Here is a 57671-nt window from a genome sequence, read left to right on the forward strand (position 1 = left end):
GTACGGGACACGGAGGCGGATGCGGATGCGGATGCCGGGGCGGAGGCCGAGGCCGAGGCGGAGGCGGGCACGGATGCCGGTGCCGGGGCGGAGGCGGCGGCGAGGCCGAGGCCGGCGCTCTCGCGGACGCCGGCGAGCAGCAGCGCCGCCGGGGGCACGAGCAGCAGTCCGGCGAGCAGCCCCTCGGCGGGGACGAGACCGTGCCAGAGTCCGGCGCAGTGCGGGCAGGTGCGGGCGTGGCGGGCTATGCGCTTGCGCCACAGCGCCGAGGGGTGGCCGTCCCAGGTGCCGAGCCCGGAGCGCAGGGTGGGGCAGAGGGGGTCGGCGGACAGGGCGCGCACCACGATCCGCGCGGTCTCCAGGCGCTCCTTCATCCGCTGCACGCGGACGGCGGTGTGCTCCGGGGTCAGTTCCAGGGCGGCGGCGACCTCGTGGCGGCTGAGTTCACCGGCGCATTCCAGCCACCACAGGGAGAGCAGGGCGCTGTCCTCGGGTTCCATCCAGCGGGTGGCCTCGGCGGTCTCGCGGCGCTGGCCGGACAACTGCAGCCGGGCCACGGTGAGCTCGACGAAGTCGGCGCCCGGGTGGGCGAGGTCGCGGGCGTCGTCGAGGGCGCCGGTGGGGTGGCCGGTGCCGCCGCGCTGCCAGTGGGCGCGGAGGGTGTTCATGGCGATGGCGACGAGCCAGGAGCGGAAGCTGTCCGGGGCGCGCAGGGTGCCGAGCCCGCCGAGGGCGCGCAGCATGGTCTCCTGCACGACGTCGTCGACGTCGTGGTGTCCGTTCATCGCCCGGCCCACGATGTTGTAGACGAGCGGCAGATGGGCGGCGACGAGCCGGTCCCGCGCCGCCTGGTCGCCGTTCTGCGCGGCCCTCACCAGCTCCGTACCGACCATGGCCACCGTCCCCGTCGCCGCCCTCATGCCCTGCTTCATCCTGTTCGTCCCGCCTGTTGCCGATGCCCTACGACTGGGAGATCGCCGGGCGGTCACCGGATAACAGAAATCGCCGAAGAAATTTCCGAGCCTGCGCCGCGACTGGCCGCCCCCCCCCCGACGACGGGTCAAGAACGGTAAAAATCCCGGGAATTGGTCTACGCCAATCATCGTCGCCATGGACAGGGGAAACGGCGGCGGCGGGCGGCGGGCGGTCTACCCCTCACTTGGTCCAGACCATTGACCCGCCGCGCGGCGCGCCGTTATCTCCTTACCGACCCCACCACCCGACCCCTCACACCCCTGGGACTGACATGAGACGCACGCGCTCCCTGCGCGCGGTCATCACGGCCGTCACCACCGCCGTCGCCGCGGCCGGCCTGACCGCCCTCGGCGGCGGCACCGCCCAGGCGGCGACCCCGCTGCCGGCACGGGTGTTCGCCCCGTACTTCGAAGCCTGGACCGGCGAGAGCCCCGCCGCACTCGCCGCCGCGTCCGGCACCAAGCACCTCACGATGGCGTTCCTGCAGACCGCCACGAAGGGCTCGTGCACGCCGTACTGGAACGGCGACACCGGCATGCCGATCTCCTCGGCCGTCTTCGGCGACGACATCAAGACGATGCAGGGCCGCGGCGGTGACGTGATCCCTTCGTTCGGCGGCTACACCGCGGACACCACGGGCACCGAGATCGCGGACAGCTGCACGGACGTCAACCAGATCGCGGACGCCTACGAGAAGGTGCTCACGACCTACGACGTGAGCCGGCTCGACATGGACATCGAGGTCGACTCGCTGGACAACAGCGCCGGCATCGACCGCCGCAACAAGGCCATCAAGATCCTCCAGGACCGGGCGGCCGCCGCCGGACGCAAACTGGAGATCTCCTACACCCTGCCGACCACGACCACGGGTCTCGCCGCGAGCGGGCTGAACGTCGTGAAGAACGCCGTGAGCAACGGCGCGCGGGTCGACGTCGTGAACCTCATGACGTTCGACTACTACGACAACGCCGCGCACGACATGGCCAAGGACACCCAGACCGCGGCCACCGGGCTCTACAACCAGCTCGCCAAGGTGTACCCGGCGAAGACCTCCGCCCAGCTGTGGGGCATGGTCGGCGTCACCGAGATGATCGGCGTCGACGACTTCGGCCCGGCCGAGACCTTCACCCTGGCCAACGCGCGCACGGTCTACGACTGGGCCGTGTCCAAGGGCATCGACACCCTGTCCTTCTGGGCGCTGCAGCGCGACAACGGCGGCTGTGCGGGCGGCGCGGCCGCCGACAACTGCTCCGGCATCGCGCAGAACACCTGGGACTTCAGCCACGTCTTCGCCCCCTTCACGAGCGGCACGACCGCGCCGGCCGACGACTTCTCGCTGACGGCCGGCCCCGCCTCCGGCACGGTGACGGCGGGCGCCACGGCCACCACCACCATCGGTACGGCGGTCACCTCGGGCGCGGCCCAGTCGGTGAGCCTCTCGGCGAGCGGTCTGCCCGCGGGCGTCACCGCCTCCTTCAGCCCGGCCTCGGTCACGGCGGGCGGCTCCTCGACGCTCTCGCTCGCCACCACCACGGCGGCGGTCTCGGGGACGTACCAGATCACGGTCACGGGCTCCGGCCCCTCGGCCGCGCACACCGCCACGTACACGCTCACGGTCACCGGCGGCAGCGGCCACCAGTGCACCGCCGCCCCGTGGTCCAAGACCACGGTCTACACGGGCGGCCAGCAGGTCTCCCACAACGGCCACACCTGGAAGGCCAAGTGGTGGACGCTGGGCGAGGAGCCCGGCACGACCGGCGAGTGGGGCGTATGGCAGGACCTCGGCGCCTGCTGAACCACGTGCTGAGCCGACTGCCGTAAGCGCGAGGAGCACCGGGGCCGGTGCCGGGGGATCCCTCCCGGCACCGGCCCCGTCGCATGCCCCCGTCCCGCTCGTTGACAGCGCCGCGCCGGGCTCCCGATACTGACTGATGGTTCAGTCAGTAGAGGCGCTCATCCCCGCATGGAGGCACCATGTCCGACCTCCCCACCGAGCTGGTTCCGTTCACCCCCGAGCAGCGGGGCATCGTCGAGCTCACCCGGACCTTCGCGCGCGAGGAGATCCGCCCGCGGGCGCGCGCCGTGGACGAGGCCGACGTCGAGACGCCGTGGGACCTGTGGCAGAAGGCGGCCAAGATCGGGATCACCGGCTTCATGCTGCCGGAGGAATACGGGGGCGGCGGCTTCACGGACGTGTTCACGCAGTGCCTGGTGCAGGAGGAGCTGTGCGTGGGCGACCTCGGCATCGGGAACCTGCTCTGCTCCAACGGCTTCTTCGCCGACCCGCTCCTCGAACTCGGCACCGAGGAGCAGAAGCGCGTCTGGCTCACCCCGCTGACCGGGGCCGACACCCCGATGACCGCGCTCGCCACGACCGAGCCCGGGGCCGGCTCGGACGCCGCGTCCATCGTCACCACCGCGACCCGCACCGACGGCGGTTACCTCCTCAACGGCCAGAAGGCGTGGATCTCCAACGCCGGCGAGGCCGAGCAGTACGTCGTCTTCGCCAAGACCGACCCCGCGCAGCGCTCCCGGGGCGTGACCGCGTTCCTGCTGCGCAAGGACACGCCCGGCGTCCGCTTCGGCGAGCCGATGCGGAAGATGGGGCAGCGCGCCATCGTCTGCCGGGAGATCTTCTTCGCCGACGCCTTCGTGCCCGAGGAGAACCGGCTCGGCGCCGAGGGCCAGGGCTTCGCCGGCCTGATGCGGACCTTCGACATCTCGCGCACCGTCCTCGGCGCCGCCGCGACCGGCGTGGCCCGGGCCGCGTACGAGTACGCCCGCGACTACGCCTGCACCCGGCAGCAGTTCGGCAAGCCGATCATCGAGCACCAGGCGGTCGCCTTCCGGCTCGCCGACATGCGCACCCGCATCGAGCAGGCCCGGCTGATGACCTGGCGCGCCGCCAAGCGCCTCGACGCGGGCCTGACCGCCACGACCGAGGCCGCCATGGCCAAACTGACCGCCTCGGAGACCGCCGCGTACTGCACCTGGGCCGCGGTCCAGACGCTCGGCGGCTGGGGCTACTCGCGCGAGTACCCGGTCGAGCAGTGGATGCGGGACGCCAAGCTGGAGGAGATCGAGGAGGGCACCTCGGACATCATGCGGCTCGTCATCTCCCGGGGTCTGTGATGGCCGCTCCCGACGGCACGAGCGCCACCGGCGGTACGAGTCTCACCGGCGGCGAGGCGCTCGTCCGCGCGCTCGCCGCGCACGGCGTGACCGACGCCTTCGGCATCCCCGGCACCCACAACCTGGAGGTCTACCGCCACCTGCAGGCGTACGGCATACGTCATGTGACGCCTCGTCACGAGCAGGGCGCCGGGTACGCGGCCGACGGCTACGCCCGCGCGTCCGGGCGGCCAGGTGTCGCGATCACCACCACCGGGCCCGCGCTCCTCAACATCGCGGCCGCCGTGGGCCAGGCCTACTCCGACAGCGTGCCGCTGCTCGTCGTCTCCCCCGGCATGCCGCTGCGCCACCCGCGCCAGTCCACCGGGCTGCTCCACGAGATGCGCAGCCAGACCGAGGCGCTGCGCGGTGTCGCCGCCTTCAGCCACCGGGTGTCGTCGGTCGACGAGATCGGCACGGCGGTCGCACGCGCCTTCGCCCTCTTCCGTACGGGGCGGCCGCGGCCCGCGCACATCGAGGTGCCGCTGGATCTCCTGGAGGCCGTGGAGCCCGCCGGCCCGGTACGGCTCGCGCCGCCCGCCGGGCCGTCGCTCCCCGAGCCGGCCGCGCTGGAGGCGGCGGCCGCAGCCCTGCGCACCGCCCGGCGCCCCGCGCTGGTCCTCGGCGGCGGGGCGCGGGCGGCGCGCGCGGAGTGCCTGGCGCTCGCCGAGTCCCTGGGCGCGCCCGTGGTCACGACGGCCAACGGCAAGGGCACCGTCGACGAACGGCACCCGCTGTCGCTCGGCGTCTCCCTGCACAGTCCGGCCGTGCAGAAGTGGCTCGCGGACCGGGACGCCGTACTCGCCGTCGGCACGGAGCTTGCCGAGTCCGACGTCTGGAGCCCGCTGCCCGCCCTGGCCGGCCCGCTGTTGCGGGTCGACATCGACCCGGCGCAGATGTACGCGGGCCTGCCGGCGGACGTGGCCCTGGTGGGCGACGCGCGGGCGGTGCTCTGCGCACTGCTCGCCGCACTGCGGCCGGGAGGGGCGTGCGAGGCAGGCGAGGCGAGCGGGGTCGCGGACGGGCCGACGGACGCACCGGCCTGGGCCGCGCCGACCTCAGACGCGGCGACACCGGCCGCGCCGACCCCGTACGCGACGACCTCAGACGCCGCGACGCCGGACGCGGCGGCCCCGGACGCGGCAGCCCCGGACGCGGCAGCCCCGAGCGCCGTCGCCCCGGACGCCGTCGCCCCGGACGCCGCAGCCCCGGACACCGTCGCTCCGGACGCACCGGCCTCAGACGCGGCGGCCCCAGTCGCGCCGGCGCCGGACCCGGCCGGCGAGGTCGCCCGGCTCCGGGGGGTCCGCGACGACGAGACCCGGGGCCGGGACGCGCGCTGGGTGCCGTATCTGGCGGCGATGCGCCGTGTCCTCGCCGAGGACGCGGTCGTCACCTCCGACAGCGCGCAGTGCTGCTACTACGGGGCGCTCCCCCATCTGCCGCTCGGCCCCGGGGGCCGCTACCTCCACCCGACCGGCTTCGGCACGCTCGGCTACGCGCTGCCCGCCGCGATCGGCGCGAAGACCGCGTACCCGGGACGGCAGGTCGTCGCGCTCAGCGGTGAGGGCGGTCTGCAGTTCTCCGTGCAGGAGCTCGCGACCGCCGCGCAGTCGGGCGTGCCGCTGCCGGTCGTGGTCTTCGACAACGGCGGTTACGGCGAGATCCGCGAGGAGATGACGGCGCGCGGCGACCGGCCCACGGCCGTCGACCTGCCGGCCGTGGACCTGCCGGCGCTCGCCCGCGCGTACGGCGGTCAGGGCACCGCGGTCCGCTCGCCGGACGAGCTCGCCGAGGCCCTCACCCACGCGCTCGCCACCCCCGGCCCCACCCTCATCACCGTCCCCGAGGAGTCCCCCCGATGACGACCGTCACCCCCAACTCCCCTCTCATCTCCCTCACGTGGACGGACCACGTCACCGGCCGCCAAGGCTTTCTCGTCGTCGACCGGCTGGTGCGCGGGGTGTCCAGCGGCGGGCTGCGGATGCGCGCGGGCTGCACGCTCGACGAGGTCGCCGGGCTGGCCCGCGGCATGACCATGAAGGAGGCCCTGCACTACGACCCGGCGGGCCGCTACATCCCGCTGGGCGGCGCCAAGGGCGGCATCGACTGCGATCCGCGCGACCCCGTGGCGTACGGCGTGCTGGTCCGCTATCTGCGCGCGATGCGCCCGCACATCGAGCGTTTCTGGACCACCGGTGAGGACCTCGGCCTCACCCAGGACCTGGTCGACCGGGCCGCCGCCGAGGCGGGTCTGGTCTCCTCGATCCAGGCGGTCTATCCGCTGCTCGACGACGAGGCCACGGCCCGGCGCCGGCTCGCCGACGCGTTCGCGGTGGACGTCGACGGCATCGGGCTCGACGAGCTGGCGGGCGGCTGCGGGGTCGCCGAGTCGGTGCTGACCGCGCTCGACCGGGCCGGGGTGCCGCACGCGGGGACGCGGGTGGCGGTGCAGGGCTTCGGGACGATGGGCGGGGCGACCGCCCGCTTCCTGGCCCGGGCCGGGCTCAAGGTCGTGGCGGTCGCCGACGTGAAGGGGACGATCGCGCATCCGGACGGCCTGGACGTGGAGGCGCTGCTGGCCGCGCGGGACGCGTACGGAGCGGTGGACCGTACGGCCCTGCGGGCGGGCGACCGCGAGCTGCCGGGCGGCGCCTGGCTGTCGGCGGACGCCGAGGTGCTCGTCCCGGCGGCCGTCTCGTACGCGATCGACGTCACCAACCAGGCGCGGATCAGGGCCCGTTGGGTCGTCGAGGCGGCCAACATGCCGGTCCTGCCGGAAGCGGAGGAGCTGCTGGCCGCGCGCGGCATCGGCGTGCTGCCGGACGTCGTCGTGAACTCGGCCACCAACGCCTGGTGGTGGTGGACCCTCTTCGGTGACATCGAGGCCGACGCCGAGCAGGCGTTCGCGCACATCCGACGCTCGATGCGCGCGCTCGTCGAGCAGGTCCTGGAGCGGGCCGAACGCGAGGGGACCACGCCACGGGCCGCCGCGCACGCTGTCGTCGCGGACCGGCTGCCGGTGATCGCCGAGCGCTTCGGCTGGTACGCGTGAGAGCGGCGGCGGACGTCCCGGGCACCCCGGATGCCCTGGGCGCCGCGGATTCCCCGGGCGCCGCGACTTCCCCTGGACCACCGGATTCCCCGGGCGCCGCGACTTCCCCGGGTGCCGCGGATTCCACGGGAACACCGACTCTCCTGGATGCACCGGATTCCCTGGGTGCGCCGGATTCCCTGGCCGCGCTGTTCGACCCGCGCTCGGTCGCGGTCGTCGGGGCCTCCGCGAACCCGGCCAAGTGGGGGTACTGGCTGGCGTCCGGCGCGCTCGCCGGCCGGGCCCGGCGCTCGGTCCATCTGGTCAACCACCGGGGCGGCGGGCTGGACGGCGTGCCGTTCCTGCCGGACGTCGGGGCGCTGCCGACGGCGCCCGAGCACATCGTGGTCGCGGTGCCGCCGCGGCAGGTGCGGTCCGTGGTGGTCGGCGGGCTCGCGGCCGGGGCCCGCTGCTTCACCGTGATCACCTCCGGCGGCGGCACGGCGGAGGAGCGGGAGCTCGCGGCGCTCGTCACGGCGCGGGGCGGGCGGCTGCTCGGCCCCAACTGCATGGGGGTCGTCGACACGACGAGCGAACTCCGGCTCAGCTGGGGCGACTTCCCGGCCGGTTCGGTGGGCCTGGTGTCGCAGAGCGGCAATCTGGCCCTGGAGATCGGCCGACTGCTCGGCCGGGCAGGGCAGGGCTTCTCGCGCTTCGTGTCGCTCGGCAACCAGCGCGACATCGACGCGGCCGACGCCCTCGCCTCGCTCGTCGCGCACGACGCGACCCGGGTGCTCGCCGCGTACGTGGAGGACTTCCGCGACGGGCGCCGCCTGGCGCGTACGCTGGTCGCCGCCCGCGCGGCCGGCAAACCCGTCCTGCTCCTCACCCTGGGCCGCAGCGAAGCCTCCGGACGCGCCGCCGCCTCGCACACGGGCGCGCTGGTGAGCGCCCGGGCGGTGGTGGAGGCGGTGTGCCGGGACGCGGGGGCGCTGCTCGTCGAGTCGGCGGGCGAGCTCGTGGACACGGCGCTGCTGTTGACATCCAGGGGCGGATATTCCCCGGCCGCGCGCCGCCTGCGGGTCGCGGTCGTCGGTGACAGCGGCGGGCAGGGCGCCCTCGCGGCCGACGCGCTCGTCGCGCGGGGCCTGGACGTGCCGGTGCTCGACGAGGCGACGCGGGCCGCCGTCGAGGCGCGGCTGCCGGAGCGGGCCGGCTGCGGCAATCCCGTCGACCTCGCCGGTGCCGGCGAGGCGGATCTCCACAACTACGCCCGGATCTCACGCGCGTTGCTCGACGGCGGGGACACCGATGTCACGCTGCTCACCGGCTACTTCGGCGACTACGCCACCGCCAACCCCGACCAGGCCGAGCAGGAGTGCGCGGTCGCCCGGGAGCTGGCGGACGCGGGGCGCACGTCGGGGCGCCTGCTCGTCGTCCACACGATGGCGCGGGACACCCCGGCGCTCCGGGTGCTCCGCGCGGAGGGCGTCGCCGTCTACGAGCGAATCGAGCAGGCGGCGACGGCGCTCGCCCATCTGGCGCGACTCGGAGGGACCACCACCCCACAGGCGCCGCAGAGCCTGTCGACGGCCCCGACACCCACCGCGCCCGCCGCATCATCCGTACCCCCCGCACCCGTCCCACCCGTCACGCCCGTCACGGACGGGGGCTACGCGTCCATGCGCGCGTTGCTCTCCTCGTACGGACTCGCCTTCCCCGCCGCCGAGTTCGTCACCACCGCCGACCAGGCGGTCGAGGCCGCCCGGAACCGGACGGGCTACCCGCTGGTCCTCAAGGCGATGGGCCTCGCCCACAAGACCGAGGCGGGCGGGGTCGCCCTGGGCGTCGCCGACGAGGCCGGGCTGCGAGCCGCGTTCACACGGATGCGGGCCGCCACCGGCGCCACCGGGTACGCGGTGGAGGCGATGGCCGTCCATCCGCACGCGGTCGAGCTGATCGCCGGCGTACGCCACGACCCGGCGTTCGGCCCCGTCGCCATGGTCGGCATCGGCGGGGTGACCGCCGAACTGCTCGCCGACACCGCGCTCGCCCTCGCCCCGCTCACCCCGGCCCGCGCCCGCGCACTGCTGCTCTCGCTGCGCCACGCGCCGCTGCTCACCGGCTGGCGCGGGGCGCCCCCCGTCGACCTCGACGCCGCGGCGGACGCCCTGTGCGCGCTGGCGCGGGCCGCGGTCGAGCATCCCGAGCTCTCCGAGCTCGAAGTCAATCCCCTGCTGGTCCACCCGGGCGGCGCGGTCGCCCTCGACGCCCATGGAGTGCTGCCATGACCAGTGCCGACATGACGAGTGGTGCCATGACGAGAGCCGACGTGACGAGTGACGCCATGACGAGTGACGGCACGACCGGTTTCGCCGGACGGACGTACATCGTGACCGGCGGCGGCAGCGGCATCGGCCGCGCCGTCGCGCTCGCCCTGACGGGGGCGGGCGCCCGGGTCGCCGTCGCCGGCCGCACCCCCGAACGCCTCGACGAGACCGTCGCGCTCGCCGGGAAGGCCGGCGGCGAGGCCGTCGCGGTCCCGACGGACGTGCGGGACCCGGCGGCGGTGGACGCGCTGGTGGCGGCGGCGGTCGAACGGTTCGGCAGGGTGGACGGCCTGGTCAACAACGCGGCCGGCAACTTCGTCGTGCCCGGCATCGACCTCTCGCCGAACGGTTGGCGCGCGGTCGTCGACATCGTCCTCAACGGCTCGTACTACTGCACCCGCGCCGTCGCCCGCCGGCTGCGCGAGCAGGGCACGGGCGGCTCGATCCTCTCCGTCATCGCCAGCTACGCCTGGCACGGCCACCCCGGCACCGTCCAGTCGGCCGCCGCGAAGGCCGGTGTCCTCGCCATGACCCGCACCCTCGCGGTCGAGCTCGCCCCGCTCGGCATCCGTCTCAACTGCGTCGCCCCCGGCCCCACCGAGACGGCGGGTGCCGGAGCCGCCCTCTGGGCCACCCCCGAGGCCCGCGCGGAGGTCCTCGCCACGGTCCCGGCGGGCCGCTTCGCCGACCCGGCGGAGATCGCGGACGCGTCCCTGTTCCTCCTCGGCGACCGGGCCTCGTACCTGACGGGCGAGTGCCTGACGGTGGACGGCGGACAGTGGCTGGGCAAGCAGGTGTACGGACGCGGGGCGGCCGGCTGACACCGCCCGACGAAAAAGGGGCGGTCCCGGACCGGGCCGCCCCTTTAAGCTCTGCCCGGGTCGCAGGAGGAGGTCCGGTGGAGAACATCACGGTGCAATGGGTCAAGACGTCCTGGACGAAGGAGTCCCGCGGCGGCCCGGCCGCCGCGCGCCGGAACGCGGCCCCGGTCGGCTTCGCGCTGCCGTCCCTGCCCGCCGGCGTCGCCCACTTCGTCCACATGGCCGAGGACGACGGCTTCGCGCCGCGCGAGGGACGGCGGGACCTCGACCGGGTCGGCGTCAGCCTGCGCGCCGACGGCGCGCGCCTGCGCGTCCACGCCCGCGTGGACCCGCTCTTCGGCCTCCCGCCCCGGCCCCGCCGGAAGCCCGCCGTCCATCTGGAGCCCGGCCAGTGGGTCCGGTGGCAGCTGAACTACCGGTTCAGCAAGGCCTCGGGCATGGGCGGCTGGTCGTACTGGCTGGACACCTTCAACATCGCATACGGCCCCGTCGCCCCGGACGTCTTCCTCTCTGAGCCGACCCTGCTCGTCGACGAGTGCGGCCCCGTGCGCTAGGGGGTGTCTTGCCGGCACCGCCCGCCGCACGACCGCGCGCGGGCCGGCCGGGGGCTCCGGGGGTGACCCCCGGTACTCCCCGGCCGGACCGCGCACGGCAACGCCCGGCGTCAGGCCTTCGTACGCCGGGTCTTCGCGCCCAGCGCGTAGAACGCGAGGCCGATCACCGCGATGATCAGGAGCGGCACGACCTGGCTCAGGGTGTAGGCGGCTCGCTCGCCCGCGAAGGCCGCCGGGAGGGAGTCGGCCGGTGAGCCGTCGGTGCCGAACCAGCCGACGCCGAAGCCGGGCCAGACGAGGACGACGACGGTGAAGGCGACGAGGCCGGTGGCGAGCGCGGTGACCGCCCAGAGGCCGGGGCGGCCGCCCGGGACGGCGTACGGGCGCGGGGTGTCGGGGTACTTGCGGCGCAGCGCGATCAGGCTGGGGAAGGTGATGACGTAGGAGATGAAGGTGGTGCTGATGGTCAGTCCGAGGCCCGCCGCGAAGTACTTCTCGCCGTCGCCCTCGGTCAGGTTGAGCGCGACCACGAGGAGGATCGAGGCGAGGACGGCCGACAGCAGGTTGACCCGTACCGGGGTGCCGTGCTTCTCGGAGATCTGGCCGAGCCAGGCGGGTCCGGCGCCGTCGGCGCAGGCCACGGCCTGCGCGCGATGGGCGCCCATGGCCCAGGTGACGCCGGAGGTGAGCAGGCCGACGATCAGGCCGGCGGCGGCGATGCCGCCGAAGACGGCGCCCGCGCCGGTGAGGGTCACCGTGCCGTCGGCGGCGATGGAGCCCCCGTAGACGGTGAAGACGGCCTTGCACGCGTCGATGAAGCCGCCGAGGCTGCCGATCCGCTCCGCGGGCAGCACGAACATGATGCCGAGGATCGGCCCGCCGTAGAGCAGCAGGGAGGCGAGGCCGGAGCGGAGGATCGCGAGCGGGATGTCACGGCGCGGGTTGCGCATCTCCTCGGCGGCCGAGCTGGGCAGTTCGAAGCCGACGTAGTTGAAGATGAGGACGGGGACGAGGGCGACGAACCCGGCGTACGTGGGTGTGAACTCGGCGGCGGGCAGCGCGTGCACGCCGTTGCGGACGGCGTAGACGACGACCGACACGAGGAAGAAGCCGAGGAGCACGATCCGGGCGACGGCGCCCGCGATGGGCACCCACTTGCCGACCCGGACGGACTGGACGACGGCGAGCGCGCCGCCCCAGATGAAGACGAGCCCGGCCGCGTACTTCCACAGGCCGGGCAGCGGGGTGAAGAACTCCTCCCACGTGGTGAGGGCGATGATGCAGAGGCTGCCGCCCACCCAGACCGGGTTGGAGACCCAGTAGAGGATCTGGTTGAGCCCGGCGGTGAGCCGGCCGAAGGCGAGCCGGGTCCACACGTACGGGCCGCCCTGGACGGGGAAGGCGGAGCCGAGCTCGGCGACGAGGAGTCCGTACGGGAGGAAGAAGAGCACGGCGAGGATCGCCATCCAGGTGAGGCCCTGCGGGCCCTGCGCGGCGACCGAGCCGATCGTGTCGAGTCCGACGAGCGTGCAGATGAGGAACAGCAGGACGTCGAAGCGGCGCAGCTCCTTTCGGAGCCTGCCGCGCTGTTCGTCCCAGCCCTCGGAGAGGTCGGGGGAACCATCGGAGGCTCCGGCAGCGGGCCTGGGCTCGTCTGCTCTGCCGGCGGATACGGGTGCTTGGGTCACGGGCGGACTCCTACGGCGGTACGGCGGCACGGGGAGGGGGGTCGTACGGACGCTGCACGGGGACGAACCGACACGCGACGGAGCTGACTGAGCCGACGGGGCCGGCGGAGCCGGCGGAACTCATGGAAATGACGGAACTGATGGAACTGACTGAACGGCCAGTCAGTAGCGGATCGGTGGTCAGCACTGTGAGCCCGGCCACACGGCACTGTCAAGAGCTGTGTAGGGTGAAGCCGTGGCCAGAGTGCGGTTGAGCGTGGAGGAGCGGCGCGAGGAGATCCTGCGTGTCGCGGTCGAGCAGATCGAGGCGCGGGGCATCGGCAACGTGCGCATCGCGGACGTCGCCTCGGTCCTCGGCGTGAGCAGCTCCCTGGTGCTCTACCACTTCTCCACGAAGGAACTCCTCGTCTCCGCCGCCTTCGCGCACGCCGCCGAGGCCGACCTCGCCCACCTGCGGAAGATCCTGGGCCGACCGCGCCTCGGCGCCGCGCGCCGGCTGCGGTCCGCGGTGCGCTGGTACGCGCCGACGGGGCAGGCCAAGGGCTGGCGCCTGTGGATCGAGGGCTGGGCGGCCGCCCTGCGCGAACCCGAGCTGCGCAAGGTCACGCACGGCCTCGACCAGCAGTGGAAGGCCGCGCTGGCCGAAGTCATCGCGGAGGGCGTGGCGGCCGGCGAGTTCGTCTGCGACAGCCCCGAGGACGCGGCCTGGCGGATCACCGCGCTGCTCGACGGTCTGGCCGTGCAGACCACCTCGTACAAGGGTCCGCTCGGCCGCGCCCGGATGCTGGAGTGGGTCGACGACGCGCTCGTACGCGAACTGGGCATCGACCGCGAGACGTTGACGTCCGCCCGCTGAACCGCTGCCGCAACCATTGACGCGTCCGTCAGTGTTGCCGCATCCTCTCGGCCCATGGAGAGACAGAGCACCTCGCATCTGATCGAATCCGCATCCGAAGCCGCATCCGAAGCCGTATCCGTATCCGTATCCGCCGGCGAATCCGAGGCCACCGTCGAGGCCGAGGCCGTCACCGATGTCGTCGTCGACGTCGCCGTCATCGGCGGCGGATACGCCGGGCTCGCCGCCGCCCTCCGACTGCACGACCACGCCGTCGACTTCACCCTCGTCGAGGCCGCCGACCGGGTCGGCGGGCGGGTCCTCACCCAGACCCGCCCGGACGGCACGGTCATCGACCACGGCGGCCAGTGGGTCGGGCCCACGCAGACCCGGTTCACCGCACTCGCCGCCCGCTTCGGCTGCCCCACCTTCCGCACCTGGGAGAAGGGCAGCCACATCGAGGTCCGGCACGACGGCACCCGGGTCCCGTACACCGGCGCCGCGCCCGACGACGGCCCCGGCATCGCCGCGTACGAGCGCGTCACCGCGCTCCTCGACACGCTCGCCCGCACCGTGGACACCGCCCGCCCGTGGCGCACCGCCCGCTTCGCGGAGTGGGACGCGCAGTCCGCCGGGGCGTACTTCCGCACCCGTACGGACGATCCCGACGCGCTGCGCCGCCTCGCCCTCGCCGTGCAGGGGCTGTGGTGCGCCGAACCCGACGAGATCTCCCTCTTCCACGTGCTGTTCTACATCGCCGCCGCCGGCGGCTTCGAGCAGCTCATGGAGACCCGCGACTGCGCCCAGGACAGCCGCTTCACCGGCGGCGCGGCCGCCCCCGCCCGGGCCGTCGCCGCCCTGCTCGGGGAGCGGATCCGCCTCGGCGATCCCGTGCGCTCGATCGCGTACGGCCCCGAGGGCGTCCTCGTCCGCACCGCCACCACCGAACTCCGCGCCCGCCGCGCCGTCGTGGCCCTGCCCCCGCACGCCGTCCGCGCCCTCGACCTCACTCCCCCGCTGCCGCCCGCCCGCGCCGGCTGGCTCGCCCACAACCGGATGGGCCGCGTCGCCAAGGTCCACGCCGTCTACGACACACCGTTCTGGCGGGCCGAGGGCCTGTCGGGCGTGGCCACGCTGTACGGCGACGGTCCCGTCGGCGTCGTCTTCGACAACTCCCCCGACGACGCGTCCCGTGGCGTCCTGGTCGGCTTCGTGTACGGCGACCGCCTCGACCGCTTCGCGAGCCTCGACGCCTCCGCCCGGCGCGAGTCCGTCCTGGCCGGCTTCGTCTCCGTCGCCGGCCCGCGGGCCGCGCACCCGCGCGACTACACCGAGAAGATCTGGACCCAGGACCCCTTCGCCCGCGGCGGCTACGAGGCGTACGCCACCCCCGGCGCCTGGCAGGCACACGCCCGGCACGGCTGGCGCGAGCCGACGGGCCCCCTCCACTGGGCGGGCACGGAGACCGCGTCCGTCTGGAACGGCTACATCGACGGCGCCGTGTCGTCCGGCTACCGGGCCGCGGACGAGGTGCTTGCGGCCCTGAGGCCGCAAGGGGGCGGGATCGGGTGACGGGGCGTCGGGGTGCGGGCGAAGGCGCGCCGGGGCCGGGTGGTGGCGGGGACGCGCCGCCGCCGCGTGGCGGCGAAGTCACGTCGTGGCCGGGTGACGGCGGAGCCATGCCGCTGCCGCATGGTGGCGAAGCCACGCCGATACCGCGTGACAGCGGGGTCGCGCCGCCGCCACATCGCGGCGAAGCCACACCGGTGCCGCCTGCCGGCGGACCCGCGCCGCTGCCGCGTGACCGTGGAGCCCCGCCGTCCGACGACCGCCTCGCCGTCGCCGAGCGCGCCCGGCTCGTCGTGCGGGCGGCGCCCGTCAGTCAGCGGGAGTTCGCCGGGCGCGTCGGGATGGCGGCCACCGCCCTGTCCAAGGCGCTGAACGGGAGCCGGCGGCTCGCCGAGCACGAGCTGGCAGCCATCGCGCGCGTCGGCAAGGTGTCCGTACGGTATCTGCGGACCGGACAGGGCCGCCCGCCCGGAACCGGGGCGGACGCGCGGCGGCGGGCCGACGCGGTGGATCCGGATGTGCGGCGGGCGCAGATCCTGGAGGTCACGGCGCGGCTGATCGCGCGGCGCGGGTTCCATCGGGTACGGGTCGCCGACATCGCCCGGGCCTGCGGGACGAGCACGGGCACGATCCACTATCACTTCCCGGCCAAGGGCGACGCCCTGCGCGCGGCCCTGTTGCATTGCGCCGAGCGGCTGCACCGGCGCCTGGAGGCGGAGTTCCGGGGCGCCGGGGACGCGCGGGAGAGGCTGCGGCGGCTGATCGAGGTGCAGCTGATCACCGCGGACGAGGACCACGACGAGTGGTCGGTGTGGGTGCAGTCCTGGACCGAGGCGATCCTCGACCCCGCGCTCCGCGAAGGGCAGCGCGTCGTCTACGCCCGCTGGCGGCAGACGGTGCTCGACCTGGTGCGGGCCTGTCAGGCCGAGGGCCTGGGCGCGGACGCCGACGCGGAGGCGCTGACCAGCCGGTTCACCGGGCTGGTCGACGGACTGGCGATCCAGGTCCTGGCCGGGACGGCGGAGATGCCGGCGGCGCGCATGCGCGAGCTGCTGCTCGACGCCTTCGAACCCCACATCTCGCTCCGCGCTCCCCGGGAGGGGATGCTGGAGCCATGAGCGACGAAATCGAAGGCGCGGCCGAGGAGTTCGCGCGCGGAGTGGAGTGGATACGGCAGCAGGTGTGGGCCGTCGCCACGGCGGTCGCGCCCGGTGTCGTACCGCACGTGGAGGAGCGGACCGACGACCGCTACACCGTGTACGGGCACGTGGGGAAGCGGTTCTCGCTGGTGCTGACGCTGCCCGAGCTGCCGTACGAGCCCGCGGCCGCGACGGCCGGCGAGGTGTTCCGTACGGCGGGCTGGCGCACCGAGGAGCGCGGAGGCGCCGGCGAGCGGCCGCTGTTGACGGCGCGGAACGGCGAGTTCGAGGCGGGCGTCGGCTCGGCGGGGACCGCGCTGCGGATCTCGGGAGGGACGCCGGTGGTGTGGCTCCACGCGCGCTGGGTGCGTCCGCCCCGGGTGGCCTCGGCCGAGACGCTGCCGCCCGGGTACCGGCTGTGCGTGATGTGCGAGGGCTGGGGCTCGTGCCGGGAGTGCGAGGGGCTGGGGTTCGTGGACGGGCGCCGGTGCGAGGAGTGCGGGCTCGGGATGGACTGCTGGGACTGCAGGGGCACGGGGCTGGAGCGCGTACCGGAGGCGGACGCGGGCGCCGGCACCGGAGGCTGACGGGGCGCCGGGCCATAGGGGACGCGGGGCCTGCCGGGGCGCAACGCCGCGTTGGACGCGGACGCCGGCACCGGAGCCTGACGCGGGCGCCGTGCGACGGCCCCGTACGCCGCGGGACCCGCTCCCGGTTCTCGCGGCCTACGGGCCTGTTCCCCGGGCCGAACGCCGGGACGGCGTACAGCGCGCACCGCCGGCGCTCAGGCGACCGCTCCCTCCGCCACCTCCTCCGTCGTGGGCTTCGGCGCGCGGCCGAGGGACCGGATGGCGGGCACGCCCAGCATCGCGCCGAGCAGGACGACGGACACGGCCGAGGAGAAGAGCAGCACCCGGTCGGCGCCGAAGGCCGCGGCGGCCGGGCCGGCGAGGGCGCGGCCGACGGGGATGACCATGATGGAGCCGGCGACGTCGTAGGCCGAGACGCGGCTCAGGACGGGCAGCGGGATGTGGGACTGGACGCTGGTCGCCCACATCACGCCCCAGAAGGCGAAACCGCAGCCGGCCAGGACGCCGGTGACGGCGGTGGCGGTGAAGTTCCAGCCGAGCGCGGGCGCGAGCGGGTTGAGCGCGAAGAAGAACATGGCGCAGGCGCCCGCGACGAGCGGGCGGCGCGGCCGCACCCGCATGCCGAGGAGGCCGCCGATGATGGTGCCGGCGCCGTCGGCGGAGGCGATCCAGCCGTAGCCGGACGCGCCGTGCTGTTCGGTGAGCAGGGCCGCGCCGAGCGGCAGGGCCGGGCCGAACACGAACAGGCCGTAGACGGCCCACAGGGCGATGACGCTCCACAGCCAGCTCCGGGCGCGGAACTCGTGCCACCCGGTGGCGAGCCGGCGCCAGATCGGGTCGTCGCTCTCGTCGCGTACGGTGGCGAGCCGGCGCAGGGGCGCCAGGCCGATCGCGCTGAGGGCGTAGGCGGCCGCGATCACCACGTACGAGCCGGACACCTGCCAGTACGCGACGAGGAAGCCGGCGAGGCCGGGGCCGATGAGGGCGCTCATCGCCTCGGAGACGCGCAGCAGGGCGTTGGCACGCTGGATGTCCTCGGCGACCTGCGGGACGATGCTCGCCAGGCCGGGCTGGAACATGGCGGTCGCGGCGCCGCTGACCGCCATCAGCGCCATGATCTGCCACAACCGCGCATGGGAGGAGCCGGTCCCCGCGCCCGCGTCGTACAGGAGCGCGGCCATCGCGAGCATGGCGAGCATCCGCACCACGTCGGCGCCGACCATCATGACCTGCGGGGTGAAGCGGTCGGCGAGCACGCCGCCGAAGAGGACGAGCAGGACGATCGGCGCCATCCACGCGGCGAGCGCATAGCCGACTCCCCCGGCTCCGTAGCCGGCGCCGAGGACGGCGGTGGTGAGGGAGACCATCAGCATGCCGTCGGCGAGGAGCGAGGTGCTGCGGGCGGTGAAGAAGAGCCGGAAGCGGCCGGAGCTCCAGGGGCTGGGGAGCCGGTCCGCCGTCCCCGAAGTCGTACCCGTCGTGTCGTCGTCGGTCGTCATGTCGCATCGGCCGCTTCCCGGCCGGTCCCTTCCGTCAGAATCCGCTGGGTGAGCCATGCGTCGGTGCGGGCCGTTCCCGCCCCCGTCGCCGTGCCGGTGCCCGTCCCCGTCCCCGTCTCCGTGCCCTCCGGCGGGTCCGCGACGATCACGTACCGCCGTGGGGCGAGCACGCCGGGCCGGCCGGGCAGCGCGGCCATCAGCGCGCTGTGGGCCTCGGCCGGGGTGAGCGGCTCGGTGCCGGCGGCCACGTACGCGACGAGCGTCCCGTCCGCGTCCACGCGGGCGTGGGCGGGCCGGCCGCCGAGGGCGCGGCTCAGGGTGTCGGCCACGGCGGGCGGCGAGACCCAACAGCCGTCCACGCGTGCCCAGTCGGCGCCGCGTTCGGCCGGCCGGACACCGGTGACCTCGGTGAGCGAGCCGAGCGGCACGTCGCCGTCGGCGGCCGCCTCCAGGAGCCGGACGAGCCCGGTGGCGAGGTCCTCCGCCTGTTCGCGGGTGAAGAGCGCGGGGTCGGTCCAGGTGGCGAGGCGGAGCACGGGGGCCGTCTCATGGACGAAGGTGAGCACGCGGCTGGGCAGGGTCTGGGCCGGGCCCCAGGTCAGTTCCAGGTCGGGCGCGGTGGTGTCCGGGGGCGCGGCGCCGGCGAGGGTCGCGGGCAGCGCGCTGATGTCGTTGAAGACGATGTCGCGGGCGAAGTGGCTGCCGCGTTCCCGGGTGACCCGGCCGATCATGTCCCAGAGGCGGAGCGCGTCGAACTGGCTGTGCCGGTACGCCTTGAGGGCCGCGCCCCAGGCCTTGCGCAGCAGCGCGTCGAAGGACGGCGCCGCCTGGATGTCGAGGGAGAGCAGCGCGTCCTGGGAGAGCGGTGCGACGGTGCGGGCGAGGCGGGACTGGAAGCGGTTGGCGGTCGGCACGGCGGCGACGCAGACGGGCTGGCCGGCCCGGTGGGCGACGAGCGCGCACCAGGCGGTGAGCAGCGCGGTGGACGGCAGGGCACCGGTGCGAGCGGCGACCTCGGCGAGGGCCCGGGCGCCGCGCCGGGAGCGGAGGGTGAGGCAGGGCGCCCGGGTCTCGGCGCCGTGTGCGTCGGGTTCGGCGAACATCGCCTGGGGTCCGGTGCGCAGGATCCGTTCCCAGTGCGCCAGCGACGCCTCGGACTTGCGCAGTCCGGCCGGGCTCGTCTCCTCGGCGGCGAGGCCGAGCGGCGTGAGGGCGGTCGGGGTGATGGCGGTCGGGTCGGGGAGTTTCTCGCCGCCGAGAAGGGTGAGCCATTCCTCGCGGAGGAGGGCGAGGGCGCTGCCGTCGGTCGCCGCGTGGCTGGCGGCGAGGGCGAGGTGCCGGGGTGCGCCGGCCCGGCTGACGACGGCGACGCGGAGCGGGAAGTCGCGGTCCAGACGGAAGCGGGTGTCGCGGGCGGCGCGGGCCAGCACCTCGGCGTACCGGCCGGCCTCCGGGGGCAGCTCGTCGTGGTCGAGGACGGTGACCGTGAACGTGCCCTCGGCCGCGACCACTTGTTCCTGCGGGGCGGCGCCGGGGGCGTGCGGGAAGGTGGTGCGCAGCGCCTCGTGGCGGTCGACGAGGGTGCGCAGGGCGTCGAGCGCGTCCTCGGTGCTCGCGCCGGCGGGGACGGGCCACACGTCGTGGATGTTGATCTGGCCGGGTTCGTCGCGGAGCATGCAGCGGATCATGTTGGCCTGTCCCATGGTGAGCGGACCGCGCCGCTCCTCGCCGCGGCCGCGGGCGCCGGTGTGGCCGTCGTCGCGGCCGTAGCCGAGCGTGACCGTCGCCGGGCGAGGGGCCTTCGGCGGGGTGCGGCGGGCGTGCGCGGTCAGGGCGGCCCAGGCGTCGACGAGCCGGGCGAAGTCCGTCATGTCGGCGCGCGCCTCGGCGAGGAGCCGGGCGCGCTGCGAGGCGAACAGGTCGGCGGCTTCGGCGTACCGGCCGCCGAGCGTCCGGTAGCAGCGGTCGAGGACGTCGAGCCGCCCGGTGTTGCCGGGCTCCGCGTCGAGGTCGGCGGCGTCTCGTGCATACGTGGCGATGTCGGCGGCCCGGACGTGACCGCGCTCGTCGAGGAGCCGGTCGCCCGCCTCCGTCAGGCGTGCGTACACGTCCTCGAAGTGGGCGGTGGACAGCAGGTACTTGGCGAACCGCCACTGGTAGGCGAGGAATCCCTCGCCCGAACGCCGTTCCTTCGTGTGGTAGTTGACGATGTGCCGGTTGTGCAGCACGCCGGGCAGCCGGGCGTCGTGGACGAGGTGGAGGAGGAAGTAGTCGCTGCCGATGGTGTCGGTGGCCGGCGGCAGCGGCACGCGTCCGTAGACCTCGCGGTCGAGGGCGATGTTGCACATGTCGACGCGGGTGGGGCTGACGTGGGTGAGGGTGGTGCGGTCGGCGGTGAACGGGGCGGTGCCGGCGCCGCGGAAGGCCTCGTCGATCAGGTGGCGGCGCCAGATCTCCGGATGCCGGTGGGGTACGGACAGGCCGATGACCTCGCGGTAGACCGCGGGGTCGAGGCGCCGGATCTCCTCGACGTCCACGGACATCTCGCCGACGAAGGAGCCGCCGACCAGGGCCACCGGGCGGTGCGCGGACGCGGGGTCGAGCCGGCTGCGGGTGACGAGGCCGGCGACGTCCTCGGCGGGCCGGCCGAGGGCCGTGAGTTCGTGGTGGATCGGGAAGACGGGCCGGCCGTCCGTGCGCTGGTAGCGGCTGTCGGAGTCACGGCGGTGCACGGACGAGCAGCCGAGGGCCTCGGCGAGGAGGAAGGCGCGGTTGGTGCAGGCGCCGTAGGACACCGCCGACGGCAGCATGAGCTCCAGGATCCGCTCCGGCTCGGGGACCCCGGCGCCGTCGGTCACCTCGCGCAGGAAGCGTCGTTGTTCCGCCTCGTCGAGATGGTGGACGACCACGCCGGGGGCCGGTTGCAGGGCCGCCACGGCCGCCCGGTGCCGGGTGCGCGAGGGCGCGTCGGAGGAGTCCAGGATCAGCAGGTGCACCTCGACGCCGAAGTGCCGGGCACCGTACGCCGCCTCCTCGGCGACGGCGGCGATCGTCTCCGTGCAGGCGCGGTGGGTGGGGAGGGTCAGGCAGACGCGGCGCACCCGGGCTCCTCGGTCCAGGAGGCGAGCCCGAGCAGGCGGGCGCCGAGGTCGGTGAGTTCGGCCGTGGCGTACCGCTTGGACTCGTGCAGGACCGGGTCGCCGACCAGGGTGCGGTTCCAGCGCGGGGTGCGCAGATGACGCCAGGACTCGACGCGGGAGCGGCGCAGCCGCTCGTGTTCTTCGAGTGCGGGCATCATGGACAGGTACTGCACGGCCCGCACGCCGCTCTGGGAGACGTTCCGGGCGACGCCGTGGGCGAGGAGCCCGTTCCAGATGAGCAGGTCGCCGGGGTGCAGCTCGGGCCGGACGACGGGCAGCTCCCGCCGGTCCAGGTCGGGCCGGAGCGGGTCGCGGTCGCCGGGCTGGCCGGTCTTCCACTCCTCGAAGGTGCGGAAGAGCTCGGGGCAGCACTGGAAGCCGCCGGTCTCCGGCCGGGTGTCGTTGAGCGCGATGATGCCCTGGACCCGCTGCGGCGGCACGCCGAGGGTGGTGTCGATGTCCCAGTGCAGCTCGATGTCGAAGCCGCGCTCGGTGGGTTCGATCAGGGCGCGGTCGCGGTTGCGCACATTGGGCGGGTTGAGGTTGAGCCGGTCGAGGGTCACCCACAGCTCCTCGCAGTCCCACACGTCGACGAACGCGTCGTAGACGCGCTGTGTCTGGCGGCTGTCCCAGAGCAGCTGGTGGTGGTACGCCTCGACGAAGCCGTAGACGTGCAGCTGCCGGTCGAGCTGGTTGCGGAACGGGCGGTCCGCGTACCAGCCCTCCGGCCGGTCCGGGTCGAGCCCCTGGAACTCCCAGGTGAAGTCCAGGAGTTCGCGTGCGGCGGCGGCGGGGATCGCCTCGCGGACGATGACGTGGCCGTACGTCTGCCAGTGGGCGAAGTCCTCCTCCGAGAGCACGCGCAGCGGCCGCGACTTGGTGAGCTCGCGCAGGGTGCTCTGGGCGAGGTAGGACTCGCCGTCCGCGCTGAAGTACGGGCGTTCCGAGGCGGCGCGGTGGAGGTACGGGCGGGGGCGCGGGCGCGGGCCGGCTGCGGGCGTCGTCATCGGGTCCCTCCAAGCGGGTGACGCACTGATGACCGCCACAATTGGTGTAGACCATACACGCTGTCAAGTGACCCCCCGATATGCGGCGCGTCCACGTCGAGCCGCCAAGGCGCCTTCACCCGGCGCCAGTTGCGTGTCCGACAGAGTTCATCAGATTGGTCTAGACAATGTCCGGGAAGCTGGCCTACTGTCCCCCCGAACGCAGGGAAGCGCGCCACCGCGGCGCATGCCGAGAGGGGACGGATTCCTTGAGCACATCCGGCAGCACGGCCCTGCCCGACGGCGGCCTGAAGAGCCCCGGTGCGGGCCTGATCACCCTCGACCCGGTCCGTACGGCGCTGCTGCGCGGGCTCGACGAGCTGCTCACCGGCCTCGCGGCGCGGCTCTCCGCGCCCGAGGTGATCGGCCCGCCGCTGCTCTCCGTGGCCGGGCTCGCCCGCCTCGACTACTTCCGCAACTTCCCGCATCTCGGCGTGTCGGCCGGCCGGTTCACCCCCGAGGCGCTCGACGGTCTCGCGGCCGGCGCGCCGCCCGCCGGCCTGCCCCTGGAGCCGACCGGACACCTGCTGCCCTCCGCCACCTGCTACGGACTGCTGCTCTCCCTGGAGGGCCGGGACGTCGGCGAGGACGGACTGCGGCTCTCCGCGACCGGCCGCTGCTTCCGCAACGAGACCCATTACGACGGGCTGCGCCGGCTGTGGGGATTCCACATGCGCGAGGTCCTGTACCTCGGCACCAAGCAGGGCGCGCTCGACCACCTCGCGCGCGGCGCCGAGTTCGTCGAGGAGGCGGCCGGGCGGCTCGGTCTCGCGCTCACCCGGGCGGCGGCCGACGACCCGTTCTACGACCGGGGCGGCTCGCGGGCCCGGCTGATGGCGCTCGACCCGGTCAAGCACGAGTTCAGCGCCCCCGACGGCACCGCCATCGCCTCCGTCAACCGGCACCGCAACTTCTTCGGCGAGCGGCTCGACATCCGCGCGGGCTCCCACGGCCCCGCGTACAGCGCCTGCGTCGCCTTCGGCCTCGAACGCTGGGTGCACGCGATGGTCCTCGCCCACGGCGGCCCCGAGCAGGCACTCGACCGGCTGCGCGCCGCGACCTCGGCCTCGGCCTCGACCCCGACCGGGCCCCCCACGACGGCCACGACGGCCACGACCGCGACGACGACCACGACCGCGACCTGACCCGTCTCACGTACCGAACAGTTCCACGCACCACAAGGAGGGGAACCGCCCCATGGACCGTGTCGCCGCCTGGCTCCACGAGAAGAACCCCGGCCTCGACGGGCCGATCGACGCCGACGAGGACCTCATCGAGGCCCGGCTCATCGACTCCATGGACTTCCTGGAGTTCATCGACCTCCTGGAGGAGCTCTCCGGCAGCTCCATCGACCTGGAGGAGGTCACGATCGACGACTTCCGCACGCTCGGTCGCGTACAGGAACGCTTCCTCAGCGCCGCCGGGTGACGGGAGCGGACGCCGCCGGAGCGGCCGGGGTGGCGGCGGTGGCGACCACCGACGAGGTGCTGGCGAGGCCGGAGCTCACCGAGGCCCTGCTCGCCCCCTGGGAACGCGCGCGCCTGGCCCGGATCCGGCTGCCCGGGCGCCGCGCCGACGTCCTCGCGGCCCGTCTGCTGCTCCGGCTGTGCGCCGCCCGCGTCACCGGACGGGCGCCCGGCGCGGTGGCGCTCGCCCAGCACTGCGCCGCGTGCGGCCGGGACGGCCACGGCCGCCCGTACCTCCCCGGGCTCCCGGACCTCGGCGTCAGCCTGAGCCATGCCGACGGTCTGGCCGCGGCTGCCGCGAGCCCGGGCTCCGTCGGCATCGACACCGAGCCCCGCACCCGCCGCCCCGGCCCGCTCCCGGTGCTCCGGCGGCTGCTGCCCGAGCCGGCCGTCCGCGCGGCCGCCGGCGCACCGGACCCCGGCCTCGCGCTGCTCCGGCTGTGGGTGCGCCACGAGGCCCTGTTCAAGGCCGGGCGGCACGAGGGTGGGGCCCGCCTCCTGGAGCGGACGGACCCGCGGCGCGGGGCCGTGACCGCGGTGGCGAGCACCGCGCCGGTCACCTGGGTCCGGGCGGACTCGCTGTAGGAGGCCCGTCCTGCTCGTCCCGCCGCCCCTCCTGCCACCGCCCCTCGGCCCGTTGCGGCTCGTCCTGCTCACCTTCGTCCCGTTGCCGCTCGGCCTCGCCCCACCACTCCTCACCCCGTTGTCGCTCGCCCCACTGTCCGTCGCCCCGTTGCCCGTCGCCCCGTTGCCCCTCGTCCCACCACTCCTCGCCCCGTTGTCGCTCGTCCTGCTGCCGCTCGTCCTGCTGTCCCTCGCCCCACCACGCCTCGTCCTGCCGCCCCTCGCCCTGCAGCCCCTCGTCCGGCTGTCCCTCGCCTCCTTGCCGCTCGTCCCGTTGCCGGTAGAGCAGGCAGGAGGCGACCACGACCAGCGGCCACACGGACTGGAGGCAGACCACGGCGCGTTCGGCGACGCCGGCCGCGCCGTGGCGGACCGTCTCCAGGAGGAACCAGCCGGCGCCGATGGTCATCACCGTGGTGACGGCGACGGACGGGACGGGGCGCAGGCCCCAGGGCGCGGCGCTGTTGCCGGCGGCGGCCAGTATCGGCCAGACCGCGAGGAGGGCGAAGCCGACGGCGGCTGCGGAGCCGTGCCGGAGGGAGCCTCCGCTGAGCGGGGGCGGGAGCAGCGCGATCACCAGCGCGACCGCGCCGCCGCCCGCGAGGGCGAGCCGGCCGGCGGGCCGCGCCGCGCGCAGTCCCCAGGCGGTGACCACATGACAGAGACCGAGGCCGAAGAGGGCACTGGTCATGACCCAGAAACCGGCGGCACCGTACGCCGTGAGCACGCTGATCGTCTGGGTGACGGGGTTGTAGGCGGGCCCCTCCAACGCACCCGCCGCCGTCCAGCCGCCGACCGTGATCACGGGAGCGGCCCCTGACGAGATCAGAGCCCAGCGAGGAACAGATCGCATCGAACCACCCTAATCCGATGATCTCCGACATGCAGTGACGGCACGGCGAGCCGTGGGCACGCGCTTGCCCGCCGGTGCGCGGGTGCCGCGGGGGCGACGTATTCTCGGGCCCGGCACGGGCGGCGAGGGACGGGAAGAGGTCGGACGAGTGGCGCAGAAGAAGAGGGCCGGTGCGGATCCGGCGGCCGCGGCCGCCGAGGAGCCGCAGGCGGCGACGCCGGTACCGGCTCCGGCGACGGCCGCCGGTCCGGCCTCGCTCAGCGCGCGGGCGCGCGAGGAGGTGCTGCAGCGGATCGTCGACCGGCGGTACGCGCAGGGGGCCCGGCTCGTCGAGCGCGAGGTCGCCGAGGAGCTGAACATGTCCCGCGTCCCGGTGCGCGAGGCGCTGCGCGCGCTGGTCGCGGAGGGACTGCTCGAACTGCTCCCGCACAGCGGGGTGCGGGTGCGGCGCCTGGAGCGTGCCGACGTGGAGCATCTGTACGAGGTGTGGGAGCCGCTCGCGGTCCAGGCCTCGCGGCTCGCGGCGCGGGCGGCGGCGGCCGGGGACACGGCCGGGCTCGCCGCGCTGGAGGCGGCGTTGAAGCAGGCGGAGTCGGCCGCGGCGGCGGACGAGGGGCCGCGCGAGGTGGCCGCGCACACGGCGTTCCACGACCAGGTCGTGGCCATGGCGCACAACCCGCTCCTCGCGCGCACGATGGAGCAGCTGAGCTGGCAGCTGCGGCTGCTGTTCGGGCTCCGCGCGGAGCCCCAGCACATGCGGGCCCAGCACGCCGAGATGCACCGGCACATCGCGGCCGGCGACGCGGAGGCGGCTGCGGCCGGCACGTTGCTGCACGTGCGCGACAGCAGGGCGGTCGCGCTGCGCACGCTCTTCGGCCCGGACGACGACGAGAGCTGAGCCGCGTCCAGCCCTCGCCGGTCTCGCCGAGGACCCCGACCCGGTCCTGGCCGAGCGCGGCCGCACCTTCCTGCCGATCCTGAAGCGGGCGGTGCGCGCCGCGTACGAGCTCGGCGTCCCGCTCGCCGCCGGCACCGACTCCTCCGGAGGGATCGTCGACCCGATCGGCCGCGAGGTGGAGCTGATGCGCTCCGCGGGCCGGCCGGCACTGGACGCGATCCGCACCGCGACGACCGGCGCCGCCCGGCTGCTCGGCCTGGAGCCACGGTGGGCCGGCTCGCGCGCGGCTTCGCGGGCGACGCGATCCTCCTGGACGGCGACCCGCTGGCCGACGTCTCCGTGCTGACGCGCCCGGTGCGCGTGGTGCGGGCCGGCATCGCGCTCTGATCCGGGCTCCCCACGCCCGAGCTCTCAGCCTCTCGCGCGGGTGAGCACCTCGCCCCAGGTCGTGGCGGACATGCCGCAGCGCGACCCGGGGGTGCACGGCGGCGTGGGCGTGGCCCGCGACGGCGAGTTCCCCGCCCGACCAAGGGCGAAGAGCGAACGCCCCCGCCCCGTGGCAGGGGCGGGGGCGCACGCCTCGGGGCGCTACTGGCGCGGCGGGTCCTCCGGGGGCCTCTGGTCGGCGCCCAGCTGCTCCTTGAGCTTGTCCTGGGCGGTGTCGACCTGGCCGCTGTACTTGCTCTGCGTCCTCGCGTCGAAGGCGTCGCCGGCCTTGTCGACGCCCTGGCCCGCCTTGTCCTCATGCCCCTTGAGCATCTGCTTGAGCTTGTCCATCACGGACATCGCTGCCCTCCTCGGGTGGCCCCCCTCGTCCCGTACAGCATCCCGGAACCGCCCACGGGCCGCATCCGCAGGCGCCCGAGAAGGGCCCCGCTCCGGATCAGACGAGGACGACGGGGGTGCCGATCAGTTCGACGCCCTCCTCCTTCAGCTCCGCCATGGCCCGCTCGGTGGTCTCCGCGGTGACGCCCACCGTGTGGTCGAGCAGCACCCGCACCTCGAAGCCCGCCCGCACGCCGCCCAGGGCTGTCGCCTTCACGCAGTGGTCGGTGCCGATCCCGACGACGTCCACCGCGTCGACGTCCCGCCCCCGCAGCCACTCGGCGAGCCCGACGCCGCCGCCGCTCTCCCCCTCGAAGCCGCTCTTCGACGCGGAGTAGGCGCCCTTGAAGAACACCTCGTCGACCGCGCCCGAGGCGACGACCTCCTCGAAGTCGGGGTGGAACTCGGCGCCCTCGCTGCCGGCCAGACAGTGCGGGGGGAACGAGTCCTCGAAGTCGGGTTCGGCGGAGAAGTGGCCGCCGGGATCGATGTGGTGGTCCCGGGTGGCCACCACCCGCCGGTACGTCCCGCCCGCCTGCTCCCGGACCAACTCCGCGAGTGCCCGCGCCAGTTCCGTGGCGCCCTTCACCGGCAGGTCGCCGCCCTCGCAGAACTCCTTCTGCACATCGACGACGATCAACGCTCGGCCCGCCATCGGACCTCCTTACTCCGTCGCAATCCTGGAAATCGTGGACATCATGGAAATCTGCCGAAATCCACCACGTGAACCGACTGGCGGCCGGTGCGACACGGCACGGTGGGTGATCTTCACCCGCAGGGTGGTGCGACGCCGCCCGGGAGAGGGAGGAACTCGTCCGACCGGGGGGTGACGCAGTGGGCTTCGGCTCCGACCGTGGTCGGACGCGGGGCGCCGACGGGGCGCCGTAGCGTCCTGGGCATGTCCAAGTTCACCCGGGCGGCCGCTGCCGCCCTCCTCGCCTGCGCGGTCGCGTTACCGGCCACCGCCCTGCCCGCCGCCGCGGCCACTCCCGCGCCGGCCGCCGCCCTCTCCCCTCAGGCCGGCCCGGCCGCCGCCCTCCAACTGCCCGCTCCCACCGGCAAGTACGGCGTGGGCGCCTCCGTCCTCCATCTCGTCGACCGCTCCCGGCGCGACCCGTACGTGCCCACGGCGGAGGCGCGGGAGCTCATGGTGACCGTCCACTATCCGGCGGCCCGTACGGCGCGGGGCGGCGCGCCCGTGCCGTACGCGACGGAGGAGGAGGCCCGGCTGGTCCTGGAAGGCGTGGAGAAGACCGATCCGGCCGACGTCCGCGCGCTGGCCGGCCTGAACACGTACAGCGCGAAGGACGTGCGGCCCGCGCCCGGCCGGCATCCGCTCGTGGTGCTCTCGCCCGGCTTCGGGGTGCCCCGGTTCCTGCTCACGGGCCTCGCCACCGACCTCGCCTCGCGCGGCTACGTCGTCGCGTCCGTCGACCACGCCTACGAGAACTCCGGCATGTCCGTGCCGGGCGGGCCGGCCCTGACCTGCGTGGCCTGTACGCAGATGCACGACGGGAAGATCAAGGGCGCCGACGTCACGGCCGTGCGGGCGGCGGACGTGCGCTTCCTCCTGGACCGGCTGACCGGGCCGCGGGCCGTCGCCACCTGGCCGTACGCGCGGACCATCGACCCGACCCGGATCGGCATGGCCGGGCACTCGATCGGCGGCGCGGCCGCCGCCACCGCCATGATCGCGGACCGGCGGATCGACGCCGGGGTGAACATGGACGGCGCCTTCTGGGACACCCTTCCGGCCGGCGGTCTCGGCGGGCGGGCGTTCATGTTCCTGGGCACCGACGACGAGATGCACCGGCCGGGCGGCGTCGACACCAGCTGGGACACCACCTGGAAGGCGCTCGACGGCTACAAGCGCTGGCTGACGGTGTCCGGCGCCAACCACTTCACCTTCACCGACGCGCCGGTGCTGCTGCGCGGCCTCGACGTGCCGGACGAGGGCGCCACCATTCCGGCCGACCGGGCGCTCGCGGTGACCCGCGCCTATCTCGCGGCCTTCTTCGACGAGCGGCTGCGCGGCCGGCCGCAGCCGCTGCTGACCGGGCCGAGCCCGCTCCACCCCGAGGTCCACTTCAACAACCCGTAGGAAGACACGCGTCCGGACGCGCCCGAGTGCTGCTCGGGCGCGTCCGGTCCGGCGCGTCCGCTCAGGCGCGTCCGGCCGCCTTCTGGCTGCGCCGCGACAGCGAGTCGACGACGACCGCGGCGAGCAGCACCGCTCCGGTGATCATGAACTGGACGGCGTTGCTGACGCCCATGATGTTCATGCCGGACTGGATGGAGCCGATCACCAGGGCGCCGAGCAGCGCGGACCACACCGAGCCCCGGCCGCCGAAGAGGCTCGTGCCGCCGATGACGGCCGCGGCGATGACGTTCATCAGGAGGTTGCCGCCGCCGGACGTCTGGCTCGCGGACTGGATCTGGCCGGCCAGGAAGATGCCGCCGATCGCGGCCATGGTGCCGGCGATGGTGAAGACGCTCATCCGGACGAAGGGCACGCTGATGCCGGCCCGGCGGGCGCCCTCGATGTTGCCGCCGACCGCGAAGATCTGCCGGCCGTATCCGGTGCGGCGCAGCACGAAGTCGAGCACCACGAGCAGGATCAGGAAGATCAGCAGGGCGAGCGGCAGCCCCTGGTACTGGTTGAGGATGTACGCGGTGACGAAGGCGATGGCCGCGATGACGACCGTACGCAGCACGATCTCGGCGACCGGCCGGAAGGGCACCCGGGCCGCCTGCCGGCGCTTGGCGTCCAGGAGCGAGGCGAGCAGGAAGAGCCCGACGCCGACGCCCGCGACGATGTAGGCGGTGGCCGCGCTGTGGAAGATGGTCGAGTAGAGCTTGGCGACGACGCTGTCGGAGGGGATGTTGACGGTGCCGTTGGCGCCGAGCACCTGGAGCATGAGGCCGTTCCAGAACAGGTTGCCCGCGAGGGTGACGACGAAGGCGGGCACCCCGACTTTGGCGAAGAAGAACCCCTGGATGAGACCGACGGCCGCGCCGCCCGCGATCGCGACGAGCAGCGCCAGCCACTGGTTCATGCCGTTGAGCACGTTGAGCACGGCGAAGATGGCGGCGCACAGTCCGCTGACCGAGCCGACGGACAGGTCGATCTCGCCGAGCAGCAGCACGAAGACGATGCCGACGGCGATCATCCCGGTGCCGACGATCTGCTGGCTCAGGTCGGAGAGGTTCTGCGCGGACAGGAAGGTGCTGTTGAGGCTGCCGAACACCGTCCAGATGATGATCAGGGCGACGACGACGGGCAGCGAGCCGAGTTCGCCGCTGCGCAGCTTGCGCCGGAACTCGTTGAGGTAGCCGCGGACGCCTTCCTCCCGGACGATCAGCCGGCTGTCGACGGCGGGTACGGCGTCGGGCGCGGGGGCCGGGGGCGTGGTGCCCTGGGGGCGGTCGCTCCCGCCCGCGTTCGGGTCGCGGCTCATGGCAACTCCTCCCCGCGCGCCTCCCGCTCCTCGCGCATGCGGGCCTGACGCCGGGTCACGGCGCTCTCGGTGGCCCCGGTGATGGCGGAGATGATCTCTTCGGTGGTGGTGGAGCGTTTGTCGAAGAAGCCGTTGTTGCGGCCCAGTCGCAGCACGGCGATCCGGTCCGCGACGGCCATCACGTCCACCATGTTGTGGCTGATGAGAATGGTCCCCAGGCCGTGCCCACGGAGCCGTTCGACGAGGTCGAGGACCTCGGCGGTCTGCTCGACACCGAGGGCGGCGGTGGGCTCGTCGAGGAGGACGACCTTGGGATCGCCGATGAGGGAGCGGGCGATCGCCACCGTCTGCCGCTGGCCGCCGGACAGCGACGCCACGGGGATGCGGACGCTGGGGATGCGGATGGACAGGGTGTGGAGCAGTTCGCGGGAGCGCTGCTCCATGCGGACCTCGTCGAGCACTCCGAAGCGGCGCAGTTCCCGTCCGAGGAAGAGATTGCCGACGACGTCGAGGTTGTCGCAGAGCGCGAGGTCCTGGTAGACGGTCGCGATGCCGAGGTTCTGGGCGTCGTGGGGCCGGTTGATCGAGACCCGCCGGCCCTGCCATTCGATGACGCCCTCGTCGGGCGGGTTGACCCCGGCGATCGCCTTGATGGCGGTCGATTTCCCGGCGCCGTTGTCACCGACGAGTGCGACGACCTCGCCGGCGCTCACGTCCAGGTCGAAGCCCGACAGGGCCTGGACCGCGCCGAACCGTTTGGAGATTCCCCGTAGTGACAGCACAGGTGCTTCCGGCACAGCGACCGCCTCCGACCCTGCCAGGCCCGTTCCCGGGCGGTTACTGCAGACCGGCCTGCTTGCACGCGGCCTGGTACGTCGGCGTGCAGATCTCGTCGACGGTGTAGAGGCCGCCCTTGACGACGGTGTCGCCGATGTTGTTCTTGTGGACGACGATCGGGGTCAGCAGGTTGGCCGGGACCTTGTCGCCACTGCCGTTGGTGACGGTGAGCGGGGCGAGGTCCTTGGGGAGCGGCTTGCCCTGGGCGAAGTCGACGGCCATCGTGGCGGCAATGTCGGCCTCGGGCTTGTACGGCTTCATCACCGTGATGGTCTGAGTGCCGATCAGGATGCGCTGGATGGCGTCGAGTTGGGCGTCCTGTCCGGTGAGCGGCACGTGCAGTCCGGCCGCCTGGAGGGCGGTGGAGATGCCGGCGGCCAGGCCGTCGTTGGCGGAGTAGACACCGATGATCTTGCCCTTGCCGAGGGCCGCGATGGCACCGGACATCTGCTGGTTGGCATTGTTCGGGTCCCAGTTCGGGGTGTCGTACTCCTTGCCGATCGTCACCTTGCCGTCGAGGACGGAGTGCGCTCCGGCCTTGAACTCGGCCGCGTTCGGGTCGGTCGGCGAGCCGTTGTGCATCACGATCACGCCGGACTTGGCCTTGGAGCCGAGCGCGGCGAGCAGCGCCTTGCCCTGCAGCTCGCCGACCTTGTGGTTGTCGTACGAGACGTAGGAGTCGACCGGTCCCTGGGCGAGGCGGTCGTAGGAGACGACCTTCACGCCGGCGGCGTGCGCCTTGTCCACGGAGGACTGGATGGACTTGGCGTCCACGGCGTCCAGGATGAGCACCTTGTCGCCCTTGGCGAGCGCGGTGTTGACCTGCTGTTGCTGGGTCGTCGCGCTCTCGGCCGCGTTGTAGTAGTCGACCGTGGCGCCGGGTGCCAGCTGCTGGATCTTCTGCTCGATGTAGGGCTTGTCGAACTTCTCGTACCGGGTGGTCTTGCTCTCCGGGAGCAGCAGGCCGATCTTCACGTCGCTGCTCTTCGCGGCCTGGGGCTTGGAATCGGCCGAACACCCGGTCACCATGCCGACCGAGAGAAGCGCGGTTCCCGCGAGAGCGATCGCCGCTCGCAATGTACGGGTCATGGCAGGCTCCTTCCGCGCGCCCTGGATTCCTCCACCGCGGGGCTGCGGAAACCGCGGGCCGCGGGAGCGTCGGCGCACTCATGGCCTCTGTATCGACAGTAGCCCCAACCCGTGGCGCCTTCCATTCGCAGCCGTTCCGCGGCACCGCGCCCGCGCCGTTTCGCGGCGCCGCGCCCGGCGGGAGCGCGACGCCGCGAAGCCGTGGAGGCGGGATCAGCCCGCGACGCGGGCCATCCACGCCTCGACCTCGTCGGAGGTGCGGGGCAGGGCCGCCGACAGGTTCTCGTGGCCGTCCTCCGTGACGAGCAGGTCGTCCTCGATGCGGACGCCGATGCCGCGCCACTCCTCGGGCACGGTCAGGTCGTCGGCCTGGAAGTAGAGGCCGGGCTCGACGGTGAGCACCATGCCGGGCACGAGCGGCCCGTCCACGTACTCCTCGTTGCGGGCCTCGGCGCAGTCGTGGACGTCGAGGCCGAGCATGTGGCCGGTGCCGGCCATGGTGAAGCGGCGCTGCAGGCCGAGTTCGTAGGCGCGCTCGGCGGGGCCCTCGATGAAGCCCCACTCGACGAGCTTCTCGGTCAGGACGCGCTGGGCGGCCTCGTGGAAGTCGCGGTAGGCGGCGCCCGGCTTCACACAGGCCATGCCGGCCTCCTGGGCCTCGTACACCGCGTCGTACACCTTGCGCTGCACGGGCGTGAAGGTGCCGCTGATGGGGAGGGTGCGGGTGACGTCGGCGGTGTAGAGGGTGCGGCCCTCGACGCCGGCGTCGAAGAGGAGCAGCTCGCCGGGGCGGACCGGGCCGTCGTTGTCGGTCCAGTGCATGATCGTGGCGTGCGGGCCGGCCGCGCAGATCGTGCCGTAGCCGACGTGGTTGCCCTCCACCCGGGCGCGACGGAAGAAGGTGCCCTCGATCCAGCGCTCGGAGGTGGCGACGGCGCGGGACAGCTCGGCGACGGCGTCGGTGAAGCCGCGCACGGTGGCGTCGACGGCCTTGCGCATCTCGCCGATCTCCCAGGCGTCCTTGACGAGCCGGAGCTCGCTCAGGGCCTCTTCGAGCTCGTCGTCGCGCTCCTCGTCGGTGGTGAGGGCGGCCTCCAGGACCGGGTCGACGCCGCGGACGACGCGGGTGGGGACGCCGGTGACGGCGGCCAGGTCGGCGGCGGCGGTGCGGACGTCGCGGCAGGGCAGGCCGAGGACCTTCTCGGACTCGGCGAGGGAGCGGCGGCGGCCCATCCACAGCTCGGCGGTGTAGCCGAGCCAGAACTCGTCGGTGTCGCGGCCGTCGCGCGGCAGCTGGTAGCAGTACGCGTCGTGGCCGCCGTCGGGGCGGGGCTCCAGGACGAGCGCGCCGTCGCGGGCGAGGTCGCCGGTCATGTGCACATAGGCCGAGTGGGGCCGGAACGGGTAGGGATCGTCGTTGGAGCGGGTCTTGAGGTTGCCCGAGGGGATCACCAGGCGCTCGCCCGGGAAGCGGGCGGAGAGCGCCTCGCGGCGGGCGGCCGCGTAGGGGGCCTGCTCGTCGGCGGTGAGGTCGTGCCGCTCGGTGTCCGCCCAGCCGGTGCGCATCAGCGCGGACAGTTCCTCGGAGATCCCGCTGTACAGCCCGTTCTTCCGGCCCTTGGCCACGTCGTTCCCCATTCGTCCGGTGGGTGTGGGTGCCGCCGGGGGCCCGGCGGCTGCCTGGACGGTAGTACCGGGCGGGGGCGACCGGGGCCAAGGAGTGCCAGTGGCACTGATCGGCCATCCCGAGCCCGCCGGGGCCGGGATAATGCGGGTATGACGCATGCGAAGCTCCGCGAGGCGCTGCGGCTCCTGGGTGTCGGGGAGGCCGCGGGCCGGGTCTATCTGACGCTGCTCGACCTGGCCCCCGCGCCGCTCGGCGCGGTCGGTTCGGCCGCCGGTCTGTCCGGGGCGGAGCTGGCCGCCGCGTACGGGGAGCTGGTCGACGCCGGCCTGGCCAGCAGCGCGGGCGGCGACGGCGAGCTGGTGGCGCCGGTGCCGCCGGCGGCGGGCCTGGAGGTGCTCGCCCGGCACCGGGCGGCGGAGCTGGAGGAGTCGCGGATCGCGGTCGGCGGCGCCTTCGAGTCGTTCCGCCGGCACCGGCTCGCCGCGTACAACGACGACCTGGTGGAGGTCGTCACCGGGGAGGCGATAGGGCCGCGGATGCGGCGCGCGTGGGCGAGCGCGCGCGAGCAGATCCGCCAGTTCGAGTCGCCGCCGTACGTCCCCGTGCCCGGGGCCACGGAGGACGCGCTGGCCACGCTGGCGCGCGGGGTGCGGCAGCGGGTCGTGTACGCGCGGGAGGCCCTCGAACACCCCGGGCATCTGAAGGACGTCATCGAACCGTGCCTGGAGGCGGGCGAGCAGGCCCGGGTGCTGCCGTCGGTGCCGGTGAAGCTGCTGATCATCGACGAGGCGTTCGCGCTGGTGTCGCTGTCGATCCGGGAGGCGGACGTCGTCAACACGATGCTGGTGGTGCAGCCGTGCGGGCTGCTCTCCGCGCTCGTGGCGCTCTTCGAGCAGTCCTGGAACGCCGCCCTGCCGCTGCACGGCCACGCCGCGCGCCCGGGCGGCCTCGAACCCACCGACCGGCGGCTGCTCCGGCTGCTCGCGGGCGGCGCGGGCGACGAGGTCATCGCACGCGAACTCGGCGTCAGCAGGCGGACGTTGTTCCGCCGGCTGCAGATCCTGATGGCGCGGCTCGGCGCGGCCAACCGCTTCCAGCTGGCGCTGCAGGCGCAGCGGGCCGGCTGGTTGTGAAGCGGGGGCGGCTGGTCGGACCGCCCCCGACCCCGCGCCCTGCCGGGAACCTGCACATTGTGTACGTGACTTGAACCGCGCCTCCGCGACCGTCCCCGGGTCCGGCACACGGCCGGGCGCCCGTTGCCGGATTTCACCCCGGTTCGTCCGGCCGGAGCGCGGGTGGGACGGAATCTGTTACCCGTTCCTGCGGAGAAGCTGTCGCCGTTCCGTGAAACATGCCGCACAGCAGGTCGCGCGAGCTGCACGAAGAACGCTGAATACACGTCAACAGAATTGGCTCGGGCAGCCGTTCGCATGCTTTGATCTGCGGCGCCGCGGTAATTCGGATTCCCCCCACTGAGTGAAAGGTGCGCTTCCATGCGTAACGACATCGAGACCCGTGTGATCGACGACGCCGAGCTCGACGCCGTCTCCGGCGGTCTCATCAGCGTCAACGGCGGTCTCGTCGGCGCCGTGACCGGCGACGTCAACACCGTCCTCGGCACCGTCGGCGGCCTGCAGACCGTCGCCGCCGCCGAGGGTCTCGTGAACGGCGTCCCGGGCCTGGTCCAGAACATCGCCGGTGTGCACGTGAACGCCGGCCTCGGCGTCGCGGGTCTCTGACCGATGCGCGGCCGTGCGCCCCGGGGCTTTTCCGGCCCCGGGGCGCACGCCCCACGGACCGGCCGGGAATGCAGTCGAAGGAATAGTCCATGCAATTTCGCCAAAAGGCGCTTTCCAAGCTGCAGTCTCCCGAAGAACTCGATCTCCCGGTGCGTTTCGCCCGCCCCCAGGGGCGACTCGTCCTCGTGGTCACCGTCCTCGTGATGGCGGCCGCCGGGTACTGGGCGTTCACCGGCACGGTCACGTCCAAGCTGACCGCGCCCGGGATCCTCGCCCACGCCGAGGGCCGCTATCTGCTGCAGAGTCCGGTCGCCGGACAGGTGACCGAGGTCCTCGTCGCCGAGGGCGCCACCGTCTCCGCCGGGCAGCCCCTCGTCGTCGTCCGCACCGAGCGGGGCGACCAGAAGGTGCGCGCGCTCGCCGCCGGACGGCTGACCGCGCTCTACGCGCGCACCGGCGCCGTCGTGCCCACCGGTGCCGACGTGGCGACCGTCGAACGCGCCACCGGCCCGCACGATCCCCTCGTCGCCGTCCTCTACGTCCCCGGCGGCGACACCTCCGCGCTGCGCAAGGGGGCCCGCGTGGACCTCACCGTCACCTCCGTGGCCCGCGACAAGTACGGCGTGCTGCGCGGCACGGTCGCCGAGGTGGGCCGCGCGCCGCAGACGAAGGCGCAGATCGGCGGCTTCCTCGGCGACGACGGGCTCGCCGCCGCGTTCACCCGCCAGGGCAACCCGGTCGCCGTGCTCGTCGCCCTGGACCGCTCCTCCGCCACCGCCTCCGGATACGCCTGGTCCTCGGCCGAGGGCCCGCCGTACGCCGTCGAGTCGGGCACGCCCGTCAGCGGCTCGGTCCACCTCTCCTCGCAACGTCCCGTCGACTGGCTGCTCCCGTGAACCCGCCCTCCTCCGTCTCCCCCGCCTCCAACCCGCGCAGGAAGAACGCCCGGCGCCGCCCGGCGCCCCGCCGCCGTCCGCTGCCCCGTGGCCGGCGCCCGCGCACGGTCCGTACCCCCACCGTGCTCCAGATGGAGGCGGTGGAGTGCGGCGCGGCGGCCCTCGCCATGGTCCTCGGCCACTACGGGAAGTACGTGCCGCTGGAGGAGCTGCGCATCGCCTGCGGTGTCTCCCGGGACGGCTCGCGCGCGAGCAACCTGCTGAAGGCGGCGCGCAGTCACGGTCTGACGGCCAGGGGCATGCAGATGGACCTGGCGGCGCTCGCCGAGGTCGCGGCCCCGGCCGTGCTGTTCTGGGAGTTCAACCACTACGTCGTCTACGACGGGATGAGCCGCCGCCTCGGCCGTACCGGCGTGTACGTCAACGACCCGGCGAAGGGCCGCCGGTTCGTGCCCATGGAGGAGTTCGACTCCGCCTTCACCGGCATCGTCCTCGTCTTCGAGCCGGGCCCCGGCTTCCGGCGCGGCGGCCGTAAGCCGGGCCTCCTCGGCGCGCTGCCCGCGCGGCTGCGCGGCACCTCGGGCACCACGGCCGCGGCCGTGCTCTCCAGCGTGCTGCTCGTGGCGGTCGGCGCGTGGGTGCCGGCGCTGAGCCGTACGTACATCGACACGTTCCTGATCGGCGGCCAGTCGTCGCTGCTCGGCGTGCTGCTCGCGGCGATGACCACCGCGCTGGTGCTCACCGCCGCCCTCACCGCCCTGCAACAGGCCAATCTGCTGCGCGGCCGGATTGTCTCCTCGACGCTCGGCAGCGCCCGCTTCCTGCGCCATCTGCTGCGGCTTCCCGTCGCCTTCTACGCCCAGCGCGGCCCGGCCGACCTGGTGCAGCGGCTGCGCTCCAACGACTCGGTCGCCGAGACCCTGGCCCGCGACCTGTCGGCGGCGGGCGTGGACGCGGTCGTCGTGCTGCTCTACGCGGTGCTGCTGTGGACGTACGACCCCCAGCTCACCGTCGTCGGCGTCGGCGTCGCCCTGCTGAACGTGGTGGCGCTGCGGATCGCGGTGCGCGTCCGGGCCACCGGAACCCGCAAGCTGCGCGCCGAGAGCGCCCGGCTCACCAACACCTCGTACGGCGGTCTCCAGCTCATCGAGACGATCAAGGCCACGGGCGGCGAGGACGGCTTCTTCCGCCGCTGGTCCGGTCAGCACGCGGTCACCCTGGACGTGCAGCAGCGGCTCGGCGTGCCGAGCGCGTGGCTGGCGATCGTCGCGCCCACGCTCGCCGCGCTCAACAGCGCGCTGATCCTGATGATCGGCGGACTGCGGGCGGTCGAGGGGCATCTGACGGTCGGTCTGCTCGTCGCCTTCCAGGCCCTGGTGACCGGCTTCACCGCGCCGATCGCCCGGCTCGGCGGCGTCGCCGGCCGGATCCAGGACTTCGCCGCCGACGTGGCCCGGCTCAAGGACGTCGAGAACTTCCCCGTCGACCCGGTCCACACCCGGCCCGAGCCCGCCGACGGCAGCCGACGGCTCGCCGGCCACGTCGAGCTCGACCGCGTCACCTTCGGCTACAGCCCGCTGGACGCGCCGCTGCTCACCGACTTCTCGCTCACCGTCGGCCCCGGGCAGCAGGTCGCGCTCGTCGGCGGCTCCGGCAGCGGCAAGTCCACCGTCTCCCGGCTGATCGCGGGCCTGTACGCCCCCTGGGAGGGCACGGTCCGGATCGACGGGCGGCGGCTGGAGGACATCCCGCGCGGCACGCTCGCCGCGTCCGTCGCCTTCGTCGACCAGGACGTCTTCCTCTTCGAGGGCAGCGTCCGCGACAACGTGGCGCTGTGGGACCCGTCCGTGCCCGACGAGGCCGTGGTCGCCGCGCTAGCGGACGCCGGAGTCCTCGACGACGTGTCCCGGCGGCCCGGCGGCATCCACAGCCGGGTCGAGCAGGACGGCCGCAACTTCTCCGGCGGGCAGCGCCAGCGCCTCGAACTCGCCCGGGCGCTCGTCCGCGACCCCGCCGTGCTCGTCCTCGACGAGGTGACCAGCGCCCTCGACGCGGACACCGAGCGCGTCGTCATCGACAACCTGCGCCGCCGCGGCTGCGCCTGCGTGGTCATCGCCCACCGGCTCAGCACCGTGCGCGACAGCGACGAGATCCTGGTCCTCGACCGGGGCACGGTGGTGGAACGCGGGCGGCACGAACAGCTGGTGGCCGCGGGCGGCCCGTACGCCGAACTGGTCAAGGAGCACTGACATGACCTCGCTCCCGTACGCCTCCGACACCGCGCCCGCCTCCGGTACCGCGCCCGTCACCGGCGACCCGGTCGTCGCCGCGCTCGGCGCCCTCGGCGCGCCCGTCGACTGCACCGGACTGCGCAGCCTGTCCCTGGAGGGCCCGTCCGTCCTGTGGCTGGTGGAGCACGGTGCGCTCGACCTGTTCGCCGTGGACGCGGCGCACGCGGGCGCCTGGCACTTCCTCGGCCGGGCGGGCGCGGGCGCGCTGCTCCTCGGCCCGGCCGAAGGCCCGTACCACACGCTGGTGGGCCGGCCGACCCGCGAGTGCATGCTGCGCCGTATCGAGCTGCGCGAGCTGTACCGGCAGCCGTACGAGGCGTCGTACGAGGCGCAGTACGGGGCTCAGTACGAGGCCGACGCCCAGGCCGCGGGCCCGCTGGAGGCGGCCTTCGCGCTGGGCGTCGGACGGGGACTGCGCGTCCTGTACGAGGCTCCGCTCGGCGGCGCCACGGCCGGCGGCGGTGCGCCGCAGGCCGCCGACGACGACATCGTGTGGATGCACGTCGCCCCCGGCGCCGTCGGCTACGGCCCCGCGTACGACCTGCTCGTCGACGCGGCGCTGTGGCAGGGCATGGTCGAGCAGCAGTACCGGCTCCTGTACGCCCTCGACGACTGGATCGAGGAACGCGAGCGGGCCCAGGAGGACCGTACGGCGGCCGGTCTCGCGGCGGGCCGGGCGGCCGGCAGCGAGGCGGACGAGGCGCTGCTCGCCGCCATCGGCCGCCCCGGCGGCGGACGGGCCCGGCGCGGCGCCGGCACGGACGCGACGCTCGCCGTGTGCCGGCTCGTCGCCGCAGACGCGCGGATCGTCCTCGCCGAGACGGCGGAGTCGGTCGAGGCCGCCGGGACCGACACCGGCCGGGACGAGCCCGATCCGGTCGAACGGATCGCGCTCGCCTTCCGGGTGCGCACCCGTGAGGTGGGTCTGCGCGGCCGCTGGTGGCGGGAGAACTGCGGCCCCCTGGTGGGCCGGCGGGAGCACGACGGCGCGCCGGTGGCGCTGCTGTGGCGGCGCGGCGGCTATGTGGCGGTCGCCCCGGGCGGCGGGCACCGGGAGCGCGTCGACGAGGACAGCGAGGGTGCCTACGAGCGGCAGGCCGTGATGTTCTACCGGCCGCTGCCGGAGGGCCCGATCGGGCTGCCGAGGCTGCTGCGCTTCAGCACCCGCGGCACCCGCCAGGAACTGCGGGCGCTGCTCCTCGGCGGCCTCGTCTCGATGGTCCTCGGTGCGGCCGTGCCGGCGGCCACCGGGCGGGTCCTCGGCGAGTACGTGCCGGCCGCCGAGAACGACCTGATCGTGCAGACCGCGGTGGCGCTCGTCGCCGCGGCCGTCGTCGCCGCCGCGTTCGGCCTGCTGCAGAGCGTCGCCCTGCTGCGCCTGGAGGGACGCATCGAGGCCACCCTGCAACCCGCCGTCTGGGACCGGCTGCTCCGCCTTCCCGCGACCTTCTTCACCGGCCGCTCCACCGGCGAACTCGCCAACGCGGCCCTCGGCATCGGCGCCGTCCGCCGCATGCTCGCCGGCGTCGCCCCGGTCTGTCTCCAGGCCGCCACCGTCGGGACGATGAACGTCGTCGTGCTGCTCGTCCTCAGCCCGTCCCTCGCCGTCGTGGCGCTCGCCCTGCTGATCGTCGTCGGCGCGGTCTTCCTCGGCTTCGGGCTGTGGCAGCTGCGCTACCAGCGCCGGCTCGTCGAGCTGAACAGCAGGCTCGACAACCAGGCCTTCCAGACCCTGCGCGGCCTGCCCAAGCTGCGGGTCGCCGCGGCCGAGAGCTTCGCCTACGCCGCCTGGGCGCGGGAGTTCGCCCGCACCCGGGTGCTCCAGCAGCGCGCCGGCCGGATCCAGAACACGCTCACCGTGCTCGGCGCGGTCTGTCTGCCGCTGTGCACCCTGGTGATGTTCGCGCTCCTCGCGGGGCCGGCCCGCGGAGTCATGTCCGCCGCCGAGTTCCTCACCTTCTCCACCGCGCTCACCATGCTGCTGTCCGCCGTCACCCAGGTGACCGGCGCGCTGCTCTCGGTCGCCGCCGTCCTGCCCGTCTTCGAGCAGGTCGCGCCGATCCTGCGGGCCGCCCCCGAGGTCCGCGGCGGCGCCGCCCGCCCCGGCCGGCTCAGCGGCGCCGTCGAGGCCCGGCAGCTGTCGTACCGCTACAGCGACGAGGGTCCGCTCGTCCTCGACGGCGTCGACGTACGGGTCGGGGCCGGAGAGTTCGTCGCGATCGTCGGCGCCAGCGGCTGCGGCAAGTCCACGCTGCTGCGACTGCTCATCGGCTTCGACCGCCCCACCGAGGGCAGCGTCCTGTACGACGGCCAGGACCTGGCCGCCCTCGACCGGGCCGCCGTGCGCCGCCAGTGCGGCGTGGTGCTCCAGCACGCCCGTCCGCTCAGCGGCTCGATCCTCGACTGCCTCCGCGGCACCGAGGCGTTCTCCCTGGAGGACGCGTGGGCCGCCCTCGCCATGGCGGGCCTCGCCGAGGACGTCCAGGCCATGCCGATGGGCCTGCACACCATGCTCTCCGACGGCGGCGGCACGCTCTCCGGGGGCCAGCGGCAACGTCTGATGATCGCCCAGGCCCTCATCCGCAGGCCGCGGATCCTGTTCCTGGACGAGGCGACCAGCGCGCTGGACAACGAGGCGCAGCGCGTCGTCATCGAGTCGACGCGGGCGCTGCGCGCGACCCGGATCGTGATCGCCCACCGGCTGTCCACGGTGATGGGCGCGGACCGGGTGATCGCGATGGCGGACGGCCGGGTCGTGCAGCAGGGCACGCCGGCCGAACTGCTCGCGGACCCGGAGGGCCTGTTCCACGAGCTGGTGCGGCGGCAGTTGCGGTGAGACACCCCGAGGGCGCCGGGTCTGCCCCGGCGCCCTCGGGGTCTGTCGCGTCCCGCGTCAGCAGCCGCTGGTCAGCCAGCGGCAGGCGGTGATCAGCGCGGCGGCGTGCTCCTCACCGCGGGCGTCCTCGGTGCGGACCTCCTCGGGCAGCACCTGCAGGGCGTCGATGTCGTGCTCCATCATGGCAAACTCCTTCACGGTCGTATGTCGTGCGGGATGGATGCCGGACCCCGGACGGGGCCGGGCTCCGCCGGCCGTCGGCCGGCGGAAACTCGGTGGGCCGTCTCGGTCAGCCCTCGGGAAGCCAGGCGCGGGGGCCGCCGCAGCGCAGCCGGAGCAGCGTCGAGAGGCTGCCGGCCAGGCCGGTCGCGTACTCCGCGAGCACCGTCCTGCGGTTCTCGTCCGGCACGAGCAGCCGCCCGTCGCGCAGCACCGCGTGCGCGGCCAGATGGTCGACGAGCAGCTCGGCACCCGCCCGGTGACCCTCGTCGCCGGTCAGCTCGGCGCCCGCACGACGGCCCTGGGCTCCGCTCAGCTCGGCGCCCGTACGACGGCCCTCGTCGTCCGACAGCTCGGCGCCCGTACGACGGCCCTCGGCGCCCGACAGCTCGGCGCGCATACGACGGCCCTCGGCGCCCGTCAGCTCGGCATCCCCACGACGGCCCTGGGCGCCCGTCAGCTCGGCGACGTCGAGCAGGAACTCGGCGTTGCCCGACAGCCCGTGGCAGGTCGCGGGCGAGTCGGTCGCCCGGCCGGCGAGGACCGCGCGGGCGGCGCCCTCCACCAGCTCGCGCAGCGCCGGATCGGTGCCCCCGCCGGCCCGCCAGAGCCGCACCAGGAACGTGCCGACCCCGGACGAGCCACTGCACCAGTGCCGCGCGAGCTCCGGCGAGTCCGACAGGTGCCGGGCCCGGTCCACGGGCCACAACGTCCCGGCGGCGCCGCTCCGAGCCGCCGCCGCGAGCGTGGCGCCCGCCTCGGTGGCGGCCGTACGGAAGGCGTCCTCGCCGGTGGCCTCGGCGGCGTACAGCAGGAACGTGCCCACGCCCGCCACGCCGTGCGCGAAGCCGTAGTGCCAGGCCCCGGCGAGCGCCGAGTCGAAGTCCTCCGGCACCGGCCAGAACAGCCCCTCGGGAGTGTGCCGCCCCGCCTTGAGCAGCCCCGCGGCGGCCTCACCGACCCGGTCGAGGAACCTCCGGTCCCCGGTCGCCCGCCAGAACCGCACCTGCGTGAGGCCGGAGCCCGCCGCGCCGTGGCACACGTCGGGGTTCGGCCAGCGCACGGGCAGCGCGAGCGCCGACTCGGCGGCCCGGTCGGCCAGTTCGGCGTCGTCGAGCGCCTCAGCCGCATCGAGCAGCGCCCAGGCCGTACCCGCCCGCCCGAAGTGCAGCCCCGGGAGGTTGCCGGGAACGTCCTGCTGCCGGTCCACGGTCCACCGCGCCGCGGTCCGCAGGCCCTCCCGCAGCGGCTCCGCGTCGACCCCGAGCTCGTCGGCATGCCGCAGGGCGCGGGCCAGCACGGCGACCGGGCCGGCCGAGCCGTGCTGCAGCGCCACGGGGTCGCAGGTCTCGCCGAACGAGTCGGAGGACCAGAGCCGTTCGGGGTCGTCGGGCCGCATGGTGGCGAGGAGATGAGCGATGCCGTCATGGAGGAGGCGGTCGCGGAGGTCGGCGGGGTCGGGACGGAGCGCCGTGTCGTCGGGCACGCGGGGTGCGGTACGGAAGACCGGGCCGGAGGGCGGGCGGCGCGTGGTGGGGGACGGCGAGCCCGGGGCCGTACGGGACGCGGGTCCGGCTGCCGTACCGGGTCCCGCTCCGGCGGGCCGGCCGGGCGCCGAGCCCGGAGCCGTACGGAGCGCCGATCCGGCAGGCGCGGCCGACGCGGCGGCAGGCGACGCCGCAGGCGCATCCAGGTCCGCACCGGACGCCGAGTCCGAGGGCGTATGGGGCGCCGCTCCGGCGGGCCGGCCGGGCGCCGAGCCCGGAGCCGTGCGTGGTTCCGGACGGGCGGTCGGCCCGGCGGGCACGGTCGGCGCTGCGGCGCGCCACGGTTCCGGCGTCGCCTCGCGCTCCTCCAGCCCCCTCACGAAGTCCCGCGCCGTCTCCAGGTCCCAGCGCTCCTCCGCCTCGTCCCGCATCAGCCCCCTCACCAGCGGCGCGAACCGTCGCACCAGCGGCAGGTCGCGCGCCAGCAGCTCCACGAGGGCCGCCAGGCGTTCCTCGTCCGGTCGCGCCTCGGCCGCCGGGAGATCCGGCGCGAACAGGGGATCGGCGCCGCTCAGGGCGTGGAGGATCGTGGCGCCGAGCGCGTAGAGGTCGGCGGACGGCGGGAGCGCGGGGGCGACCTGGTCGAGGTCGCGGAGTTCGGGGGCGGTGTAGCCGGGGGTGGCGCCCAGGATCCAGCGTTCGCCTTCCGGCGCGGCCATCTCCAGGTCGATGAGGAGGAGCCGGCCGTCGGGGGTGACCATGACGTTGTTGGGGCCGAAGTCGTGGAGGGTGACGCCGAGTCCGTGCGCGGTGGCCACGAGCTCGATGAGCTGCCGGACCAGTGAGGCGGCGGTGCGCCCGTCGGGGCAGGCGGCGCCCTCCTGAGCGAGGCGGTCGGCGACGGCGCGGCGCAGGGTGGTGCCGGGGACGGAGCCGGTGGCGAGGAAGACGCTGCCCTGCTGTTCGAAGACCTCGACGAGGGGCGGGACGAGGTCCGGGGCGGCGGCGCCGAGGCGCCCGAGGAGGGCGGCCTCGCGGCGCAGCAGGTCGCGTACGTCGAGTCCTTCGAGGCCGGCGCCGACGTGCGGGCGGGCCTGTTTGACGACGACGGGCGCGCCGGTGCGGGTGTCCTCGGCGCGGTAGACGCCGCCCTTGTTGGAGTGCTGGATGGCGCCGCGGACGACGTAACGGCCGGCGAGCAGGACGGGCTTGGCGGTGCCGGTGCTGCGGGCGGGCGCGGGCGCGCGGTCGGGGAAGGGGTCGCCGGCCCAGGCGGGCGGCGAGTACCAGGCGTTGCGCTGGTCGGCGACGGGACGGCCGTCGGGGTCGGTGAGGCGGGCGGCGAAGCCGCCGTCGGAGGTGAGCTCGCGGACGCCGGCGAACACCCCGTACCGGTAGGAGACCTGGCTGTCGGGCCGGTAGCGCCGGTCGGAGAGGACGGCGGGCCCGGGGAGGCCGACGGTGACCCGGTGCAGTTCCCCGGCGAGCTGCCGGAAGCGGTCGTCGTCGGCCGGGTAGACGGTGAGGAACTTGCCGCCTCCGCCGCGCGCCGAGCGCCCGGACACGAGCGCGGCGACCCGGGCGGGGCTGCCGGCGAACTTGAAGGCGGTGCCGTGGTCGATGAGCACCTCGGCGCAGCGGGCGAGGACGAGCGGGGCGGAGAGCGGGGTCGCGGAGACGTGGAGCTTCCAGCCCTGCGGGCGGCGGACCGCCCCGGCGGGGACGACGTGACACCAGAACTCGCCCTGGTCGACGCTCCATTCGCCCGGTCCTTCGCCCGCGCCCGCGCCGGCGGCAGCGCGGCGCGCGAGGGCGGCGCGGACGAGGTCGGGGAGGAGGGCGAGGTCGGCGGAGCGCTCGGCGCGGGCGCGACGCGGGTACGACACGGGACTACAGCTCCGGCCGCGTGTAGTGGTCGCCCCAGCTGGTGTCGAGAGGGTCGGCGCCGACCGTCCGCGTCGTGTCCGTCATGGCGTCGCCCCGGGGCCCGGCAGCGAACCCGGCGGCGAGGCCGACGCCGACGACGAGGGCGGCGACGGCGAGGAGACGGCGGACGGCTGCGGACATGGGCGGACTCCAGGGTTCGGGAGACGTGGGGCAGCGGGGCGGGCACCCGCGTTCGGCGGGTTCGCTCCGAATGACCGGCGAAGGACCGGTGCGACGGGTTTCGGCCCGTCGGACAACCTCAGTTCACCGTGGCGAGTCCGCTTGGTCCAGGGCCGCGACCTGGCAATACCCTGCATGGCACGGAAGTAGCAGGGCCGCGAAGCGGGGGGAATCCGCAGATATGACGCACATAGGGACCGATATCGATGAAATCCCGCGACTGGACGCGCATGCCGTCGCGGTCTTCGAGTACGTACTGGCCCGGGGCAGCCTGATCCGCCGGCCGTCCGACGTGGTGCCGGTGGCCGGCCTGAGCCAGGAGGAGGTGGAGGCCGCGTCCCGCCGACTGCTGCGACTGCGACTGCTGCGCCCCGCGCCGGGCCGGCCCGAGGAGCTGATCCCGGTGAGCCCGGACGCCGCCGCGGCGGAGGTGATCGGCCCGCTGGAGGCACAGCTGGCGCGGGCCGCGACGCGCGCCCAGTCCGTACGCGACGAACTGCACTCGCTGATGCCGCAGTACCGGGCCGCGCGGAAGGCCCAGGGCCGCCGGCAGGGCTTCGACGTGCTGCCCGACATGGCCTCGGCGTCGGCGATGCTGACGGAGGAGGCGGAGCGCTGCCGCGAGGAGGTGTTCAGCATCCAGCCGGGCGGCGGGCGAGCCCCGGACCGGCTCGGCACGGCGCTCGAACGGGACCTGGCGATGCTGCGCCGCGGAGTGCGGATGCGGACGCTGTACCAGCACCCGGCGCGCTCCAGCCTGTCCACGCAGGGGTACGTGGAACGGCTCACCGAGGCGGGCGCCGAATACCGCACGGCAGCCGAACTGCCCGACCGGGCCGTGGTGTTCGACCGCTCCGTGGCCTTCCTGCCGCGCCGCGTCGACGGCGGTACGGGCGAGGGCGCCGTCATCGTCCGCGACCCGGACGTCGTGGCGTACCTGTGCCGGGTCTTCGACCAGGCGTGGTCGGGCGCGGTCCCCTTCCACGGCGCCAGCGAGGCCGCCTACAAGGACGTCGGCCCGAGCCTGCGCCGCGCCCTGGCGGGCCTGCTCGCCGAGGGCGCCAAGGACGAGGTGATCGCCCGCCGCATGGGCATGTCGCTGCGCACCTGCCGCCGCCACATCGCGGAGCTCCTGGAAGAACTGGGCGCGGAGAGCCGCTTCCAGGGCGGAGCGCTGGCCGAGCGCGCGGGCCTGACGGCACCGGCGGCGGCGCGGGCGTCCGCGGAGGGGATCGCCCCGAGTGCCGCGCGGCCGCCCGCGCGGGCGGCTGCCCCTGCGGCAGTACGGACGTCCACCACAGCGGCCGCCCTGGCAGGCGCGCAGGCGTCTGTCCGACCGGCCGCGCGAGGGTCCGCCCTGTAGCTGTCCCGGCGGCCGTACGGGCGCCCGCGCCCGGGCGGCTGCCCCGGCGGCCCCGAGGACCGGGCGAGGCCGCCGTCGTCTCGGGGGTGAGCCGGGCCGCCACGTATCGCCGCCCGGTGAGAGGATCGCTCGCATGCCGCTTCCCCAGCCCGACGATCTGACCTCCCTCGTCCTGCGCACCGACTTCGCGGACGACGCCCGCTGGGACGCGCTGCGCTCGGCGCTCGGCGCACTGGACGAGCACCCGCACGCGACCTGCGTGAGCGAGACGCGGTTCGCGGGGGCGGGTCCCGGGGAGCTGGACTTCTTCGAGTTCGCGGACGCCGCGGACGCGTCGGGGACCTTCCGCGGGTTCGACGGGCTCGACGGGCTCGACGGGGAGTAGACGCCGTCCGGAGCCAGTGAGACTCAGTGCACTCCGCGCGGGCGGAACTGGACGCTGATGCGGGGGCCGACCGCGCGGGTGGTCTTGGGGACGGCGTGTTCCCAGGTGCGCTGGCAGGAGCCGCCCATGACGAGGAGGTCGCCGTGGCCGGAGGGGACGCGGAGGGCGACGGGGCCGCCGCCGCGCGGGCGGAAGGCGAGGTCGCGGGGGTCGCCGAGGGCGATGATGGCGACCATGGTGTCCTCGGTGGCGGAGCGGCCGGTGCGGTCGCCGTGCCAGGCGACGCTGTCGCGTCCGTCGCGGTAGAGGCACAGGCCGGCGGTGGCGAAGGGCTCGCCGAGCTCGCGGGCGTAGTGGGCGCCGAGCGCGTCGCGGGCCGCTGTCAGGGCGGGGTGCGGGAGCGGGGCGCCCTCGCGGTAGTTCGCGAGGAGGCGGGGGACGGCGACCACGCTGTCGTACATCCGGCGCTCCTCGGCGTACCACGGCACGCTTCCCGCGAGCTCCTCGAAGAGCGCGTCGGCCCCGCGCAGCCAGCCGGGCAGGTGGTCGACCCAGGCTCCGTCGCCGAGCCGGATGCGCCGGATGCCGTCGAGGGGGCCGGGGCCGATGTCGGTGCCCTGGTCGAAGAGGGAGCCCTGGAGCCCGGGGATGTCGCCTCGTACCGCTGTCATGGTGACAGCGTACCCCTGATCGAACATCCGAGCGATTTACGACGACGAGACGAGGTGCCGGTAGCACTGCGGGTTGGCGGCGAGGAAGTCCGCGAAGGCCTGCGGCGGGTGCCCGGTCAGCGCGCGGACGTCGTCGGACACGTCGTCCATCTCGCCGACGGCCACGGCCTCGTACGAGGTCACCCAGCCCTCGACCTCCCAGTCCGGCGCGTGGTAGACGGCCCGGGAGCCGTACGCCTGGTCCCTGGTCTCCGGCTCGTAGACGACCTCGCGGCCGCTGGCCACGCTCAGCGCGGCGGCGATCTCGGCGAAGCTCAGCGCCTCGGGCCCGGTCATGTCGTACGTGGCACCGTCGTGTCCGTCGCCGAGGAGCACCGCCGCCGCCGAGTCGGCGACGTCGTCGTGGGTGACGGCGCCGACGCGGCCGTCCCCGGCGGGGCCGCGGAGGACGCCCTGGGGGGAGGTCATGGCGGCGAGGTCGGACTGGTAGGTGCTGTCGCGGAGGAAGGTGAAGGGCACGCCGGTGGAGCGGATGTGCTGCTCGGTGTGCCAGTGGTCGCGGGCGTAGGTGAAGGTCGCGTGGGGTGCGGCGTTGAGGTACGAGAGGTAGACGATCCGCCGCACCCCGGCGGCGAGGGCCGCGTCCACGGCCGTGGCGTGGGTCCGGACCCGGCCGGGCCCCTCGTGTGCGGAGACCAGGAAGAGGGTGTGCGCGCCGTCGAGCGCGGAGCGCATCGCGGCGGCGTCGTCGTAGGACGCCGTCCGGGTGTCGTCGGTCGGCAGCCGGCCCAGTTTCTCCTGGTCACGGCCGAGCGCCCGGACGGCCGCGCCCGCCTCCGCGAGCTGCCGCACCACCCGGCGCCCGATCCGCCCGGTGGCCCCGGTGACCGCGATGAGCTCCGTCATGTCCCGCCTGCCCTTCCGCCGCGTCCGTCCCGCGTCCCCACCATTCGACCCCGGGCGCGGGCGGCGCGCACCCGCTCCTACGACCGGACGGCGGCGGGCGCCAGGGTGTACGTACGGGTGGCCGTGTAGAAGTCCAGGGCGGCGCGGCCCTGTTCGCGGGGGCCGAAACTGGACGCCTTGGCACCGCCGAAGGGCAGGTGGAAGTCGACGCCGGTGGTGGGGGCGTTGATGCGGATCATGCCGGTGTCGATGCGGTCGAGGGCGCCGAGCGCGGCGGACAGGTCGGCGGTGTGGACCGAGGTGACGAGGCCGTAGCGGGCCGCGTTGGTGATCCGTACGGCGTGGTCGAGGTCGCGGGCGGCGAGCAGCGCGGCGACCGGGCCGAAGACCTCCTCACGGAGCAGCCGGTGGCCCGGGCCGGCCTTCTCGACGAGGGTGGGCGCCGCGTACCAGCCCGGCCGGTCCGGCAGCGTGCCGCCGGCGAGGACGGACAGGCCCTGCCAGGCGGCGGCCGTCTCGTCGCGGGCGGCCTCGGTGATGAGCGGTCCGCAGACGGTGGCCGGGTCGGCCGGGTCGCCGACGGGGAGCGCGCGCAGCGCCTCGGCGAGGGCCTCGCGCAGCGGGTCGAGGGCGGTGCCGACGGCGATGACGCGGCTGGTGGCGGTGCACTTCTGGCCGGCGTATCCGGCGACGGAGGCCGCGATGTGCGCGGCGGCCTGGGCGATGTCGGCGTCGGGCAGCACGACGGCCGCGTTGAGGCCGCCCATCTCGGCCTGGACGGGGATGCCGCGGGCGGTGGCGGAGCGCACGACGGCGCGCCCGACCTGGGACGAGCCGGTGAAGGAGACGACGTCGGCGGCGGAGACGAGCGCGCCGCCCTCGACGGCGCCGCCGGGCACGACGGTGAACACCCCCTCGGGCAGGGCCTGTCGGACGAGTTCGGCGAGCCGCAGGGCGCAGGCGGTGGCCTCGGGTGCGGGCTTCAGGACGACGGCGTTTCCGGCGGCTAGCGCGGGCGCGGCCTTCCAACTGGGGATGGCGAAGGGGAAGTTCCAGGGCGTGATGAGCCCGGCGACGCCGTGCGGTCGGCGCCGGGTGAGCAGCAGCCCGGGGCCTGCTGCGGTGTCGTGGACGGCGCCGGTGGGCTCGAACGGGGCCTGCGCGTAGTAGCGCCAGATGGCGACGGTCCGAGCCACCTCGGCGCGGGCCTCGGCGAGCGGCTTGCCGACCTCCCGTACGGCGAGCGCGGCGAGTTCGTCCCCGGCGGCCTCCACGGCGGCGGCCACCGCGCCGAGCGCGGCGGAGCGGGCGGCGGCCCCGCCGTCCGCCCAGCCGGGCTGGGCGGCGCGGGCCCGTTCGACGGAGTCGGCGACGGCGAAGGCGCCGGGCGAGGGCAGGTCGAGGAGGACGTCGGTGGGGTCGGCGGGGTTGCGCGAGATGACGGTCATGGCCGCACCCTAGCGCAGTAAAATTTCACAGTGCCATGTCACACGTCATAAGACTCTAGTTGGTCGCCGGGCGCAGGCGGTCGATCGGATGCGTCTCCACGTACGTCGCGAGTCCGTCGTCCTTGAACGCCTGCCACAGCGCCGTGCAGCGCGGCCGGTCGAGGTAGACCACCGACTGCCCCTTCTCCGTGCCGGTCCCCCTCACCGGCGCGTTCATGAACGTCATGTCGCCGGCCCGCACCTCCCGCATGTTCCAGATCAGTTCGCGCATCTCGCCGTCGCCGAAGCGCTCGTCGACGGAGACGGTCTCGGTGAAGATGTCGAGGGTCTTCTTCAGCTGGAGCGGGTCCTTGAGGGAGGCGGAGCTCATCACCTTCTCCAGGACCGTGCGCAGATAGTTCTGCTGGCGGTGGGTGCGGTCGAAGTCGCCGTTGGGCAGGTCCTTGCGCTCGCCGACGTACGCCAGCGCCTCGGCGCCGTTCATGTGCCGGCGCTCGCCGTCGGCCAGCAGGATGTCGACGCCGCCGACCGCGTCCGTGAGCTTGCGGAAGCCGTTCCAGTCGATGACGGCGAAGTGGTCCACGCGCACGTCGGTGAGGCGCTGCACCGTGTCGATCAGCAGCGGCGGACCGCCCCAGGAGAAGGCCGCGTTGAGCTTGGCCCGGCCGCGGCCGGGGATGTCGGTCCAGGAGTCGCGCGGCAGGGAGACGACGTACGCGGCGGAGTGGTCGTCCGGGATGTGCACCAGCATCATCGCGTCGCTGCGCTGGTCACCGTACTTCCACAGCTTCCCCTTGGCGTCGCTGCCGGTCGTGGGGACCTCGGAGCGCGAGTCGAGACCCATGAGCAGGAAGTTCTGGCCGCCCTTGGAGGCCGCGGGGACGGGTGCGTTCGTCGGGAACGTCCGCGGGATCCGCTGCACCCGGCCGGTGTAGTGCTCGTACGCCCAGTAGCCGGCGCCCGCGGTGAGCAGCACCGCGCCGACGAGCAGGCTGAGGGCGGTCAGGAGGACGGTCCGCGCCCTGGGACGCCGCCGTCGCCGTGCCGTCGCGCCTCTGACGCCTTCCGCGGCCGTCTTCTCGTCCTGTTCGCCCATCGCTTACGGCTTCCCCTCCGCTGCCCCGCCCCCACGCGCCCGGACTCACCCCGCCGAGCGCGCACTTCAGGCCACCAGGATGCCGAAAGGCGGCGCGGCGCGGGGCGAGTCGGGGAAGCGGAGGGACGAGGTCCGGAGCGGGTGTCAGCCGGTGACGGTGATCTGCTGCGCCGGGTCGGTCGTGTCGGTGATCTGGTACGTGGCGCTGAACGTCGCCGACTGGTTGCCCGTCGGGCAGAGGAAGCCGCCGGTGACGGTGGCCGGGACCGGCGCGTTGGCGATCGCCAGGCTGGACGGGGCTCCGTTGGTCCAGCCGCCGTTGACCGCGGTGGGGCCGGTCGGCGAGGCGGTGATGGTGCAGGCGGCGAAGCCGCTGGTCTTCAGTACGACACCGCCCTTGGGGATGGTGATCGCGCCACTGGCGGGGGCGCCGTTCTGGGCGGAGAGCGACCAGGCCCCGTTGGTGGCGTTGGTGGTGACGGTGACGCTGACGCCCGTGATGCTGGTGGTGCAGCTGCTGAAGGTGGGCGGGTTGATGGGCACGGAGACCGGCCCGGCGTCGTTGTGGTTGGCGGGGGCGGCCGGGACCAGGTTGTTGGCGCCGGTCGTCGGCACGGAGGCGGAGACCGCGCAGGTCATCGTGGTGGAACCGGCGACGAAGGTGGCCTTGCCGGTGAGCTTGGCCGCGAAGGAGTGACCGGCCGGGAGCAGTGTGGTGGACCCGGCCTGGAGTCCGGCGCTGGATCCGGCGAAGGCGAGGACGGCGGCCGCGGCGAGGCCGGTCGCGGAGACGAGCAGCTTGGACATGGGGATCTCCTCGGTTCTGAGCGGAGTGTGGGGTGCGAGGAGGTGCGGATGCGTGTGATGTGGGGGGTGCACGCGAAGCGACTTGAGAGTAGAACCGGCCAGTAGGGGTGTCCAGGCAGGTTTTCCGCCACTGCTGACAGCATGTCAAAAACGTTGCCCGGCACCCGACTTGACGAGGAGGGCGAGGCCCTCCCGGGCGTACTGCCGCCCCCGGAGCGGAGCCTCGTTCCGGGGGCGGCGGGGAGCGGCGATGTCGGCGCACGACGCTCGCGAAACCGGATCCAAGGGCCCCCACGGCCCTCGTTCGGAACGACCCGGCGGATCCGATCCTGCCGTGCCCCGAGCCCGATTCCATGGTCATCCGGCTCTCTCCCACACGATCCAGCGACGCCGGCGCTCCCGCTTGACGCCCGATGCGGAATCCTTCTCCGCTTCCTCCACGGCATCTTCACGACTTCCGTCGCGGCTTACGCCGCGGCTCCGTCACCCCTTTCGCCACGGCTTGCGTCACGCCTTCGGTCACGCCTTCCGTCGGCTCCCGGCGCGACCGCCCCGCCGGCCCGGCGACGGTCCGGCGACGGCCCGGCGAAGGATCCGGCCGTGACCCCGCGCGTTCCGGTCGCATCCGGACATCAGCGGGGCTCCGTACAGGTGGGGGCCGGTACGGCGGGGATACTGGAAGGCCCCACAGGAACAGATCAACAAGGAGGGCCGGGTGGAGTTCCGCCTGCTCGGAACGGTGTCCATCGCGGCCGAGGCGGGTGAGCTGCCGCTCGGCCCCGCCAAGCGGCGCAGCGTGCTCGCGGCACTGCTGCTGCGCGCGAACGCCGTCGTCCCCGTCGACCGCCTCATCGACGCGGTCTGGGACGAGGAGCCCCCCGCGCGGGCCCGCACCGTCGTCCAGGGCCATGTCTCACGGCTGCGGGCGCTCTTCGAGCAGGGCGGCGCGGAGGACTACGGGGTCGAGCTGGCCACCCACACCCAGGCGTACGAGCTCCGCATGCCCGAGCAGCTCCTCGACACCCACCGCTTCGACGAGCTGGTCCAGCTGGCGGGCCACCAGAAGCACCCGGCGGACGCGGTCCTGATGCTCCGCGAGGCCCTGGCGCTGTGGCGCGGGCCCGCGCTCACCGGCACCGCCGCGAGCGAACAGCTGCTCGTCGCGGCGCAGGCCCTGGAGGAGACCCGGCTCGACACCGTCGAACAGCTCGCGGCGGCGTACGGGCGCCTCGGCGAACACGTCAAGGCCGCCGCCCTGCTGCGCGCCGAGTCCGCCGCCAACCCGCTGCGCGAGTCCCTGGCGGCCGCGCTGATCCTCTCGCTCTACCGCGCCGGCCACCAGTCGGACGCCCTCGACTGCTACCACCGCACCCGCACCCTGCTCGCCGAGGAGCTGGGCGTCGACCCGGGCCCCGCGCTGCGCGCCGCGTACGAGGCGGTGCTGCGCGGCCTGCCGCACAGCACCCCTGTCGGCGGCGGTGGTCCGGCCGGCATGGAGTCGGGCGGCCTGGGGCCCGGCGGGCCCGCGCCCACCGGGCCCGGGACGCGCGGTTCCGGTCCGCTGGGTCCGCTCGGCTCGGGCCCGCTCGGCTCGGGCCACCCCGGCCACCCCGGCCACCCCGGCCACCTCGGCCACCTCGGCCACCTCGCTCACCCCGGCCACCCCGGCCAGGTGGAGCCTTCCGGCCATGCCGCCGACCACGGGGCCGTGGCCGGTTTCGGGTCTGCGTCCGGTTCCGGCGCGGGGTCCGGGTCCGGGTCCGGGTCCGGGTCCGCCGGCCACCCGTCGGCCGCCCCCGCCCACGGCCACGGACACGGCCACGGACACGGGGACGGACACGGGGACGGACACGACTCGGGCGCGGACGCGTCCGCGCCGGGTCTGCCGGTGGACGGCCTCGCCCGGCCCGCCCCGGCCGCCCTGACCCTCCCCGCGCCCGACCTCCTCCCCCGTACGCCCCGCGGCTTCCTCGGCCGCGAGCGGGAACTGGCGGCGCTCGACACGGCCGTCGACGCGGCCCGGGTCGCCCTCGTCACCGGTCCCGCCGGAGTCGGCAAGACCGCGTTCGCGCTGCACTGGGCGCATCTGCGGGCCGACCGCTACCCGGACGGCGTGCTCTACGCCGATCTGCGCGGCTTCGGCCCCGCCGACGGGGACGGGGTGGACGCGGCCGACGTGCTGCGCGAGTTCCTGGCCGCGCTCGGGGTGCCGCCGCGGCAGCTGCCGGAGTCGGCGACGGCCGCCGAGGCGCTCTACCGGACGCTGACCGAGGAGCGCGCGCTGCTCGTGGTCCTCGACAACGTGCGCGCGGCCGAGCGCGCCAGGCCGCTGCTGCCGGCCGGTCCGCGCTGCGCCGCCGTCGTCACCTCGCGACTGCGGCTGGGCGGCCTCGTGGTGAGCGAACTGGCGCGGCCGGTGCCGCTCGGAGTCCTCGGCCTCGACGAGTCGGCGGCGCTGCTCGCCGCCGCGGTCGGCGGGGAACGGATCGAGGCCGAACCGGACGCGGCCCGGCGGCTCGCCGAGCTGTGCGACGGCCTGCCGCTCGCCCTCCGCGTCACCGCCGCCCAGCTGGCCGCCCGCCCGCACTGGCGGCTCACCGACCTCGCCGCCGAACTCGCCGACGAGCAGCGCCGGCTGGCCCTGCTCTCGGTGGACGACTCGGCGGGCGCCGACGGGCAGGGCGTGGCGGCCGCCCTGCGGGTCACGGTGCAGGGGCTGCCGGAGGAGGCGGCACGGCTGTTCGGCCGGATCGGGGCCGTACCGGGTCCTGACCTGGACCGGCACGCGGCCGCCGCGCTGCTCGACCGGACACCGGCCGTCGCCGCCGAGGCCCTGGACCGGCTGTGCGACGCGCACCTGCTCACCGAGTACGCGCCGGGCCGGCACACGCTGCACGATCTCGTACGGCTCTACGCCCGCAGCCTCGACGCCGACGCGGACGCACTGCCGCGACTGCTCGACCACTACACGCTCACCGCCATGGCCGCCACGCGCGCCGCCGAACCCGACGACCAGCCCTGCTGCACCGTGCCGGACGGCGCCCGGCTGTCCGGCACCACCGTGCACTTCGCCGGCCGGGACGCGGCCCTGCTGTGGTACGCGGCCGAGCGGGACAACCTCGCCGCCGCCGTCACCGCGGCGCGCGCGGCCGGGCTGCACGACCGGGCCTGGCGCCTCGCGATCCTCCAGTGGCCGTACATCCTGTGGAACAGCCACGACGGCTGGGCCCCGGTCCTCGAGGACGGCGTCGACTCGGCCGCCGTGCTCGACGACCCGGACGCCGAGTCCCGGGCCCGGGCGCTGCTCGGCTGGGTGCTCACCCAGGAGAACCGGCTGCCCGAGGCCCTGGTGCACCTGCGCCTCGCCCCCGAGCTCGCGGCCCGCGCGGGCGAACGCTCCAGCGAGGCCACCGCGCTGGTCAACCTGGCCGTCGCGCTCGACCACGACGGGGTCGGCGAGGAGTCCCTCGCGCACACCGCCCGCGCGGCCGAACTCGTCCGGGACAGCGGTGACGTGATGACCGAGCTGCTCGCCCTGGAACACCGCTCCCGCCAGCTCCTCGCCGCCGGCGACCCGGCCGGCGCGCTCGCCTGCGCAGGGCGGGGGCTGGCCCTGGACGGCGACACCGTCAACGGCCTCGTGGGCGTGCGGCAGAGCATGCTCAGGGCCACGGCCGGTGCGGCCCTGCTGGAGCTGGGCCGCGTCGAGGAGGCCGAGACGACGCTGGTGCGGGCGCGCGAACTGGCGCTGTCGCACGGCTACCAGGAGAGCGTGCGCCGGGTGGACGCGCAGTTGGAGCGGATTCGCGGGCGCTGTTGAGCATGGCCGCCCGCGCCGTGGGCGGTTCCGTGGGAAACGTTCCGGTCCCCGCGTTCGGGACTGCACGACTGACGGGGCGGTCTCGTCACCTGAGACTCATCTGAGCCTCACCTGAGACGTGAACGCCCTTGCTCCGCGCCGCACATCACGCTTCACCTCCCGGACGCGGGGCCCTGCACGTCCCCCACTCCCCCCGGTGGTCGCCAGTCGGCGGCCTCCCGAGCCCGGTCTTCAGGGCCGCGCACAGCCAGCCGTGCACCGCCCCCACCGTGGGGCCGGACCGCTCGCCGGCCACCTCGCCCGCCAGCTGCCAGTAGCGGCCGATCAGCGGATCGGCGCCGCTGATCATCAGGCCGGCGAGCCGTCGCCGGAAGGCCCGGGTGTCGCGGGCGCCGAGCGCGCCCGCGTACGCGGCGACGAAGCCGTCGAGCGCCGCGCCCGGGGCCGGCGGGCCGCCGGCCGCCATCTCCCGGGTCCCGAGCTCGTACGCCTCGGCGAGCCCTTCGTACAGGACGGTCGGCCGGTGCGGGAGGTCCGCCAGGTGCACCGCGGGCGCGGGGGCCTGGGCGACCAGTTCCTGGAGCCGCGCGAGGGCCAGCACCTGCGCGGGGGCCGGGGCCTCCGGCAGCGGCGGCACGGCCGCGTCCACGACGGCCGCCGCCAGCCTCGCCGGGAACCGTACGGGAAGGGTGCGGCGCCAGAAGCGGGCCAGCGCCGTCGTGTCGGGCGGCGCGGACACGGCCGCGAGCAGCCGCAGCCGCTCGGCGCGCTCCCGCGCGGTGCAGTCCTGGAGCAGTCGCAGTGAGGCCTCCCGCCAGCGCAACGCGGCGATCCGGCCGCCCACTTCGTCGAGTTGCCCCGCGACCACGTCCTCCAGCGCGTCCTCCTCGTCGAGCACCCGCCCCACGGCCGCCACCGGCAGGTCGAGGCCCCGCAGCGTCCGGATGACCCGCAGCCGCTCCAGCGCCGCCTGCCCGTACCGCCGGTGCCCGCCGCCGCTCCGCCCGGCCTCGGGCAGCAGCCCGCGGTCGGAGTAGAAGCGCACGGTCTTGACGGTGACCCCCGCCCGCTCGGCGAGTTCCCCGATGCTCCAGGTCTCGCTGTCGTCGTCGGCGTGCATGTGACGCAACGCTACCCGCAGGCCGGACGCCGGGTCCTCTTGAACCTCCCCCTGCGGGAGTTCCTACCGTTCCGGCGGCCGCCGCGGCGCGGCCGAAGCGATCGGTGTGGAGTGAGGAGAGCGTCATGACCGCTTTCGTGTTGGTGTCCGGGCCGTTCACCGGAGGGTGGGTGTGGCAGGAGGTCGTCGGGCGGTTGCGGGCCGCCGGGTGCGAGGCGTACGGGGTGGCGCTCGCCGGGATGGACGGCGGCGGGGGTCAGGAGGTGGACCTGGAGGCGCACATCGGGGACGTGGTGCGGGTGGTCGACCGGGTGGGGGCGGGTGAGGAGGTGGTGCTCGTCGGGCACGACTACGGGATCCATCCGGTGCTCGGTGCCGCCGACCGGCGCTCGGGGCGCGTCGCGCGGGTGGTG

The 57671-nt window shown here is 74.5% G+C and carries 45 protein-coding genes and 3 pseudogenes (1 of these 48 running past the window's edge); 26 read left to right on the top strand and 22 right to left on the bottom strand.

Features of this window, described 5'->3' with window-relative positions:
* The coding region (locus ACWEJX_RS20125) for an RNA polymerase sigma factor (RefSeq protein ID WP_451608786.1) at positions 1-920 on the bottom strand (920 nt) is incomplete at its 3' end.
* 326 nt (positions 921-1246) lie between these two features.
* Between ACWEJX_RS20125 and ACWEJX_RS20130 the strand changes: the two genes are divergently transcribed.
* The 7 genes from ACWEJX_RS20130 (at position 1247) to ACWEJX_RS20160 (ending at position 10885) form a co-directional block, all read left to right on the top strand.
* Complete coding sequence (locus tag ACWEJX_RS20130) at positions 1247-2770, top strand: glycosyl hydrolase family 18 protein (RefSeq protein ID WP_451608787.1); 1524 nt, start codon at positions 1247-1249, stop codon at positions 2768-2770.
* 179 nt (positions 2771-2949) lie between these two features.
* On the top strand, positions 2950-4107 hold the full coding sequence (locus ACWEJX_RS20135; protein ID WP_451608788.1) for an acyl-CoA dehydrogenase family protein: 1158 nt from the start codon (positions 2950-2952) through the stop codon (positions 4105-4107).
* Positions 4107-6011: a thiamine pyrophosphate-dependent enzyme gene (locus ACWEJX_RS20140; RefSeq protein WP_451608789.1), complete on the top strand. Its 1905-nt coding sequence runs from the start codon at positions 4107-4109 to the stop codon at positions 6009-6011. Before ACWEJX_RS20135 ends, ACWEJX_RS20140 begins: the two co-directional genes overlap by 1 nt.
* A complete protein-coding gene (locus tag ACWEJX_RS20145) occupies positions 6008-7201 on the top strand; it encodes a Glu/Leu/Phe/Val dehydrogenase dimerization domain-containing protein (protein ID WP_451608790.1) in 1194 nt (397 codons plus the stop codon). The genes ACWEJX_RS20140 and ACWEJX_RS20145 overlap by 4 nt, the downstream gene beginning before the upstream one ends.
* A complete protein-coding gene (locus tag ACWEJX_RS20150; protein WP_451608791.1) occupies positions 7198-9471 on the top strand; it encodes an acetate--CoA ligase family protein in 2274 nt (757 codons plus the stop codon). The genes ACWEJX_RS20145 and ACWEJX_RS20150 overlap by 4 nt, the downstream gene beginning before the upstream one ends.
* Positions 9468-10331 (top strand): SDR family oxidoreductase, encoded by an 864-nt coding sequence (locus ACWEJX_RS20155; protein WP_451608792.1) that lies wholly within the window; start codon positions 9468-9470, stop codon positions 10329-10331. The genes ACWEJX_RS20150 and ACWEJX_RS20155 overlap by 4 nt, the downstream gene beginning before the upstream one ends.
* A 77-nt stretch (positions 10332-10408) precedes the next feature.
* On the top strand, positions 10409-10885 hold the full coding sequence (locus ACWEJX_RS20160) for a hypothetical protein (RefSeq protein ID WP_451608793.1): 477 nt from the start codon (positions 10409-10411) through the stop codon (positions 10883-10885).
* A gap of 110 nt (positions 10886-10995) precedes the next feature.
* Here the strand turns inward: ACWEJX_RS20160 and ACWEJX_RS20165 are convergent, their stop codons facing one another.
* Complete coding sequence (locus ACWEJX_RS20165) at positions 10996-12573, bottom strand: APC family permease (protein WP_451608794.1); 1578 nt, start codon at positions 12571-12573, stop codon at positions 10996-10998.
* 235 nt (positions 12574-12808) lie between these two features.
* Here ACWEJX_RS20165 and ACWEJX_RS20170 point away from each other — a divergent pair, with 235 nt between their 5' ends.
* The 4 genes from ACWEJX_RS20170 (at position 12809) to ACWEJX_RS20185 (ending at position 16703) form a co-directional block, all read left to right on the top strand.
* On the top strand, positions 12809-13429 hold the full coding sequence (locus tag ACWEJX_RS20170; protein ID WP_451608795.1) for a TetR/AcrR family transcriptional regulator: 621 nt from the start codon (positions 12809-12811) through the stop codon (positions 13427-13429).
* 54 nt (positions 13430-13483) lie between these two features.
* Complete coding sequence (locus tag ACWEJX_RS20175; RefSeq protein ID WP_451608796.1) at positions 13484-14980, top strand: flavin monoamine oxidase family protein; 1497 nt, start codon at positions 13484-13486, stop codon at positions 14978-14980.
* A 194-nt stretch (positions 14981-15174) separates the two neighbouring features.
* Complete coding sequence (locus ACWEJX_RS20180) at positions 15175-16095, top strand: TetR family transcriptional regulator C-terminal domain-containing protein (RefSeq protein ID WP_451608797.1); 921 nt, start codon at positions 15175-15177, stop codon at positions 16093-16095.
* Positions 16092-16703 (top strand): hypothetical protein, encoded by a 612-nt coding sequence (locus ACWEJX_RS20185; RefSeq protein WP_451608798.1) that lies wholly within the window; start codon positions 16092-16094, stop codon positions 16701-16703. Before ACWEJX_RS20180 ends, ACWEJX_RS20185 begins: the two co-directional genes overlap by 4 nt.
* A gap of 197 nt (positions 16704-16900) precedes the next feature.
* Here ACWEJX_RS20185 and ACWEJX_RS20190 read toward each other — a convergent pair whose 3' ends face one another.
* The 4 genes and pseudogenes from ACWEJX_RS20190 to ACWEJX_RS20205 all read right to left on the bottom strand — a co-directional run bounded on the left by ACWEJX_RS20190 (position 16901) and on the right by ACWEJX_RS20205 (position 22352).
* Positions 16901-18205, bottom strand: coding sequence for an MFS transporter (locus tag ACWEJX_RS20190; RefSeq protein WP_451608799.1), 1305 nt, complete (start codon positions 18203-18205; stop codon positions 16901-16903).
* Positions 18202-20037: a condensation domain-containing protein gene (locus ACWEJX_RS20195; RefSeq protein WP_451608831.1), complete on the bottom strand. Its 1836-nt coding sequence runs from the start codon at positions 20035-20037 to the stop codon at positions 18202-18204. The genes ACWEJX_RS20190 and ACWEJX_RS20195 overlap by 4 nt, the downstream gene beginning before the upstream one ends.
* Positions 20023-21306: pseudogene (locus tag ACWEJX_RS20200) on the bottom strand (DUF6271 family protein); the annotation flags it as partial. The pseudogene ACWEJX_RS20200 and the gene ACWEJX_RS20195, both read right to left, overlap by 15 nt.
* Entirely contained in the window at positions 21288-22352 is a 1065-nt protein-coding gene (locus ACWEJX_RS20205; RefSeq protein WP_451608800.1) for a phytanoyl-CoA dioxygenase family protein, read from the bottom strand. The gene ACWEJX_RS20205 and the pseudogene ACWEJX_RS20200, both read right to left, overlap by 19 nt.
* A 248-nt stretch (positions 22353-22600) precedes the next feature.
* Between ACWEJX_RS20205 and ACWEJX_RS20210 the strand changes: the two genes are divergently transcribed.
* The 3 genes from ACWEJX_RS20210 to ACWEJX_RS20220 are packed head-to-tail and all read left to right on the top strand — an operon-like array spanning position 22601 to position 24442.
* Positions 22601-23536 carry a hypothetical protein gene (locus ACWEJX_RS20210; protein ID WP_451608801.1) on the top strand — a complete coding sequence of 312 codons (936 nt, stop codon included), beginning with the start codon at positions 22601-22603 and terminating at the stop codon, positions 23534-23536.
* Positions 23537-23588: 52 nt separating this feature from the next.
* Complete coding sequence (locus ACWEJX_RS20215) at positions 23589-23819, top strand: acyl carrier protein (protein WP_451608802.1); 231 nt, start codon at positions 23589-23591, stop codon at positions 23817-23819.
* Entirely contained in the window at positions 23816-24442 is a 627-nt protein-coding gene (locus tag ACWEJX_RS20220) for a 4'-phosphopantetheinyl transferase family protein (RefSeq protein ID WP_451608803.1), read from the top strand. The genes ACWEJX_RS20215 and ACWEJX_RS20220 overlap by 4 nt, the downstream gene beginning before the upstream one ends.
* Before the next feature lie 310 nt (positions 24443-24752).
* Here the strand turns inward: ACWEJX_RS20220 and ACWEJX_RS20225 are convergent.
* Positions 24753-25334, bottom strand: a pseudogene (locus ACWEJX_RS20225) (DUF998 domain-containing protein); the annotation flags it as partial.
* 148 nt (positions 25335-25482) lie between these two features.
* Here ACWEJX_RS20225 and ACWEJX_RS20230 point away from each other — a divergent pair.
* Positions 25483-26232, top strand: a complete 750-nt coding sequence (locus ACWEJX_RS20230) for a GntR family transcriptional regulator (RefSeq protein WP_451608804.1) — start codon at positions 25483-25485, stop codon at positions 26230-26232.
* Between the two features lie 10 nt (positions 26233-26242).
* Positions 26243-26619 (top strand): annotated as a pseudogene (locus ACWEJX_RS20235) (amidohydrolase family protein); the annotation flags it as partial.
* Between the two features lie 201 nt (positions 26620-26820).
* Here the strand turns inward: ACWEJX_RS20235 and ACWEJX_RS20240 are convergent.
* Positions 26821-27018, bottom strand: coding sequence for an antitoxin (locus ACWEJX_RS20240; protein ID WP_451608805.1), 198 nt, complete (start codon positions 27016-27018; stop codon positions 26821-26823).
* Positions 27019-27115: 97 nt separating this feature from the next.
* Positions 27116-27712, bottom strand: a complete 597-nt coding sequence (locus ACWEJX_RS20245) for an isochorismatase family protein (RefSeq protein ID WP_451608806.1) — start codon at positions 27710-27712, stop codon at positions 27116-27118.
* 243 nt (positions 27713-27955) lie between these two features.
* On the opposite strand from ACWEJX_RS20245, the gene ACWEJX_RS20250 reads away from it, so the two are divergent.
* A complete protein-coding gene (locus tag ACWEJX_RS20250; RefSeq protein WP_451608807.1) occupies positions 27956-29158 on the top strand; it encodes an alpha/beta hydrolase family protein in 1203 nt (400 codons plus the stop codon).
* A gap of 61 nt (positions 29159-29219) precedes the next feature.
* On the opposite strand, the gene ACWEJX_RS20255 is transcribed toward ACWEJX_RS20250, so the two are convergent.
* The 4 genes from ACWEJX_RS20255 to ACWEJX_RS20270 form a co-directional block, all read right to left on the bottom strand.
* Positions 29220-30515 (bottom strand): sugar ABC transporter permease, encoded by a 1296-nt coding sequence (locus ACWEJX_RS20255; protein ID WP_451608808.1) that lies wholly within the window; start codon positions 30513-30515, stop codon positions 29220-29222.
* A complete protein-coding gene (locus tag ACWEJX_RS20260; protein WP_451608809.1) occupies positions 30512-31312 on the bottom strand; it encodes an ATP-binding cassette domain-containing protein in 801 nt (266 codons plus the stop codon). The genes ACWEJX_RS20255 and ACWEJX_RS20260 overlap by 4 nt, the downstream gene beginning before the upstream one ends.
* Before the next feature lie 40 nt (positions 31313-31352).
* Positions 31353-32441, bottom strand: a complete 1089-nt coding sequence (locus ACWEJX_RS20265) for a substrate-binding domain-containing protein (RefSeq protein WP_451608810.1) — start codon at positions 32439-32441, stop codon at positions 31353-31355.
* Between the two features lie 213 nt (positions 32442-32654).
* Positions 32655-34079, bottom strand: coding sequence for an aminopeptidase P family protein (locus ACWEJX_RS20270; protein ID WP_451608811.1), 1425 nt, complete (start codon positions 34077-34079; stop codon positions 32655-32657).
* Positions 34080-34217: 138 nt separating this feature from the next.
* Between ACWEJX_RS20270 and ACWEJX_RS20275 the strand changes: the two genes are divergently transcribed.
* From ACWEJX_RS20275 to ACWEJX_RS20295, 5 genes are all read left to right on the top strand, one after another.
* A complete protein-coding gene (locus ACWEJX_RS20275; RefSeq protein ID WP_451608812.1) occupies positions 34218-35201 on the top strand; it encodes a LuxR family transcriptional regulator in 984 nt (327 codons plus the stop codon).
* 360 nt (positions 35202-35561) lie between these two features.
* Positions 35562-35807 (top strand): hypothetical protein, encoded by a 246-nt coding sequence (locus tag ACWEJX_RS20280; protein WP_451608813.1) that lies wholly within the window; start codon positions 35562-35564, stop codon positions 35805-35807.
* 89 nt (positions 35808-35896) lie between these two features.
* Entirely contained in the window at positions 35897-36703 is an 807-nt protein-coding gene (locus tag ACWEJX_RS20285) for an HlyD family efflux transporter periplasmic adaptor subunit (RefSeq protein WP_451608814.1), read from the top strand.
* An 80-nt stretch (positions 36704-36783) separates the two neighbouring features.
* A complete protein-coding gene (locus tag ACWEJX_RS20290; RefSeq protein ID WP_451608832.1) occupies positions 36784-38952 on the top strand; it encodes an NHLP family bacteriocin export ABC transporter peptidase/permease/ATPase subunit in 2169 nt (722 codons plus the stop codon).
* Position 38953: 1 nt separating this feature from the next.
* Positions 38954-41830: an NHLP bacteriocin export ABC transporter permease/ATPase subunit gene (locus ACWEJX_RS20295; protein WP_451608815.1), complete on the top strand. Its 2877-nt coding sequence runs from the start codon at positions 38954-38956 to the stop codon at positions 41828-41830.
* 57 nt (positions 41831-41887) lie between these two features.
* On the opposite strand, the gene ACWEJX_RS20300 is transcribed toward ACWEJX_RS20295, so the two are convergent.
* From ACWEJX_RS20300 to ACWEJX_RS20310, 3 genes are all read right to left on the bottom strand, one after another.
* Positions 41888-42013 carry an ALQxL family class IV lanthipeptide gene (locus tag ACWEJX_RS20300; protein ID WP_403790560.1) on the bottom strand — a complete coding sequence of 42 codons (126 nt, stop codon included), beginning with the start codon at positions 42011-42013 and terminating at the stop codon, positions 41888-41890.
* A 106-nt stretch (positions 42014-42119) separates the two neighbouring features.
* Entirely contained in the window at positions 42120-45422 is a 3303-nt protein-coding gene (locus ACWEJX_RS20305; RefSeq protein ID WP_451608816.1) for a class III lanthionine synthetase LanKC N-terminal domain-containing protein, read from the bottom strand.
* 4 nt (positions 45423-45426) lie between these two features.
* Entirely contained in the window at positions 45427-45603 is a 177-nt protein-coding gene (locus ACWEJX_RS20310; RefSeq protein ID WP_403790556.1) for a hypothetical protein, read from the bottom strand.
* Positions 45604-45823: 220 nt separating this feature from the next.
* On the opposite strand from ACWEJX_RS20310, the gene ACWEJX_RS20315 reads away from it, so the two are divergent.
* Both ACWEJX_RS20315 and ACWEJX_RS20320 read left to right on the top strand, forming a co-directional pair.
* Entirely contained in the window at positions 45824-47005 is a 1182-nt protein-coding gene (locus ACWEJX_RS20315; RefSeq protein WP_451608817.1) for a DUF6879 family protein, read from the top strand.
* A 133-nt stretch (positions 47006-47138) separates the two neighbouring features.
* Positions 47139-47390 (top strand): DUF6924 domain-containing protein, encoded by a 252-nt coding sequence (locus ACWEJX_RS20320; protein ID WP_451608818.1) that lies wholly within the window; start codon positions 47139-47141, stop codon positions 47388-47390.
* Between the two features lie 23 nt (positions 47391-47413).
* Here the strand turns inward: ACWEJX_RS20320 and ACWEJX_RS20325 are convergent, their stop codons facing one another.
* The 5 genes from ACWEJX_RS20325 to ACWEJX_RS20345 form a co-directional block, all read right to left on the bottom strand.
* On the bottom strand, positions 47414-48061 hold the full coding sequence (locus tag ACWEJX_RS20325; protein WP_451608819.1) for an alpha-ketoglutarate-dependent dioxygenase AlkB: 648 nt from the start codon (positions 48059-48061) through the stop codon (positions 47414-47416).
* Between the two features lie 36 nt (positions 48062-48097).
* Complete coding sequence (locus ACWEJX_RS20330) at positions 48098-48967, bottom strand: SDR family oxidoreductase (RefSeq protein ID WP_451608820.1); 870 nt, start codon at positions 48965-48967, stop codon at positions 48098-48100.
* A gap of 77 nt (positions 48968-49044) precedes the next feature.
* Positions 49045-50415, bottom strand: a complete 1371-nt coding sequence (locus ACWEJX_RS20335) for an aldehyde dehydrogenase family protein (RefSeq protein ID WP_451608821.1) — start codon at positions 50413-50415, stop codon at positions 49045-49047.
* Between the two features lie 55 nt (positions 50416-50470).
* Positions 50471-51511 carry an LCP family protein gene (locus ACWEJX_RS20340; RefSeq protein WP_451608822.1) on the bottom strand — a complete coding sequence of 347 codons (1041 nt, stop codon included), beginning with the start codon at positions 51509-51511 and terminating at the stop codon, positions 50471-50473.
* A gap of 144 nt (positions 51512-51655) precedes the next feature.
* On the bottom strand, positions 51656-52318 hold the full coding sequence (locus ACWEJX_RS20345; RefSeq protein WP_451608823.1) for a hypothetical protein: 663 nt from the start codon (positions 52316-52318) through the stop codon (positions 51656-51658).
* A 715-nt stretch (positions 52319-53033) separates the two neighbouring features.
* On the opposite strand from ACWEJX_RS20345, the gene ACWEJX_RS20350 reads away from it, so the two are divergent.
* Positions 53034-56138, top strand: coding sequence for an AfsR/SARP family transcriptional regulator (locus ACWEJX_RS20350; RefSeq protein ID WP_451608824.1), 3105 nt, complete (start codon positions 53034-53036; stop codon positions 56136-56138).
* Positions 56139-56283: 145 nt separating this feature from the next.
* Here ACWEJX_RS20350 and ACWEJX_RS20355 read toward each other — a convergent pair whose 3' ends face one another.
* Positions 56284-57258 carry a MerR family transcriptional regulator gene (locus ACWEJX_RS20355; protein WP_451608825.1) on the bottom strand — a complete coding sequence of 325 codons (975 nt, stop codon included), beginning with the start codon at positions 57256-57258 and terminating at the stop codon, positions 56284-56286.
* Between the two features lie 125 nt (positions 57259-57383).
* On the opposite strand from ACWEJX_RS20355, the gene ACWEJX_RS20360 reads away from it, so the two are divergent.
* Positions 57384-57671: the start of an alpha/beta hydrolase family protein gene (locus ACWEJX_RS20360; protein ID WP_451608826.1), read on the top strand. 1176 nt of this gene lie beyond the right edge of the window; 288 of the gene's 1464 nt are visible here — the first part of the coding sequence; it begins with the start codon at positions 57384-57386; its stop codon lies beyond the right edge, outside the window.

Source organism: Streptomyces sp. NPDC004788, from assembly GCF_053601115.1.

Excerpts from the sequence above, each read along its gene's own strand:
- ACWEJX_RS20130 (WP_451608787.1), top strand. The coding sequence starts at position 1,247 with ATGAGACGCACGCGCTCCCTGCGCGCGGTCATCACGGCCGTCACCACC.
- ACWEJX_RS20135 (WP_451608788.1), top strand. The coding sequence starts at position 2,950 with ATGTCCGACCTCCCCACCGAGCTGGTTCCGTTCACCCCCGAGCAGCGG.
- ACWEJX_RS20140 (WP_451608789.1), top strand. The coding sequence starts at position 4,107 with ATGGCCGCTCCCGACGGCACGAGCGCCACCGGCGGTACGAGTCTCACC.
- ACWEJX_RS20145 (WP_451608790.1), top strand. The coding sequence starts at position 6,008 with ATGACGACCGTCACCCCCAACTCCCCTCTCATCTCCCTCACGTGGACG.
- ACWEJX_RS20155 (WP_451608792.1), top strand. The coding sequence starts at position 9,468 with ATGACCAGTGCCGACATGACGAGTGGTGCCATGACGAGAGCCGACGTG.
- ACWEJX_RS20175 (WP_451608796.1), top strand. The coding sequence starts at position 13,484 with ATGGAGAGACAGAGCACCTCGCATCTGATCGAATCCGCATCCGAAGCC.
- ACWEJX_RS20185 (WP_451608798.1), top strand. The coding sequence starts at position 16,092 with ATGAGCGACGAAATCGAAGGCGCGGCCGAGGAGTTCGCGCGCGGAGTG.
- ACWEJX_RS20190 (WP_451608799.1), bottom strand. The coding sequence starts at position 18,205 with ATGACGACCGACGACGACACGACGGGTACGACTTCGGGGACGGCGGAC.
- ACWEJX_RS20205 (WP_451608800.1), bottom strand. The coding sequence starts at position 22,352 with ATGACGACGCCCGCAGCCGGCCCGCGCCCGCGCCCCCGCCCGTACCTC.
- ACWEJX_RS20215 (WP_451608802.1), top strand. The coding sequence starts at position 23,589 with ATGGACCGTGTCGCCGCCTGGCTCCACGAGAAGAACCCCGGCCTCGAC.
- ACWEJX_RS20240 (WP_451608805.1), bottom strand. The coding sequence starts at position 27,018 with ATGTCCGTGATGGACAAGCTCAAGCAGATGCTCAAGGGGCATGAGGAC.
- ACWEJX_RS20245 (WP_451608806.1), bottom strand. The coding sequence starts at position 27,712 with ATGGCGGGCCGAGCGTTGATCGTCGTCGATGTGCAGAAGGAGTTCTGC.
- ACWEJX_RS20250 (WP_451608807.1), top strand. The coding sequence starts at position 27,956 with ATGTCCAAGTTCACCCGGGCGGCCGCTGCCGCCCTCCTCGCCTGCGCG.
- ACWEJX_RS20255 (WP_451608808.1), bottom strand. The coding sequence starts at position 30,515 with ATGAGCCGCGACCCGAACGCGGGCGGGAGCGACCGCCCCCAGGGCACC.
- ACWEJX_RS20265 (WP_451608810.1), bottom strand. The coding sequence starts at position 32,441 with ATGACCCGTACATTGCGAGCGGCGATCGCTCTCGCGGGAACCGCGCTT.
- ACWEJX_RS20270 (WP_451608811.1), bottom strand. The coding sequence starts at position 34,079 with ATGGGGAACGACGTGGCCAAGGGCCGGAAGAACGGGCTGTACAGCGGG.
- ACWEJX_RS20275 (WP_451608812.1), top strand. The coding sequence starts at position 34,218 with ATGACGCATGCGAAGCTCCGCGAGGCGCTGCGGCTCCTGGGTGTCGGG.
- ACWEJX_RS20280 (WP_451608813.1), top strand. The coding sequence starts at position 35,562 with ATGCGTAACGACATCGAGACCCGTGTGATCGACGACGCCGAGCTCGAC.
- ACWEJX_RS20285 (WP_451608814.1), top strand. The coding sequence starts at position 35,897 with ATGCAATTTCGCCAAAAGGCGCTTTCCAAGCTGCAGTCTCCCGAAGAA.
- ACWEJX_RS20295 (WP_451608815.1), top strand. The coding sequence starts at position 38,954 with ATGACCTCGCTCCCGTACGCCTCCGACACCGCGCCCGCCTCCGGTACC.
- ACWEJX_RS20300 (WP_403790560.1), bottom strand. The coding sequence starts at position 42,013 with ATGATGGAGCACGACATCGACGCCCTGCAGGTGCTGCCCGAGGAGGTC.
- ACWEJX_RS20310 (WP_403790556.1), bottom strand. The coding sequence starts at position 45,603 with ATGTCCGCAGCCGTCCGCCGTCTCCTCGCCGTCGCCGCCCTCGTCGTC.
- ACWEJX_RS20315 (WP_451608817.1), top strand. The coding sequence starts at position 45,824 with ATGACGCACATAGGGACCGATATCGATGAAATCCCGCGACTGGACGCG.
- ACWEJX_RS20320 (WP_451608818.1), top strand. The coding sequence starts at position 47,139 with ATGCCGCTTCCCCAGCCCGACGATCTGACCTCCCTCGTCCTGCGCACC.
- ACWEJX_RS20325 (WP_451608819.1), bottom strand. The coding sequence starts at position 48,061 with ATGACAGCGGTACGAGGCGACATCCCCGGGCTCCAGGGCTCCCTCTTC.
- ACWEJX_RS20330 (WP_451608820.1), bottom strand. The coding sequence starts at position 48,967 with ATGACGGAGCTCATCGCGGTCACCGGGGCCACCGGGCGGATCGGGCGC.
- ACWEJX_RS20335 (WP_451608821.1), bottom strand. The coding sequence starts at position 50,415 with ATGACCGTCATCTCGCGCAACCCCGCCGACCCCACCGACGTCCTCCTC.
- ACWEJX_RS20340 (WP_451608822.1), bottom strand. The coding sequence starts at position 51,511 with ATGGGCGAACAGGACGAGAAGACGGCCGCGGAAGGCGTCAGAGGCGCG.
- ACWEJX_RS20345 (WP_451608823.1), bottom strand. The coding sequence starts at position 52,318 with ATGTCCAAGCTGCTCGTCTCCGCGACCGGCCTCGCCGCGGCCGCCGTC.
- ACWEJX_RS20355 (WP_451608825.1), bottom strand. The coding sequence starts at position 57,258 with ATGCACGCCGACGACGACAGCGAGACCTGGAGCATCGGGGAACTCGCC.